Source organism: Armatimonadia bacterium (assembly GCA_039679385.1).
GTDB lineage: Bacteria > Armatimonadota > Zipacnadia > Zipacnadales > JABUFB01 > JAJFTQ01.
Genome location: JBDKVB010000103.1, coordinates 1 through 49993 on the forward strand (window position 1 = coordinate 1; position 49993 = coordinate 49993).

Genomic DNA, 49993 nt, shown 5'->3' on the forward strand with positions numbered 1-49993 from the left:
CCGACGAAGCTGACCTTACCCGCGCACTACCCGGACACGAAGCTGGTCCGCGAGGACTTCGCTCGCTACTACGACGAGATCGCCCGCTTTGATTCAGACTTCGGCAAGGTGATGCAGGCCCTCGACGAGCGGGGTGTGGCGAGCAACACCCTCGTGCTCTTCATGGGCGACAACGGTGCGTCGCAGTTCCGGGGCAAGGGCACGCTCTACGAGTTCGGCATCCACGTACCCCTCTTGGCGCGCTGGCCCGGCAAGATCCAGCCCGGGTCCAGCACCGACGAGCTCATCTCCGGCGAGGACCTGGCACCGACCTTCCTGCAGGCGGGCGGAGCACAGGTGCCCGAGTCCATCACCGGCAAGAGCTTCCTCGACCTGCTGCTCGGCCGACCCTTCACGGGCCGCACCCATCTGTTCTCCGAGCGCGGAGCTCACGGCTCTGGGCTGCCCGGCAACAGCGCCGCCTTCGACCTCGGACGCTGTGTGCGGACCAGGACCCACAAGCTCATCTACAACGCGCTGTGGCAGATCCCCTATGCGCCGGTGGACTTCGGCGGCGATGCCTTCTGGAAGGAGCTGCAGGCGATGAACGCGGCCGGGCAGCTCACGCCGGAGATGTCGCGAATCTACTTCTCGCCAACGCGACCCATGTTCGAGCTCTACGACCTGCAGGCCGACCCGTGGGAGTTCAAGAACCTCGCTGGAACGAAGGAGAACGCTGCCCTGGAGCGGGAGCTAAAGGGGATCATGCAGGAGTGGATGATCCTGGAGCGCGACTACCTGCCGCTGCCGATTCCGCCGGGACGCTGACACCGGAAGGCTGCCCGGATCAGGGCTCCGCTGAGAGCGATGCCACCGGAAGCACCGCCAGCCGTGCGTCGTTACGGTTGCCTCCCAGACCTCGCGGAGCCCGGGAGTAGCCCACGTACAGGTAGCCGTCAGCTTCCACCGCATAGGGGTAGGCGAGGGCGCCATCGACCGTCTCGATACGGTACAGACGGCACAGCGCTCTCTCTCCTGGCCGACTCACCGCGATTGCCAGCGTCCGTCGTGAGCGAGGCTGTGCGACACAGACATTCGCGAGCAGGTACCGCTGCCCGGTGCTGAGCACTCCGGCGCAGGGCTTGGAGGTTGCCAGCGGGAAGTTGCTCTCTCTCGACGGGCTCCAGGTCCGTCCGCCGTCGTGGCTCAGAGTGACCGCAGCGCCGATGAACCCCTGCTCGAGCGGGCTCTCATTGCGCATGACAGCCGTGACCTCGGGGCCCTCGACCCAGACGGTTGCCTCGGTGTAGACGCGACCGGCCACCGGCAGTCTCACCGTGTCCCAGTGCAGCAGGTCGTCGCCGTGGCTGATCGCCACCACGCCACGCCAGTTCTCGTCGCAGCCTGCCACGATCCAGTTCCCGTCGGTCATCTTCACGGGCGTCTGCAGGGGCCAGACGCCCTGCGCCACCGTGCCCACGTTTCCCCAGGTGCCCGTCTCCTCGTCGAGACACAAAGCCTCCATGCGCAGGCCCGGGAACTGCCCGCTGCCCTTGCCGAAACGCGGGACAAAGAGCCACAGCTTGCCCTCGCGGGACAGGAAGGCGCCGTGGCTGGAGCCCAGGCCTTCTCCACCAGGCTCAATCATCTCGGCAGAAGTCCAGGTCTGCCCCTTGTCGAGACTCCGTGAGCCCCGCGTGACCTCCGTCGGCGTGTTCTCCAGGCCACGGTTATTGCCCCAGCTTGCGAACAGGACGCCATCGTGGAACTGCAGGGCCACGCCGTGCAGCCAGTCGTAACCATCCACTTCCGGCTCGCGCTTCTTGATGTCGAAGTAGCGAACCCCGGCCACTATCGGCGCCTGTGTCTCGTCAGGCGAGACACCCTCCCACAGCGGATAGCGCTCGATCCTGGGCGCTCCCGCACTGCTCGCGGCGCCGAGAGTCTGGCTGATCATGTCACTGACCTCGCTCTTGGCAAGTCCCTCGCCGAAGGCCACAGGCATGGTACCGAGCCACCCGAGCGCCGCAGCCACGAGCACGCAGCGCAAACCCGTCCGTGGCACAGGTGGACACCTGCGGTTCTGCAGCATCGGCAGGCCTCCGGACTCAGGCGAATTCCTCGTGCATCCGGTCGCAGTAGTAGCGCACCTTGTCCCACTCCGCATCCGGCGCGATTCGGTGGTCGGGGCATGGGATGTACCCGCCCAGATCGACCAGTGGCTTGAGCCGCTCAATCTCGGCATCAACCGCGGCACGGTCCCGCGCGAAGATGGTCTTGTTCATCCCGCCCACGCCCCGAATCTGCCGTCCATACTTCTCGCGCCATGGGGCGAGGTTGGCATCCCAGGTCCCGACCTCAATCGGGAACATGGTGTTGACGCCGTTCTCCAGCCACGTCGGAATCAGCGCGTCAATCTTCCCGTCGCAGTCCAGCGATACGATGTCAATCCCATACCCGGCCACGAGTTCTGTGATGCGCTGGTAGTGGGGCCCGACGACCTCCGCGAACAGCCCCGGCGAGATCAGCGGACCGCTCTTGAAGCAGATGTCCTCCCAGAAGTGGGCGAAGTCAAAGTGAGCGCCGGTCTCCAGGACCGCCCGCACCGTCTCCAGCCACATCCCGGCATTCACCTCCACGATCTCGCGGAACAGCCCCGGGTCGTCCACCTGCAGGTAGCACAGGTCCTCCAGGCCGATCCATTTGCGGATCTCGCCCAGCAGGCTCCCGCAGTACAGACCGTACAGGTTCTCGCGCGTGTCCTCGACCAGGTACTCACGGCCGCCTGCGCCGAAGGGCACGGTCTCCTCACCGCGCAGCACCGGGGCCTTCACGAACCTCTCGGGGCTGTACTGCAGTCGCGGCAGGAAGTACTCCTCCCAGGAGGCGCGGTCCTTGAGCAGGTGGTCGAAGTCCATGGGGATGCTGCCGGCGCCGGGCTTCTGAAGCAGGACGGTTCCGTTGCCGTCGCGGATCTTGCGCGAGCCGTCGGGCAACTCCTCCACAACCTCAGTGGGGAAGGGCGGCAGGAGCGGCGTTCGGAAGTTGAAGACCGTGAAGTAGTTGAAGTCGAAGCCCAGTTTCTTGGCGATCTGCACATCCATCGGGCCGCCGTCGGAGAACCCTCGTGCCTCCTCGGCGGTCAGGTGTCCCTCGGCCGCCCACTTGGCGAGCGTTTCGGTCCAGTAGCCGAAGTGCACCACCGGGATCGGCCGCGCGCGCTCGTAGCGCAGAAGGCTCAGGGTAAGCTCGCGAGGTGTCATCGGTCTCCCTCCAGATCGTGCGCGGACATGATGAGCGCCCCTTTCGCCGCCATCAGTGCCTTTGCCTTTCTCCGTTGTCGTTCCCCCTCGCCACCGCGTGGAGAGGGGGACAAAGGGGGTGAGGTGCCTTTCACTCCCTCGGCGTCACCACCACGCACTCGATTCCCAGACACTCAGCGATCGCCACCAGGTCGGCCGCATGGTGGCCGATTCCCAGCGCGAAATGATGCGTCGGGCCCTCCGCCACCCAGCGCTTGAGGAAGGTGCGCACCTCCGGGGCGAATCGTCCATGCGTGTTGGTGTTGCCCGTGGGCGGGATCGGTCCGCGCACCGACTCCCCCTCAGCAATCACGAACTTGAACTTGCCCTGGGCCGTCACACCGAGGCTCAGCATGGTGATCGGCCCTTCCTTGATCTGGAACTCGACACTCGCCCCGGAGCCCGGTTTCCCATGGTACTTGCGCAGGCTCCGCAGCGCCGGCTTCCCCTCGGCGATGTTGAGATGATGCGGCCCGTCATGGCCGACCAGCACGGTGTCGCGCTCGAAGTCGATGGGGTGGAACTCGGCGAAGCTCCCGCCGATCTCCAGCCGATCCATGATCAGCATGGCCAGGCACGTCTTGAGGTCGTACTCGCCGCACATCGGGAAGCCCGCCGCACACAGCAGCGAGTTGCCCACGATCAGGTTCGTCACCACCGTCCGCATGGGCGTGCCGGCAGTGCCCTCGTAGTAGTACGCGAGCCCGTCCAGGTGACGCTCGGCAATGAAGGCATCCAGGGCCACCGAGACCCGTGCCGCGGTCGCAAGATCCGCTTCCGTTAGCCGGGTCGTCACCGGATCAGACACCGGGTCGGGCGTGTCGAAGAACCCCAGGATCTCCGCTTGCTTGGCCTGCACCTGCGCCTCCTCGGCGGTCAGGTAGTGGCGCAGAATGTCGTCGGGCTCACACTGCACCACGTGGCACCCGAAGGCCGCCGTCACCGCCGTCGGGTCGGTGTGCATGTCCAGCATCGCTTCGAGGACGTGCCCCATATGTCCGATGCGCGCCCGCTTCAGATCATGCAACACGTGCGCAATCCGGCACCAGCGGGCAAGGTCGGCCTCGGCCTGCGGATCATCATGCAGCATCCCCAGAATCACTTCCGGTGCCCGCTTCCCCATCCGCAGAGCGACGCCGGTGAACTCCGGCACGGAGCAGAAGTCGTCGTTGCACAGTTGCATGTAGGTGCTGCCGTGGGCGTAGTCCATCGCTGCGAGTGGCTGGAGCGCAACGAGCACCACCGGCAGGTTCAGCTCGCGCACCAGCACCCCGAAGGTCGAGGACGTAGCATAGGTCACCATGTCCACGAACAGCACGTCGAGGTCCGCTGCCTTGACCTGCGGCAGCACTCGGTACGCCGCTTCGGCGCAGTCCACCATCCCGAAGCTGACGGCCTCGACTCCCTGCTCCCTGAGCTTGCCAACCAGCACCTGTACCTTCGCCATCAGCTCGTCGAGCAGCCCCGCGAACTGGTCCCAGTACACGCGGTGGCCGACGGCGAGAACGCCGACCCGGGCAGTCAGTGGTTTTCGTCTCGGTACCTGCATCGCTTGTCTCCTCCAGTGTCCTGGGTCAGGGCTTTCCTGCCGCAGTCTGCTACCACGAGATCAGAAGCTCACCGGTGACGTCCTGTGCCTCGAGGTACTCGCCCAGGCGGTCGCTGTGCCAGGTGACCTCCGGCGCCTTGCCCTTGAGGTACGGGTAGCGTGCGTCGATGAGCATCTGCACCCGGTCCCTGGTGCCTTCCTCCGGGTAGAAGCGCACCGTGGCCTGCTTGAGCCCCGACACTGCCAGCCGTATGTTCTTGTCCAGCACCTCCGAGGCCGAGCGCAGCATGCAGCCGACCTCTCCCGACTCCTGCTCGACGAATACCCGACACTCTCTGCGCCACGCGCGAGGCATCGAATAGGTCGAGCGTCCCTCCACCAGCGTCGTCTCATAGCCCGTCAGCAGCGGTGCGCCTTGCGGGAATCGCAGGCTCAGCCGGACATTGGTGTTGGGCGTGTAGCCGGCGAAGACGAAGCCGTTGCTGTGCCGCGACACGCACACCAGCGGGCACTTGAGCTCCGGCGAGTTGCCCTCGAAGTTGCGTGCGAACTCCTGCTGCGTCGGCTTGCTCAGGAGTATCTCATAGCCCAGCGACGCCAGGGCTACTCTCATCAGCCGCTCACCGGGGTACGACCTCTCCAGCGCCAGCGGAATCAGCAGGTGCCCGCCGGTCCGCTCGGGGTCGCAGGAAACGGTGCCACGCACCCAGGCGATTCGTCCGCCCTTCCACTGCGGCAACTCACGAACCAGCGCCGCCGTCCGCCGCTGTCCGCCCTGCGTCGCGACGGCAAGCTCCACCGTCTGCTCGTCTCTCTCTTTCACAGCCGCTTCCATCCCACCGGCGCTGAACAGCCCCGGGTGGAACAGTGTGCGCGTGCCAACCTCCGTGCTCAGCGGCTCAGCCTCCTCGGCGAAGCTCAGCTCGAAGTCCCCCTCGATCGGTTCAGCAACCGTCAGATTCAGCGCCGCCAGTAACTCGTCCTCCGCGTACCGCACCGGGCCATATAGCAGCGCCCGACCGCCCTCAGCCACGAAGCGCAGGATCGCCTGCGACCACTCCGACCCGGCCTCAGGCACCGGGCTCACTAACAGCGACGAGGCCAGCGCGGCCGGATTCGTCTTCAGCGCCTCCACGAAGTTGCCCGTGCTGATGACGCAGTTCAGCGGCAGCCCGTTGTTGACTGCGCCCCGCATGAACCAGTCGCCGAAGAACACCTCGTCGATGCGCGTCGGCTTGCCGTAGACCATGTCGTGGTACTCGTCGAAGGGATACACCCACACCAGGGGCGCGGCCTGGTCAGGAGCGGTCTCAAGGGTGTTCAGCAGGTGGCAGGTGACTTCCCGCGGCACGACCTCCGGCATCTTCCCCCAGGAGTCATCCACGCTCAGGAAGTTGATCGTCGAAGGCAGGTGCGTGCTGCCGTCGGCCCGCAGCCGCGACACCGACATGGGCAGGAAGATGTCGTGCGGTTCACGACCATAGCGGTCGAGCCAGGGGCTGTTCTTCCACCACGGGTCATGGGTGTAGAACCGGAAGGGGTAGCTGTCCGCCGGGAGTTCCGCAATGTGCGACATCCAGCCAATCAGCTCCAGGCCGAAGTCACCATTGAGGGCCGCCCAGGGGCTGTTGGGTGGCGGTTCCATCCCGAAGCCGCCACGGTAGATGTCCTTCAGGGGTGCAGCGTCCGAGGACAGGTCCATGCCGGTGCTCAGGTTGGTCCCGCGGGTCTCCAGTGCGAAGTCCGGGCACTCCTTCCGGAAGTCGTGCCAGAACCCCAGGATCTTGTCGCGGACCTCCTCGCAGCGAGCGGGGGAGAAGCTCTTGCCGTCGAAGATCGCACCACGCAGGGCCCAGGTCTCCATGCCGAAGCCGAAGCCGTTGGAGAGCCACAGGAAGTCGAAGCCCAGGTCGGTCAGGAAGTGCTGCGACTGTCGACCCAGGAAGGTGCCGATCGTGGTCCCCTCAGGAATGCCCTCCGGGAATCCTGCGTAGTGCTCCTTGTCGCCCTTCAGTTCGCCGTAGCAGCACACGAAACTGGCCGTCCCCATCGTGCCGCCGACGCAGATCTCGTTGTGCCGCTCGTACTTGAAGGAGGACTTGGCGAACTCGGGGCCGGGGTCGAAGGTCTCGCCGACACGCACCGGCTTGCCGGTCACCTCCGTGCCGACTTCCTTGAGTATCTCCACCAGCCGCTTCAGGTCGCCGTAGGTGAACTGCCGGGGATGCTCGGTGAACAGATAGGGCCGGCTGTGGAGGGCGATCCCCTCCGGATCGGCAGGATTGGCGGCCCTTGGGTTCGCGCCGCCGATCCAGTAGCACCACTCGAAGGTGGCGTCCAGATCGCCGCCGTAGTCCAGTATCTCCGAGCCGTCGGCGGTCCACAGCATCACCGACACCGTGTCGGCATGCTCAACCAGCGGCAGCCACTGGCGGAACATCCGCCGAGACGTCTCGCGAGTGGCCTCCTCCGAGGCGTCGTTGAAGGGCTTGAGACTGACCTCCAGCGTCACGTTCTTCAGGGACATGGACAGGTCTTCCTTCCCTCACGAAGTTGGTCGCCGATCGCTTCCGGGGTCCCCTCTGTCCCCGTGCGTCAGCTTGTCCGTCATCTTGCCTGCCGCCTCCAGCACAGCCTCTCGCATCTGCTGGAGGCGGTTCTCGTCAAGTCGGGTTGTGGGTGCGCTGCAGCCGATCGCCAGCACCAGGCCTCCCCTTGCGTCCAACACCGGCGCAGCCACCGCGGTTATCCCCGTCCCCTGCGCGTTCTCGGTCTGGGCATAGCCCTCCCGGCGAACCTCGTGCAGCAGGTCGAGCAACTCCTCCACGGTGGACGGCGTGTACTCGCCCGGTCCGGCCAGGGGCTCTCCTTCTGCGTAGCGCAGTTGGGCCTCGGGGGACTGATAGGCGAGAAGCAGCAAGCCGGTCGCCATGAGGTGCGGGTGGTCGATGGCCCGCTGCGTATGTACCACCGCCAGCGGGTGCTCCGACTGCAGCCAGTGGACTACCTGCGCTCGGCCCCGGGTCCAGGTCATCGCCACCACGGTCTCCTCGAAGCGCTCGTAGAGCGTGTCCATGTGCGGCCGGCAGAAGTCGGCCAGGCGCGACAGGCTATCCCCAGCTTCGGCCAGCCGCAGTGCCGCCAGGCCGATCCGGTATCCACGCGTCCGCTCATCGAACTCCAGGAACCCCTTGGCCTGGAGCGTCTTGAGCAGGTTCTGGGCAGTCGGCGCCTTGAGGTCGGTGGCACGGGCAAGCTCACGCACGCCGACCCAGTCGCCTCGTGCAGCGACCTCCTGGAGTAGTCTCAGCGCCCGATCCACAGCCTGGATAGTGTTCATCATCAATAAACGTCGTTCAGTGTGCCGGTACAATACCTTCCGCCAGCATGTCTGTCAACCAGTCTGTGAACTGGCCCCAGCCACGGGGTGAGGTGCCCTTGCCGTCTGTCCTTCGCCCTTGCCTTTTCCCTCTCTCCACCGCGTGGAGAGGGCTGGGGTGAGGGGCCGTGAAGAGAGCCCGTGGGGTCGGTGCCCCACAAACACCGATGCCCGTAGCCACCGGCTACGGGCATCGACAGCGTGGGTTGCCCATCGCCCTAGGCCCCGAACAACTTCACGTAGACCTTCAGCTCCAGTTGCTTCAGGTACCCGCCCGGGTCATCCATCACGAAGTAGCCGACGTAGTACGGGCCCTGCCGGTAGTAGCGGACCCTCGTCTTGTACTGCCCGGTCACTGGGTCGAGGTCACGCAGGATGTCCGTTGCCTGCGCAGCGCTTGGCGCAGCGTTCTTGACGAAGTCGGCGTAGTGGAAGGTGCGGTTGAAGCGGAAGATGCTCTGCGCGACCCCCGGATCTCTGTCGAAGATGTGCCACTCGCAGTAGAAGCAGGCGCCAGGCAGGTAGGCCTCTGCGTCGCTGGTCACCTGCCAGGGCGGCTGGTCCTTGTCCACCGCGACCTTCTCACCGGCCCTCGCACTGACGATCGCGGGATTGTGCGCCCAGGCGTAGGGGGCAATCTCCTTGTCATCCGTCGAACCAAGGAACCGGTTGTCATAGAGCCCGACGCGGATGATCGGCTCCTTGACTACCCAGATCTCACCCGAGGCGTTGGGGTCGGTGTGCAGATTGTCACTGAGGGTGAAGCTGAGCATGTGGATGCTGGACTTCACCCAGTAGGTCGGCACCTTCCTTATGAGCAGGCTGGCCTTGGCCCAGTGTCCACCACCACCGGGCACCATGGCCGTCTCCCAGCCGCCCTCCGCAGGCTGGAAAGCGCTAACATTGACGTCGCCCGGTCCGATCGGCTCCACGGCGACCGACTCCATCTTGGGGTCGCCGCTGAAGGTCGCGGAGCGCTGGTTGTCAAAGACGTAGGCCGGGTAGCCGATGTTGTCCCAGGTGTCGCTGACCTTCTCGAACTGCATCCCGGTCGCGGTCTTGTAGATGTGCTCGACGAAGGCCTCCGTTGCGCCCATGAGGTCGCCCTTCCAGACGCTGACGAGGATGCGTCCGAGCCGATTCAGAACCTCAAAGAGCATCTTGATCTGGGCCCAGGTAGAGGGATAGTCCTCCTCCAGGATGCTCAAGGAGACCCCGATCCGGTTGTACTGCTTGAGGTCGTTCTCAGTCCATTGCGCCACCGGCCAGCGCGGGAAGATGATGTTCCGTTTGTCCGGTGCCGGAAGCTGGCGGATGTAAACCGAACCGCCCCAGGTTGGCCAGCCGTCCTGCACGACCGAGGCCTTGGTGCCGGCGACGATCATGTCCTCCTGCTCCTCGGGAGTCGTTCCCATGCTGGGAGTGCGCAGTCGCGAGACCGTCGAGCAGATGTGGAACTCCCCGTCGCCGTCGTCCATGTCGTCGTCGTCGGGCTCCGACTGGTCGCTGACCTCCAGCGCTCGCAGCTCAGCCACATAGGAGAAGGGGAGACCGCCGGCCTGGCTGTCGAAGTCCAGGTTCACCCGCTCCAGTGACCCCATCTCGGTCCAGTAGTTGCCATTGTAGGTGAGACCGGTCGTCCGCAGTTTCGCCAGGCTGACCGGGTCGGTCGACAGCAGCACGCTGTAGTTGCCGACCTTGGCCGCCGGACACCGCAGGCGCAGTTCGCCTCCATACTCGCGCACCTCGGGGCTCAGCTTCTCGTCGTTGCACAGCACCTCCAGGTCGGGCCAGGCCACGGGCTCGACGCCGACACGAGAGCTCAGAACGATATCCAGACTCGCGGGCGTGCCATCCTTGTGTGTCGGGTAGTTCGGCTGGAAGGCCGCCTCGCATACGTACAGCGGCGGGCCGCTCTCGGGTGGGTTCTGGCGGTTGTAGAAGCTCAGCATCGTGGGCTTGTCCAGCCCCGGACGCAGGATCGCCTGTTCGGCAATCGCCAGCGTGCCCTGGACAGGTCCGTTGGCAGGTACCAGGCGCTCGACATTGTCGATGCCGCCGGTCTGCACCTGCTTGTCCAGGTTGGTGACAATCTCCAGCGTGAACCGCAGGCTGCCCGTGGTCGGGACCTCCTCCTTCGACACCCAGAAGTAGGCATAGTAGGCCCGTGGCTCCTCGATGAACTCAATCTGCTTGTCGCCGGCGACCAGGGGCGTCCAGCCGGTCACCGTCACGGTGGCCGTCGGTGGTTGGGGTGCATCGAAGGGTGTGGTCCTGACGAGCGGTCCCCCAACAGTGGGCGAAGGTATCTGGACCTGCACCGCGATCTGTGGCTTCTCCACCGACCACTTGAGCGAGGCCACCCCACGAGGCCTGATGAGTGTGACCACAGCGCGGTACAGCCCGGCCTTGGCCACAGGGAACTGTCGTGAGCAGGAGTTCTGCCCGGAGGGGATGTACACCGCCGGTCCAGCCAGCGCCCCTACCAGAACCGGGCTCGCCACCGTCCCAGGCGTTCCGCGCAAGGTTCTTGGCCGCGGACCTCCGGCCGTGGCGGTCGGTGCCGCGGAGAGGGCGCCGCTGGTCGGTGCTGCGGACAGGCGGCCAGCAGTCGGCATCGCGGGCAGGCCGCCGCCGGTCGGTGCCGCGGAGAGGGTGATACCGCCACCTCCGAGAGGCACGTCGTCACCTTCCGCTCCGAAGGACGCATCTCGGATCGGCGCTGGCGCAGCCTTGGGCATGAGTTCAGGAAGTAGCGTACTCACCGCAGGCAGCGCTGAGGTCTTGCCCTGAGCGGCCGCGATCCAGGCTGCCACCTCCTGCTCCGTCGGCGCCTGGGAGCCGAAGCCTCGTGCCCAGGCGCCCGCCATGAGTGTCAGGCGGCGCTCCTGGCCCCTGTAGCGGGCAAGGTCCTGCGGACGCTCAATGCCAAGCGCCTGCACCAGTCGCAGGCAATTCGCGTCTGTCCCCTTCGCTCCTAACAGCGGTGCCAGCTCCGCCTGCTGAGCACGCAGCAGAACCGTACTCGGGCTCAGACCCGTCTGCTGGCTGACCGCGAGCAGACTCTGGCGGTCCTTCACCGGCTGAGGCAGTCCCGCCAGGGGTGCGACTCGCGTTGGCGCTCTGCGTGGTGGAAGTGGCTGACCGAACAGCGGATTCAGGAAACCGAGGGGTGACCAGGAGGTCACCGAGGTGAAAGAAGAAGGATGCGCCTTGCCGGCCAGGAACACCAGAAGGGCGATGAAGAGTACTACGACCAGAAACCACTTGCGGTAGTGGCTGGAGGCGCGTTGGTGCCCGCCTCCGACGAGATACCCCTTTCCATGCTCCAGGGCAAAGCCGCTCTGTCGCACCATGCCCTTCAACCTCCCCATCCCTCAGCCCCCCGGGGTGCAGACCATGACTGGTTACTCCTTCGGAGTCCAGGGCCGGAATCCTGCCACCTGGAAGATGCCAATTCGGCCGGACCCTGCCACCTGGTGTCAGGGTCCTAACACGCGCAACAGCCACTCCAAAGCCTGCTGTGACCAGGCCCCGTGAGTGGCTGTTGAGAGGAAATGCCTTGTCTGTCGGAAAGCCGCTACTTGCCCGCGGCCGCCCACATCATTCCGCGCGTCACAAGCTCCAGCACCTGCGGCATGCGCACGTTCTCCGCCACATGGCCCAGGGAGCAGTAGTACACCCGGCCCTTGCCGTAGCTCTTGGTCCAGATGACCGGCATGGCCGTGTAGCCGAACATGGTGGTCGCGTGGACGCAGTTGGCCGGGTCCACGTGCATGTAGTACTGCTCCGAGGTGATCTCGAAATCGTCGATCCCCTGTGTCAGCGGGTGCCACGGGTCGAGGAGGTGGACCTTGTACGTCATGCCGGCGCCACCGGGATGCGCGACCCACTGGCCGCCGACCATGTACTGGAACTCGGTCTGCTGGCGGAAGGCGTCGCCCATCCCACCATGCACGCCGGCGATCCCGCAGCCATTCTTCACCGCCTCCAGCAGGGGCTTGAGCTGGTCGCCGCTGATGTCACCCATGGTCCAGATCGGGACCACCAGGCTGAGCGACTGCATGAGCGCCTCGTCCTTGAAGGAGTCGAGGGTGTCGGATACGGTGACGTCCACGCCGTTCTTGCGCAAAGCTTCGACCAGAATCTCAGAGACCGGTCCGGGCTCGTGGCCCTGCCAGCCGCCCTGGACAACGAGTGCCTTCCTCATGGGTTCCCTCTCCATCGTGCCGCGGGCCGTCAGCCCCGGCATCCTCGGCTTAGTGTTGATGCAGTGGTCTCGCTGAACAAACACCTTTCCCCATAGGGCGGCGGTATCCTTCCGTCTCCAGGTGCAGCGTGGTATACTTGCGACGTGGGTCTCTCCAAGCCCATCGCTCTGATCACTGCGCCGCGGGGTCATGCCCTTCTTGCTGCTCCCCGTCTTCTTCCGAGGTCCCGTCATGAAGGCCCGAAATGCCTGTATCCCCTGCATGTTGTCGCAGGCCTACAATACTGCCGTCCAGTGCACTGACGATCGAGAGTTGCAGCGCCGAATCCTCGATGAGACCATGCGCCGCTACACCGGCGTCGATCTGACGCTCACTCCCGGGGAGCACTCGCAGGTCGCCTTCGAGCTCTGCCGTGAGCTGAGCGGCGTTCACGACCCCTACCATCGCCTCAAGACCGAGTCCAACGAGGCAGCACTGGAGCTGTACCCGGCCCTTAAGGAGCGTCTTGCCCACAGCGCCGATCCCCTGCGCGATGCCTTGCTGCTCGCCGTCGCGGGCAACATCATCGACCTTGCCATCGCGAGTCGTTTTGACCTCGTCGAGGACATCGTGAAGCAGATTGACCGCGGCTTCGATGTGGAAGAGCTGGAGGCTTTCCGCGCTGCCCTCGGCCGTGCCCGGTCGGTGCTCTACCTTGCGGACAACTGCGGCGAGATCGTCTTCGACCGGCTCCTCGTAGAGGTCATCGGCCCCGAGAGGGTCGCCCTGATGGTGAAGGCCGGTCCCATCGTCAATGATGCGATGCTCGAAGATGCCGAGCAGGTCGGCCTGACGGACCTCTGCCGCGTCGTAGACACGGGGTCGAACTACTTCGGCTTCCCCTGGGGGATCGTGAGCGAGCAGGCCCGACAGGAGTTCGCCGCCGCCGATCTGGTCATCTCCAAGGGCCACGCCAACTTCGAGACCGTCAGCGAACTGGGCCCCGAGGGCGACAAGGTCTGGTACCTACTGAAGGTGAAGTGCGACGAGGTCGCCTCCGAGTTGCAGGCCCAGTGCGGCGATATTGTTCTGGTGTCTCATTCGTCGGCCCGGAAGCGTGCCGGCGAGGCCCGAGGATAGCCTTCATCGCAGGCCTACACTCAGCCCGGTTGTGGTAAACTGCCACCAGGCGACCAAGGTCGCTGGTCGCACCTTTGTGCCGAGGAAGGGGTCGCAATGCCCGCCCTCACTGCAAAAGCCTGTATGCTCCTCGCCGTTGTGTGCGCCCTCCTGATCTGTGGGTGTCGCTCTGCGACCCCGCCGGCCCCAGCCGGCCCTACAGCTCCCCCTGCAAATCCTACCGCACCGGCGCCCGTTGCTGCAGCTCCGTCTGCACCGCAGGCCCAGGCCGCTCCCTCGGGAGACGCCGGCTTCCTGCAGGGCCTCCAACGCGTCGCCGATACCCGCGTCCAGTACCGCTATGTCGTCGACGAGCAGGCCGGCGAGTACCACTGGTGGACCTGCCCGCGGGTTGCCGGGCAGACGGGCATCAAGCCCACGACCATGAGCAGGGAAGAGCTCAAGGCCCGGGGCTATAGGCCCTGTCAGGTCTGTCGTCCCGACATGGACGTGCCGCCTCCGGCTCCGAAGGCCCCGGAGAAGCCTAAGCCTGATGAGCGTCGCCGCAAGCTGGAGCAGCCCATCAAGGTGGAGGCCGTGAACCAGGAGGCGGCCAACGCCGAGGCCGACAAGACTCCCGACGCCGGCGCCACCAGGGCAGAGAAGGGTGCTGCTACCAAGGCCGCTCCCGCGGGCGGCGCAAGGCCTTCGCCGACTCATCCCGTTCCCAGGCAGGCCCCTCGCTGATCGCCGGAAGGTACGCGATGCTCTGACGGGGAAGAACCCGAGGCTTGAGTGACAACGCCGAGGGAGGCTTCCCATGCGACTGGGGACTGTAACCTACAACCTTGCCAAAGACTGGAACCTTGACCAGCTCCTGGATATGTGCCGCAAGACCGGCTTCGAGGGCGTCGAACTACGCACCACGCATGCTCATGGCGTCGAGCCGAGCCTGACCGCCGAGGAGCGGGCCACCGTCAAGGGCAAGTTCCAGCAGAACGGAGTCGTGTTGTGCGGCCTGGGGACCGTCTGCGAGTACCACTCGGCCGATCCCGAGGTCGTCCGCCAGAACATCAAGCTCACCGAGGACTTCATCAAGCTGGCCAAGGACGTGGGCGCCATCGGCGTCAAGGTCCGGCCGAACGGCTTCGCCGAGGACAAGGGCATCAGCAAGGAGCAAACGCTGGAGCAGATCGGCAACGCGCTCCTCGACTGCGCCAAGATCGCCGAGCCCTACGGGATCGAGCTGTGGCTTGAGGTGCACGGGCCGGGGACCAGCCATCCGCCCTACATCCAGCGGATCATGGAGGTCGCCGACCACCCGCTCGTGGGTGTGTGCTGGAACTGCAACCAGGCCGACATCAAGGACGACTCCATCCAGGAGTACCTTACCCCGCTCGTCCACAGAGTCCGCGAGTGCCACATCCACGACCTGTACGAGGACTACCCCTACTTCGAGCTCATCAGTATGCTGCAGGAGGTCGACTTCGACGGCTTCTGCCTGACCGAGATGCCGGAGAGTTGCGAGCCCGAGCGGCTGATGAAGTACTACCGCCTGCTCTGGAGCGAGTGGACCGAGTAGCCCTGCAGCAGTCCACGACTACAGCCATCGCAAACACAGACGGCGGCCCTTCCCGGGGCCGCCGTCTTCGCTATTCGTGTCGGGTTGCCGGCGGACCGCCTACGCGCCGCCGATCACCATGATGCCGTCGATGAGAACGCTGGGGACGATGGTCCCAGGCTCCTCGCGGTAGTCGCTGGAGACCGCCGTGATGTTGTTGAGCATCTCGAAGACATCGCTGCCGATCATCGTGGTCTTGACGGGATAGGCTAGCTGCCCCTTCTCGATCTTGAAGCCGAAGTCGACGGTGGCCGAGATGTCGCCCGTCGCTGACTCGGGCTGCAGGCCGCCCGAGTTCACATACAGTCCCTCGTCGATCCCGGCGATCAGCTCCGCCTCCGTCTTGTCGCCTCGCTCCATCTGCGCGTTGCCGTAGCCGATGCCCACGGCGGGTGAGTAGCCGCCACGCATCGCATGGCCCGTGCTCGGAACCCCGGCCTTGTTCGCGGTGTAGGAGTTGTGCAGGTAGCTGGGCAGCACGCCCTTCTCAAGGAGAGCTCGGCGCTGCTTGGGCGTACCTTCGGCATCGACCCCATGGGAGGCGAGACCACCCGGAACGAAGGGCTCCTCCCACACCGTCAGCAGGGGAGAGGCAATCTGCTGCCCTTCCTTGCCGATCATGAAGGACCGCTTGCGCTGAATCCCCTCGGCATTGGCGGCGCCGATGGCTGAGCCGATGAGGCTCGCGGCCGCCATGGGTCCAAGCACCAGCGGCATCCGGGCCTTCCCGACGTGCTTTGCGCCGAGGAACTTGAGCGCTTGGTCGGTAGCGATCTTCCCCACACCCTCAGGCTTGAAGTCGGCCATCTGGCGCGCGACATCGTACTCGAAGTACGCGCCGACATCCTCGCCCTTCATGACCACGGCCATGAAGCTGATGCTGACCTCGGTGCTGCGCGTGTAGAGGGAGACGCCCGTGGAGCTGACGATGGCTCGCTCGCCACACCCGAGACCGGCGTCACCGGACAGCGCCAGGTCCGGCGTGACCTCCCGCGCTTCCTCGATCCCCCGCTGACACCACTCGACTACCTGCTCCGCAGGAAGGCCCGCGACTGCATCATCCCAGAGCAGAGGCACTTCCTGGTAGGGCTGGGGCTCCGGCAGGTTCCTGAAGTCCGGGTCGCCGTGGGTGGCCCTGGCCATGTCGGCCGCCTGCTGACCCACCTCGCGGGCTGCCGCTTCGCTCAGAGTAGTGGTGGTTGCAGCGCCCATGCCGCCCCTGAAGAAGGCGCGGACACCGATGCCGTAGTCGCGGACCACCTCGCATTCGCGGATGCTGGTGTTCTCCACGATCACGCCGACGCTGCGACCGGAGGCGACGACGGCATCAGCCCACTCGGCTCCGGACTTCATGGCGGACTGGACGGCAAGCTGGGCGATATCAACAAGGGATGACATGATGCACTCCCGGTGAAACGTGGTTTGGCTGCGGCAAGCGCCGCTGACGGGTTGTGGCTACAGCGCGCGTACCTCGATCCTCTTGCCCTTCCGGGCGCTCTCGATGGCCGACAGGACCATCGCCAGAGACTTGATGTTGTCGTGACACTCGGTCTGGGGGACCTCACCCGTGCGCAGGAACCGGAGCATCTCGCGCAGCGATCCGTGCATGCCCGGGTACTTGAGCGGCGACGTGGACACTCTGAGGTCCTTCAGCGGTCGGTTGAAGCCCGTGTCGCCGGCCACTACCTGCCCGCAGGGGTCCTGATCGTGATCGTACAGCAGCGTGCCCTGCTGGCCGATGAGCCGCCAGTCGCCGTTCCAGCTCGTATGGCAGCCCTCAGCGCACCAGCTCCCGCGGTACGTGAAGACGATGCCCTGGGTCATCTCGAATACGCAGGTGGCGGCCACATCGCCCTTGTACCAGGAGCCCTGCGGGTTGAACTCCAGCGCGTAGACGGACACTGGATCAACTCCCGGCAGGAAGAACCGGGCGAGGTCGAAATGGTGAATCGCCATGTCCAGGAGCAGCGGGCTGGGCATCTCGTCGCGGAAGCCGCCGAAGTGGGCTCCCAGGTAGAAGTCGCAGTTGGCGGTGGTGATTTGCCCGATCCGACCTGCCTCCACGGTCCGCCGCACGCGGTCGTGGCGGTTGTCCCAGCGGCGCGACTGGCTGACCATGTACAGCCGGCCGGTCTCCTCCGACACCTTCACCATCTTGCGGGCCTGAGCCATGGTCGCGGCCATGGGCTTCTCGCTGACCACATGGCAGCCGGCTCGCAGGGCGGTACAGGTAACCTCGCAGTGCGCCTCGGGAATGGTGAGGTCGATCACGAAGTCCGGCTGGTGTTTGACCAGCATGGCTTTCAGATCGGTCGAGACCTCCGTGTCGATCCCGTACTTGGCGAGCTGGGCCTGTGCAACCTCCGGCCGCAGATCAACGACGGCTCGCACCTGCACCTTTTCCTTGATCAGCGGCGGGAACCAGGCGTTCGAGATGCCGCCGGCGCCCACAACGACACAGGAGGGCCGAGCCATACAGGATGCTCCTCAGGTGGAGACTGAATACCAGGGCAAGCTCTTCGTCCCTACTCCTGGCCACCGACCACGACTTGCTCAATGGCCAGATGCGGGCCGCCGGAGTCTACCGGGGCGCCTTGGCCATCCTTGCCACAGGTTCCGCCCAGCTCAAAGGTCAGATCGTCGCCGACGGCAGTGACCTTCTGCAGCGTCTCCAGTGTCAGCCCGGAGATGCACACATTGCGGTAGTGCTGGCCGAGCTCGCCGTCCTCGATCGCGAAGGCGTGCTCGACGTTGCACGTGAACTGCCCCTGGGCCGTGAAGACATAGCCCCAGTGACCGCCGCTCAGGTACAGGCCGTTGCGGACCTGCTCCAGCATCTCGTCGAAGGTCCAGTCGCCGGGCTCGATGTACGTATTGCTCATCCGCACGATGGGCGGGTAGGAGTGGCCCTGTGCCCGAGCACTGCCCTGCGGAACGGCACCAAGTCGCGCGGCCGTCTCGAGGCTGTGTAGGTAGCCCTGGAGGATGCCGTTCTCAACCAGGACGTGACGGGTGGCACGGGTGCCCTCGTCGTCGTAGGCGAAGGAGCCGTTGAGCTTCTCCAGCGTCGGGTCGTCGTAGATGTTCACGGTCTCCGCCGCTACCGGCTTCCCGAGTTTGTCCCTCAGGATCGACTCCCCGGCCCAGACGGCGTCGGCTTCACAGTTGTGCCCAAAGGCCTCGTGGACGAGCAGCCCGCAGATGATGGAGTCGATCACGACGTCGAACTTCCCTGCCGGTGCGCGCTTGGCGGACAGCATCTCCACAGCCTTCCGGGCCGTCTTCGCAGCGAAATCCTCCGGGTCGATGCCCTGAATGAGCTCATACCCCGTTGAGTTCGAGCGGTTTTTCGAGGCCGTCTGTCGCACGTCGCCCTCTTGCGCGGTCACGTGGACGTTCAGCCCGCAGCGCACCGAGGAGCCCTCGATGTAGGTGCCCTCACTGTTGGCGATGATCTCCGAGCCGGCGCTGTCGCGGTAGTTGGCAACGGTGTTGACGATGCGCGGGTCCTGCTCCCGAGCCAGCTTCTCCAGTTCGTAGATGGCGCTGACGCGGTCCTGCAGCGGAATCTCGCGGGGATCGACCTTGAAGTCGGCCTCGTCGTGGGCCTCAACGGGCTCAAACTGCGCGACCATGCCGGGGTCGGTCACGTTTGGGCTCGCAGCGCGGGCCATGCTCACCGCGTCCTCGACACAGCCCCGGAGCTCCTCGCGAGTCGGGTTGTTGGTCGGTGCGAAGCCCCAGGCACCGTCCACGAGGACGCGTACACCCGCTCCTCGACTCGAGGCGGTGCTGACCCGATCGGCGATCCCATCCTGCACCGACACGCCGGTGCCCGTTCCCTCGGTGAGACGAAGGTCGGCGAAGGACGCGCCGAGGCTCTTGGCGTACTGCAGTACTTCTTCCAGCATCTCACGCATGGCGAAGACTCCCCTAGGGTACAGTGGTCAAGGGCCGGATCGGTCCAGCTCAGTCCTCGGCGGCCCCTCGGTGTTGTTGCCGTAGACGGTCGGCCAGAGCATCCACCCCGGCAATCAGGGCCGTCCGGATCAGGGGCTCGAGGACACCCAGGTCCAGGTCCAGGACACGACTAGCTTCCTGCGCAGGCTCCTCCTCGGAGGAGCCAGACTCCGGTGTGGCTTCGTCGGCTTCTTCACTCGCCGAGGGCTCACCGCGGCGCCGCCCGAGGAAGTACCCGGCGACGACTCCGGCGATCCCGCAGACCACTGTGACGAACCACGGGCTGCGCACCGTCTCCTGCAGGGCAGGTGGCTTCAGACTTGCGAGCGCCCGCTCCTGGAGGCGCCGCCACTTTTCGGCCAGGTCGTCAGCGGTCACCCGGGTCTTCGTCGCTGCGTCGGGCATCCCGCATCACCCCCCAGGCGCAGAGAGCACCGGCGATCGCGCATACTCCAAAGGCAACAGAATAGGCAGCGGCCTTGGTTCCCAGCCAGGCGTAGAGGACGTTGAACCCGGCCAGGGCGAGAAACACTCCGGCCATGATCGCCAGGCCCAGCGCCAGGCCCAGGAGCAGCACCTTCTTCGCCGCCCTCTTCAGCGGCTCGGCAAGGATGACATGTACGGCGTCGGCTGCGTTCTGCTTGAGGTAGGCGCCAAGAGTGGCGATGAACTCACGCAGGAGTTGCCCCAGCGGCTGCTCCTCGGACACGATGCCATCACCGCCATCCTGGGCAGCCGACACGAAGCTATCTCCCGACGGGACTGCCGGACCGACGCCGATCAGTCACCCTCAGGGGATTTGTGCTCCTGGCGGCCGCGGGATTTGAGCTGCCGAACCACTGGCAGCAGACGTTCGAACAGCGCGTACCACAGTGGCGAGAACACGAGGTCCCAATCGCCAAGATATTCAACATACTCGGCCCCGAAACCTCTTTTGAAGCGGTTCAGTCCGGCAATGTGGGGCTCGGTTGGCTCGCCCTCGACCTCCGGCGAGACGCCCCGCATGTCGTAGACCGTGCAGCCCTGGGCCTTCGCCCACCGCATCATTTCCCACTGCATCAGGTGATTCGGCATCAGGTTGCGGTGCTCGTTGTCAGAGGCGCCGTAGACGTACCAGCACTGCCGCCCCAGGGCGAAGGCAATCGCTCCGGAAGCAACTGCCTCACCGGCACGCGCCAGAAAGAGCGTGCCCAGGCCCCGCTGTAGGATCCTCTCGAGCAGGTCCTGGAAGTACGACCGCGCCCGGACGCGGAACCCATCACGCTCGGCGGTCACCTGCAGCACATCATAGAAGGCGTCCATGGCGGCCGGGCTCACTTCGGTGGTCACCGTCACACCCTTGCGGGCGGCAAGCCGGACGTTGTAGCGCCACTTGGAGTGGAAGCTCGCGAGGAGCGCGTCCTCATCCCTCGAGATGTCGACCTTCATGACCGAGCGCGGCTGGGTCGCACCGAAACCGTGACCGGCGGCCCTGGGTGCCGCGAAGCCACACTGACGCAGGGCCGCTGCGAAGGACTGCTCCGAGGCCGGGACAGCCGGATCCGTCTTCAGGGCGATGCCGCCATGCTCGCGCGCTCCCTGGCGGATGCAGGCCACGAGTTCGCTGAGAGCCTCCGGAACCGTCGGGTCAACGAGCGGTCCACGGGGGCAATAGAACAGACTCCGCCGAGTGTGGGGGAGAGGTCGCTTGAGTACCAGGGCAGTGGCTACGAGACGGTCGTCACGCCGGACGCAGAAGTGCAGCGGCTCCCAGCCGGTGCGGGATTTGAGCTCTCCCCACTCCCAGCACTGGAGCACGTCTCCGTACGGATGCGCAGCGACAAACTCGTTCCACTCGTGTCGGTTGGATTCACAAGACTGCATGAGGGCACAGACCTTCGGTTATCTAGGCACACAGAGGCACCGGCCGGTGACTGCAACCGCCGGTCTTGGGGGCCTTCAGTTCGATCGACCGGAGCCATACAGGGCCTCGGCTTCGGCAAGGCGGGCACGACGTCGGGCAGCCACAGTGGCCGGGTCCATCGGTCCCGGCATGATGAAGGCCTCGTCGTCTGGCGCGTGCAGACCCAGCAGGGCACGGAACACCTGATCGGCCACCGGCACTGCGGTCTCCCCACCGGTTCCGCCGCCGCCGACAAACACGCACACGGCGTACTGCCGTTCGCCCGGTCCGGCCTCATAGGGGGCAAAGCCGATGAACCAGGCGTGCGTCGGCTCGTCGCGCACGTGCTGGGCTGACCCGGTCTTGCCGGCCGAAGTGATTGGTAGCTCGCGCAGCACCTTCGCGGTGCCATGCTCGTCCTCAACCGCCAGCCTCATGCCCTGACGAACAATGCCGATCGTCTCGGGTTTGACCTGTAGTTGCCGCGAGCGTCCCAGGAGATTGACCGTGTCCTGCCGATGCATGTACTGCGGCCATCGGACGCGTGAGACCAGGTTGGGCGTAACCAGCTTGCCCCCGTTGGCCAGCGCTGCAGCGATCACACACATCTGCACCGGCGTCACCGTGAGGCGGTCCTGGCCGATAACGAAGTTCAGAGAGTTGCCCTGACGCCACGGTTGGCCGGTCTCGTTGATGCTGAACTTCGGCGACGGGACCTGCCCGGCGACCTCGCCCTTGAGCCCGAGACCGGTGGACTCACCGAGCCCAAAGCGCCGAGCATAGTCGGCGATCGCGTCGGGGTCGAGGTTGTGCTGTAGCACGCACTGGTAGAAAAAGATGTTGCAGGACTTGGCGATGGCTTCGAGCAGGTCGACGGCGCCATGTCCGCCGCGGTCTGAAGTCCAGCAGCGGAAGGGCTCGTGCCGACGTCCCACGTGGATGGTCCCGGTGCAGTACGCTGAGGAGGCCGGGGTCACGTTGGTGGTCTCCAGCGCCGAGCAGATCGAGACCACCTTGAAGACCGAGCCCGGAGGGTATGCGCCTGCGGTCGCCTTGTTGAGCAGGGGAAGACCGGGCGTCTTCTGCGCAGCCTGCCACAGCTCCGGCGTGATCCCGCTTACCCAGTCGTTCGGGTCCAGACAGGGCTCGCTGGCCAGGGCCAGGACGTCGCCATTTCTCGTGTCCATGACGACGACTGCACCCATGGCGTCGCTGCGGCCATGGAAGGCATCCCGCAGGGCCCTCTCGGCGACCCACTGCACCTCGGCGTCCAGCGTCAGGTTCACCAGGGCTCCCGGCACCGGTTCACGTTCGGCAATGAGCCGCTGAGACGCTCCGACGGAGTCGACCTCGTACACCGTTCGGCCGCGACGACCGGGCAGAAGGGGCCGCGGTGCCTTGCCCGTCGTGTCCAACTCACACATCGCCTCCGCGCCCTCGATCCCGATGATCGAGGACGGGTCATAGATCAGATCCGGGTTCGTCCCACTGAGGTCGGAGGCCGTCGGGTCCTGACGATCCAGCGGATAGATGTAGGCCTTGACCTTCTCCAGTTGGTCGCGGCTGATGGCCCGGGCATACCCGATGGTCTGGGCAGCCAGCGCCCCGTAGGGATAGTGGCGGCGAGTGGTCGTCACCACGCTGATGCCCGGCAGGTCCATCTGGCGTTCCTCGATCCGCGCTACCTGGTCGAAACTCAGGTCCTGGCCGAGGTTACCCAGGGGAACCGGCTCCACTGCAGTGGCCTTCGCCCCGCGCTGGAGAGCCTTGCGGACCTCAGCGGTCGACACGGGGTCTTCGGGTGTCGAGAGGGTGCTGGCGAGGAAGGTCACCTCGCGTTCCAGCGACACCTGGTCCTCGGGAAGCTGGGAGGGGATCATGCAGAGGTTCCACACGTCCCGGTTCTCAGCCAGAACCCGTCCGCGACGGTCGCAGATGAGCCCACGGGGTGCCTGCTTCGTCACCACCGTCGTCCGGTTCATCTCCGCCTGGACGGCATAGTCGGACCAGTGCGTGAGCTGGATCCACCACAAGCGTGTGGCGATTCCCAGCAGCGCAAGGCCGAGAAAGACCCCGAGAGCCTTGATCCGGAAGTAGGGGTTCGGCATTCGCAAGCCCGTCGTTAGTGGTCAGTGATGGTGCGTCTGCGGCTACTAGTCCAGCCCCGGTGGGCCTCCACCGTTCCCGCGGTCACCTTCGGACGGCTTCTTGCGCTCCTCGGAACGCGAGGAGGACTGTCCACCGCCACCCTCCTCCGAGCGCCCACGTCGAGGTCGATCAGCGCCGTCGCCGCCATGGCCATCCCCGGACCGGGATGGCCCGTGGACCGTGCAGTATCCCGCCGGTGCGTCACCGTGGCTGTAGCGCCTGACGATCGACGCCGGACAGTAGGGCGTTGCCAAAAGCCCACTGGAGGGGCATACCACGGCCGTTACGCCATGATCGTCGTCCCCACCGGCGCCGGGTTCGGTGTTCCGTCCGGCCTCACCGTGAACCGTGCAGTAGCCGGGAGGAGCCTGCCCCTTCTTGAGTGCCATTTCCTTGGTGACGGGGCAGAACCGCGTCGCCCTCAGGCCGGTCTGCACGCAGATCGTTACGAAGTTGTCGGTGGTCTCTCTCGCGGGTTGTTCCTCTCGCTCAGCGCGCGCGCCCTCTCCCTCGGGGAAGTTGCCCTTGACCCCCAGGATCTCGGTGGCACGGCGGGTGAAGTCGGCCCAGACCGGCGCACATAGCCCGCCACCGGAGGCACCGTGCATCTGGGCGTTGTTGTCATTGCCAACCCAGACAGCCGTACTCAGGTCCGGGGTGAAGCCCACGAACCACACGTCACGTTCCCCGTTGGTCGTGCCTGTCTTGCCCCCGCAGGGGAGTCCGCAGGCCCGTGCACGCCTCCCGGTGCCTGATTCCACCACCGTTCCCAGCATGGAGAGCATACTCGTCGCCGTTGCGGCGCGGAGGACACGGGCCATCTCCGGCTCGTAGCTGACGACAACCTTGCCCTCGTAGTCCTCAATCCGTCGGATCAGACGGCGCGTGGGTCGCAAGCCGCCGTTGGCAAAGGCACAGTACCCGGCCGCCTGCTCCATCGGGCTCAGTTCGGAGGTCCCCAGCGCCATCGCCAGCACCGGCCGCAGTCGCTCCCGGGGGATGTCCAGCACCCGTGCCGCCAGCCGTTGCACTGCCCCCGGAGTCAGCTTCTGCACGATCCGCACCGAGACGAGGTTGACCGACTGCGCCAAGGCCCAGCGGAGGGTGTAGTTGCCGCCCTGGTGGGGCGTGTAGTTCTTCGGAGACCACGTCTGCCCGGGCCCGAGTTGGATGGTTATCGGGTCGCCGCTGAAGACTGATTCGGGGCCATAGCCGTTCTCCAGCGCCGCGGCCCAGATATAGGGCTTGAAGGACGAACCGGGTTGCCGTCCGTAGCGTGGCCCTCCAGGCGCTGCGCGGTTGTACTGCACTTTCTCATAGGGGCCCACGCCGCCGACCATCGCCAGCACCCGTCCGGTCTTCACCTCTACACAGCACATGGCTCCCTGACCGTTCAGGCCGCCCTCGATGTTCCCCGAGGATCGCAGGTCCTCAACGCCTTCGGTGAGTTCCTCCTCGGCCGCCTTCTGCAGCCGAACATCCAGGGTCGTGTAGACGCGCAGGCCGCCCTGGTAGACAGCGTCGTAGCCGTACTGGTCGCATAGCTCGCGCAGCACGAGGTTGGTGAAGTGCGGAGCGTGAGTGGCCACAACCGTCTGCTCCTGCGGCGGCTGCAGACCTTCCTTGACTGGAACCTGCTTCGCCTGCGCGCGCTGCTGGGCGTTGATGAAGCCCTCCCGCTCCATCCACGCGAGCACCGAATCGCGCCGCTTCTGGCAGCGGTCCGGGTACCGGTAGGGCGAGTACCCGACAGGCCACTGGGGCAGCCCGGCCAGGAGCGCACACTCGGCAAGAGTGAGCTGCTCAGGGTTCTTGCCGTAGTACATTTTGGCCGCAGCCTTCACCCCAAACACGCCGTGCCCGTAGCAGACCTGGTTGAGGTACATCTCCATGATCTCGTCTTTGGAGTACTTGCGCTCCATCTGCAGCGCAAGGACCGCCTCCTTGAGCTTGCGGTCCCAGGTCTTCTTCTTGGTCAGCCACAGGTTCCTGACGAGCTGCTGGGTGATCGTGCTGGCACCTTGCTCGGCCGACTTGTGGGTGATGTCGATGTAGGCCGCACGAGCCATATCACGCGGGCTGACCCCCCGGTGCTCATAGAACCGACGGTCCTCGATAGCGATCGTAGCCTGAACCATCTGCTCGGGTATCTGCTGCAGTTCTACCGGCTCACGGTTCTCGTTGTATACCCGCGCCAGGAGTGTGTGGGCCTCGGTGCCGTCCTTCTGAACTTCGGTAGAGTAGATCTCCGTGCCTACCCGAGGTCGGTAGGACCACAGGTCCTCGTTGTCGGGCATCAGTCGGGTGATCTGCTCGAGGGCGCCCAGCATGAAGCCAAAGCCGATGAAGCCGCAGATCATGATGCCTGCGTTCATCCAGCGGAAAGCGTGTCGCATTGTCGAGAGGGTCGGATGCTGTTTCATGGTCACTATCGCGGATTATAGGGCAAGGAAGGCCCGTGCGCAATTGCCGGCCGCGCTGAGGTCCGGGGCCGGACACGCCTTGCCTGAGCCCTTCGAGAGAGTACGCCTGAGCCCTTGACCACTAGGCAGGCGCCGCCACAGGATCGGTCCCGTCGCGGCGCCTCCAAGGACTCTTCGGTTGGCCCTAGACCCGTCGCCGGCTACTCGCTGGGCGGCAGATCGAGCTTGATGTGCAGGTCGCGCAACTGCTGGGTGTCGACCTCGGTAGGCGCTCCCGACATCAGGTCCTGCGCTCGCTGGGTCTTCGGGAAGGCGATGACGTCGCGAATGCTCTCCTCGCCGCAGATGATGGCCACGATGCGGTCGAAGCCCGGTGCGATCCCGGCATGGGGTGGCGCACCGTACTTGAAGGCGTTCAGCAGGAACCCAAAGCGCTCCTGGGCCTGCTCGGGCGTGATCCCCAGGATGTCGAAGACCTTCTGCTGGATGTCAGGGCGATGGATTCGGACGCTGCCGCTGGCAACCTCCGAACCGTTGAGCACGACGTCATAGGACTGCGCGCGCACCTTGCCCGGATCACTGTCGAGATACTCCCAGTCCTCCGGGTGGGGCATGCAGAAGGGGTGATGCTCGGCGTCCCAGCGCTTCTCCTCTTCATTCCAGGCAAAGAGTGGGAAGTCGAGGACCCAGCAGAGCTGGAAGTCGCCCGGCTTGATGAGCCCTTCGCGCTGCGCCATCTCGCGACGGATCCAGTCCAGGGATTCGGCCACGATTGCCGGCGCATCGGCCACCATCAGGAGCAGGTCACCGGGCTCCGCACCGAAGGCCGACAGGATCTGCTGGATCTGTTCGGCGCTGAAGAACTTGGCGATCGGGCTGTCCACGCCGCCCTCCACTACGCGCATCCAGGCCAGACCCTGCGCCTTGTGGAGCTTGGCGAAGTCGGTCAGCTTGTCCAACTGCGCCCGGGCGTAAGTACCGCAGCCCTTCGCGCAGATGCCCTTGACTTGCCCACCCTTCTTGAGGGTGCCCGTAAAGACCTTGAACTCGCTCTCTGCGACGATCGAGCCCAGGTCGACGAACTCCATCCCAAAGCGCAGGTCCGGCTTGTCCGTCCCGTACCTGGACATGGCCTCGGCATAGGTCAGGGTGCGGAAGGGACGGGGCAGCTCGACGCCCAGGGTCTCGCGGAACATGGCCGCGTACAGACCCTCAGCCATCTCCATGATGTCGCTGAGCTCAACAAAGGACATCTCGATGTCGATCTGCGTGAACTCGGGCTGGCGGTCGGCACGCAGGTCCTCGTCGCGCAGGCAGCGCGCGATCTGGTAGTAGCGGTCCATGCCCGCAACCATCAGCAGTTGCTTGAGGATCTGCGGCGACTGCGGAAGCGCATAGAAATGCCCCGGATTGACGCGACTCGGGACCAGGTAGTCCCGGGCGCCTTCAGGGGTCGGGCAGAACAGCAGCGGTGTCTCGACCTCCAGGAACCCGAGACCGTCGAGGTAGTCGCGGGCTGCCTTCGACGCCTTGGCCCGCAGTTGCAGGTTGCGCTGCATCCGGTCGCCGCGCAGGTCGATGTAGCGGTAGCGCATCCGCACATACTCATCGGTGTCGGTTTGGTCGGAGATGGAGAAGGGAGGCGTGTCGGCCGCGTTGAGTATCTGGGCCTCCTGGACACGAACTTCGACCATGCCGGTGGCCAGGTCAGCGTTCACAGTACCTTCCGGGCGGGGCGCCACGGTGCCCTTCACAGCGACCACAAACTCGCTGCGCATCTCGTGAGCGAGCTTGTGGGCCTCCGGCGCCTCAAGAGGCGCGAAGACAACCTGCACTAGCCCGTAGCGATCGCGCAGGTCGATGAACACGACGCCACCGTGGTCGCGCCAGCGGTGCACCCAGCCGTTGAGGATGACCTCCTGGCCGACGTGCTCGATCCGCAGTTCGCCACACTTGTGCGTCCGCTTAAGGAAGGTGGGTGTTGCCATGGGAAGCCTCCGGTAGGAATACAGCCTTGGTACGGATATGAAAGGGCGTCCCGTCGCCCCACTCCAGGGCGTCAGACGCCGGGTCTTCTCACTGCAGTCCAGTGAGGTCAGTCCTTGGGGTTGCACAGCAGCTTCACGTACACGGGCATCCGAACCAGCAGATAGCCGAATCCCACCAGGGACATCGCAAAGAACGCCGCAAACAACTGCAGGCCCTGCCCGAGGAAGAACAGCACCAGCCCCATGATGGCAATCGTCTCGGCCAGGGCTCCGGCCACCGTGACCGCCACCTGGACCGATCGCACAGTTCCGCCGGCCAGAAGTGAACGCTCAACGACGACCATCAGCACGTAGACAGCGAGAGCAGCGATGAGCAGAATGACTTTGAGCTGTGGCGGAGCGGTCACCGGCGGCTTCTTCGTAAGGTTGACGACCACGGCCACCACCGCGTACAGCAGACAAGACATCAGCAGTGCGAACACGATCACGTAGATCCTCGCAAGAGCCTGCTGCATGACGCCAATCGCTGCCCCGCACAGTGGGCAGCGCTGGTCCTCAGTCAGGTCGGTGAACTGCTGCGCACAGGAAGGGCACTTCATGGCTGAGCTCCTCGCCCCACGATTCGGTCTAGCCTGTCCAGCCGGACACGACCGGAATCCGCCTTGCGTCAGCGGTCCGCCTGCAGCCGGGCGACCAGTTCGCCTCGTGGCACCTCAACCTGCTCGCTGGTCTCGAGGTCACGCAGGGTCACGACCTTCCGGGCCAACTCGTCGTCACCCAGGATCACGGCCCAGGCGAAGTGGTCGTTGTCGGCATAGCGCAGTTGCGACTTCATGGAGCGCTGCCGATAGTCCAGATCGGCCTCGACGCCGGCGTCCCGGAGTTCAGCGGTAAGCTTGATGCCTTCGCCCCAAGCCTCGTCACCCAGGGTAACCACCAGCACGCCCCGTCGTTTGCGCTCTTCGGCCAGCACCCCGAGGGCCTCGCGCACCAGCAGGATCCGCTCGATGCCCATGCCGATCCCGACACCCGGCGTCGCCGGTCCGCCACACTGCTCAATCAGCCCGTCGTAGCGTCCGCCGCCGCCGATGACATCCTGCGCGCCCAGGCCGGCACTGACCTTGAACTCGAAGGCGGTCTTCGTGTAGTAGTCCAAGCCCCGAACGATGCGTGAGTCCAGGACATAGGGGATGCTCAGCCCTTCGAGATGCCCCTGCAGCGCGATGAAGTGGCTCGCGCAGTCCTCGCAGAGCACGTCCACCATCGTCGGAGCGCCGTCGGTGATCTCGCGGCAGGTCTCGACCTTGCAGTCGAGCATCCGCAGCGGATTGGCCTCGAAGCGTCGCTGGCAGTCCCCGCACATCTCGGCCAGTCGCGGCGCAACGTGCTGCTTGAGCACCTCGGTGTAGGCCGGCGCACAGACCGGGCAGCCGACGGAGTTCAGCCGCAGTTCGACCCCCGTGATCCCCAGCGCCGCATAGAAGCCCAGGGCAAGGTCAATGACCTCGGCATCCACGGCCGGGTTCTGGCTCCCAAGGGCTTCCAGCCCGCACTGGTGGTGCTGCCGGTACCGTCCGGCCTGTGGGCGATCGTAGCGGAAGATCGGGCCGATGTAGAACAGCTTCACCAGCCGCTCGCGATCCTGGCCCCGAAGGTTGTTCTCCAGGTACGCGCGAATCGTCGGCGCCGTGCCCTCCGCCCGCAGCGTCAGGCTATGTCCGCTGCGATCCTCGAAGGTGTACATCTCCTTGGAGACGATGTCGGTCTCCTCGCCAACGGCACGGGTGAACAGCTCGGTCTCCTCGAAGACCGGAGTCCGAATCTCCTCGTAGCGGTAGCGGCCGCAGACCTGGCGGAAGGTCGACTCCGCGAGTCGCCATTCCTCGACCTTGTCCGGCAGAATGTCCTGTAGTCCGCGGGGGCGGCGGTATCTCATCGTGATCCCCCTTTGGGTGTGAGTTCTGTCCCGTGTTCCTCGGCCTCGGGCCAGTCAGGCGCCCGGCACCGTCGACGAACACAAAATCGCCCGCGAAGATCGCGGGCTATTCAGTAGCATGGCCGTTATCATGGCACCGGGCCATGCTACTTAGTGTTCGGGTGATTAGCGTCCTCTTCAGCTACGACCAGCTCGCCCCGGGAGGCTGCTTCGAGCACTTCCTCATAGTAGGGCTGGCGGGAGAACACGAAGAACTGGTAGGCGAGACCCAGCAGCAGCACTTGGGCGCCCTCAGCGATACCCAGGCCTGCCCACACGGCAATCACGGCTGCCACGGCCATGGCCGCACCCATGAAGGTCAGCGCGTTCACCGAGGAGCCGATCGTCTTGAAGGCGATGTCGGCCTGCGTGGCGAGCTGGGCACGGGTCGGGCTGAACTGACCTCCACCGGCCGCCTTCCAGATCCGCTGGGCGATCCGCTCGGAGTTCGTCCACTTGCCGTCGAGCCAGAACCCGGCAAGGAAGAGGCTGGCGCAGATGGCCAGCGCAGCCTGGAAGCCGCGTTCGATGTTGTGCGCGTCCACGCCCTGAAGAGGCTTGGCCCAGGCGACACTGATGGTGAAGGTGAGCAGGGCGGAGGCTGCCAGCGGCAGCATCCCCCACATCAGCCACGTCCTCATCATCTTGTCGCGGGCCTGGATGACCCGGGTTTGGCCGTCGTAGGCTTTGCTCATGGTATGGTGAAGTAACCGCACAGACGACAAAGAAGTTCCGATCCGCACAACCGGTCGGGTGCGGTCAGTATATCACCGGCCTTTTCGGGCGTCAACGCCGCTCCCCAGGGCCGTCCGGATGGTGTACAATACCGCCTGGTCCCGCGCCTTCGCGTTGGTCGAGATCACGGCGGCAAGGTCCGCCTTACCTGGAACGTACTCCATCATCATGCCTCGCATTCACGTACTCACCGAACAACTCGCCAATCGTATCGCCGCAGGCGAAGTCGTCGAGCGTCCAGCCAGCGTCGTCAAGGAGCTGGTTGAGAACTCGATAGACGCCGGGGCTCGTCGTGTGGAGGTCGAGTTGGTAGAGGGCGGCAAAAGGCTGATTCGCGTCCGCGACGACGGCTGCGGAATGCCGGCCGAGGATGCGCTCCTTGCCGTTCAGCGCTTCGCCACGAGCAAGATCAGCCAGGCCGAAGACCTCGAGGCCATCCTCACCATGGGCTTCCGTGGCGAGGCCTTGCCCAGCGTGGCCGCCGTCTCTCACTTCCGGCTGCAGACCCGCGAGCCTGCCAGCGCAGAGGGTGCTGAGGTGGTCGTTCACGGCGGCAGCGAACCCGAACTCAAGCCGGTCGGGTGTCCCTCCGGCACGATGGTCGAGGTCGCCGACCTTTTCTTCAACACACCGGCCCGGCTGAAGTTTCTCTCCGCAACCAATCGCGAGCGGGCTCACTGTGCCGACTGGCTCACTCGACTGGCGCTGTCCCGACCGGACCTCGCCTTCAAGCTCACCCATGACGGCGACGTGATCTTCAACACCTCGGGCTCAGGTGATCTGCGCTCCGTTCTTGCGGCCGCCTACGGCAGTGCGGCCGCCCGGGAGTTCCTGGAGGTCCACGCCGAACAGGACGACCTGCTGATCGAGGGCCTCATCTCCGGCCCGAAGCTCCTGCGCGCCACTCGTGAACACCAGCTCTTCTTCGTGAACCGCCGCTTCGTGCGCAGCAGGCAGATGGGGCACGCGCTGAACGAGGCCTACGGGTTGCTCCTGCCGGCAGGACGCAATCCCCTCTGTGCCCTGCACCTGGTTCTGCCGCCCGAGAAGGTCGACCCGAATGTTCACCCGACCAAGATCGAGGTCCGCTTCCGCCGTGGTGGTGAGGTCCACGAGTTGGTCCAGCAGGCCGCCGAGAAAGCCCTCTCGGATGCCGGATTCCGCTCCTTGACCCAGGCCGCCCGGCATGTTGAGCGCCCGCCCGACGAACCCTTCACGTCTGAAGGCCTGCAAAGCCCGCGTACCGCAGACGTGGCCGGACGCTTCGCCCCGGTGGGTTTCGAGCAGACACTCCGTGCTCGCAGGCTCCGGGTGAACCCCTTCGCCGACCGGATCGACGAGCGAGACGAGGGACTTGAGGTCCACGCAGAGCCAGTGACCCCGCTTCCTGTGTCGGCACCGACCGATGCCTTGCCGGTGGAGTTGGCCCCGGAGCCGGTGCGGGTACTCGGGCAGTTGGCCGACCGATACATAGTGGCCTGCACCTCCGAGACGCTGCTGCTCCTCGACCAACACCGGGCCGCCGAGCGCGTCCTGCTGGAGCGCCTTGAGGACACGAAGCTCTCGCGGCAGTTGCTGATGATTCCCGAGACCTTGGAGCTGTCGGCCGGCGAGGCTGCCGTGGCCCGCGAAAGCCTGGAAGTCCTGGGCGAGATGGGCTATGACTTGGAGGAGTTCGGCGCCAACTCGCTCCTGGTGCGTTCGGTCCCGGCAGCCGCGGTATCACAATCGCCGGTGGCGATCCTGCGGGCGGTGATCGGCGACCTGACCGAATGGGACGCGCCCTCTTCCGCCGAACGCCTGCGGGAGAAGGCTCGAGCCAGTCTGGCCTGCCATGCAGCGACGAAGGCCGGTCAGCATATGGAGCTAGCCGAGATGCAGCGCCTGGTGGACGATCTGCTGGCCAGTGATTCGCCGGCGATCTGCCCCCATGGCGACCCGATCATCGTATCCTACGACCTCCGCCGCATCGATCGCCAGTTCAGCCGCTGAGGTCTCGCGAGACGGTCCATGCCGAGAGTGATTCCGCTTCTTGTGGTTGCCGGTCCGACCGCCTGCGGCAAAACGCAGGCGGCGATTCGTGTTGCGCGGGCCGTCGGGGGCGAGATCATATCGGCCGACTCGATGCAGATCTACCGCGGTCTGGAGGTCGGGACTGCCAAGCCGACCCCGGAGGAACGTGCCCAGGCCCGGTTTCATCTGGTCGACTTCGTGGATGTCGAGCAGCCCTACACCGTGGCCGACTTCCAGCGCGATGCGACACAGGCGATCGCAGAGGTCTGGGGGAGAGGCTGCCTACCGATCCTGTGTGGCGGCACGGGGCTCTATGTGCGTGCGGTGCTGGAGCATTTCGTATTCCCGGCTGACGACCCGCAGCAGAGGGCCCGGCTACGCACGCAACTGGAGGCTGAAGCGAAGCGGCTTGGTACCGAGACGATGCACCGTCGGCTAAGCGAGATCGACCCCGAGGCGGCAGTTCGTATCATGCCCGGTGATCTGCGGCGCATCCTCCGCGCCCTTGAGGTCTGCGCCCTGACCGGAGCCCCGGCCGGTGTGCAGCAGCGTCGCGTTGACGACGCACCGGGGGTCCAGTATAATCACTCCACCTTCATCCTCTCACGCCCGCGCGCTGTATTGTATGAAGGCATTGAGCAGCGCGTGGACCAAATGATGGCGGCCGGATGGGTGGACGAAGCTGCGGCACTACGCCGCAGTCGTCCTTCGGCGGGTGGGTCGCAGGCCATGCAGGCGATCGGCTACCGTCATCTGTGGCAGGCTTTGGAGGAGCGTCCGGAGAACCTTGACCTCGACGGGTTGACGGCGACCATTAAGCGTGATACGCGCCGTTTCGCCAAACGCCAGCTAACTTGGTTCCGACGCGAGAGTCCCGCACAGTGGCGGGAATGGGGGACTGCCGCAGAGTTCGATTGTCTCTTGCACGACCTGTGCCATGGTGCGGCGCGACTTCTCGGGGAGAGACGCGAGGGTATCAGGAAATGAGCGAATTACCGGCCCCACGAAATGAGGGAGCTTCTGTGAGCGGCAAGGGCAACGTCCAGGACGTGTACCTCAAGCAGGTCAGCGAGCAGAAGACCGTTTTGCGCATCAGCCTGGTCAGTGGCAAGGAAGTCCGCGGTCAGATCAAGTCCTTCGATGCCTTCACTATCATCGTTACCACCAAGGGCCTTGAAATCCTGGTGTACAAGAGCGCTATCGCAGCCATCGGTCCAGCGACCAACCAGGAGTAGTCCCGTCTGCCTGTAGGAGAGCTAGACATGCGTTTCACCAAGCTGCACGGCCTCGGCAACGACTACATCTACATCAACACCCTTGAAGAAGACCTCTCCGGTTACGACGTCCCGAGACTGTCCGAGGTCCTGTCCAATCGCAACTTCGGGGTGGGTGGCGATGGCATCATCCTGGTCCTGCCGTCCACCGTTGCTGACTTTCGCATGCGCATCTTCAACGCCGACGGCAGCGAAGCCGAAATGTGCGGTAACGGTGTCCGGGCGTTCTCCAAGTACCTGTACGAGCACGGGCTGACCACCAAGACCGAGCTGGCCATTGAGACGGGAGCCGGGATCATCAGGCCCTCGCTCACGGTCGAGGGCGGAGTGGTTAAGCTCGTGCGCGTCGACATGGGCGAGCCGCGACTGGCTCGCAAGGACCTCCCGGCGGCCGGTGAGCCCGCCGACCAGCCCATCGTCGCCCAGCCCCTGAGCATCGGCGGGCACGACCTCTCAATCACCTGCGTCTCCATGGGCAACCCGCACTGCGTCCTCTTCGTCGAGGACGCTGCCAGCTTCCCGGTGAGCGAGATCGGGCCGAGGATCGAGCGCCACGAGCTCTTCCCGAAGCGGACCAATGTAGAGTTCGCGACGGTCCAGGATCGCAGCCACATCGTCATGCGCGTCTGGGAGCGAGGCTCTGGTGTGACCCTGGCCTGCGGCACCGGCACCTGCGCGACGGTGGTGGCGGCTACGCTGAACGAGCTTGTCGATCGTGGCGAGATCCACGTTTCCCTCCTCGGCGGCGAGTTGGTCGCTGAGTGGGCGTCCAATAACCACGTGTTCCTGACGGGCCCTGCTGCTGAGGCTTTCAGTGGCGAGGTGCATCCCGACCTGCTGGCTCAGGCTCGCAAGTGAATCGGTAGGGCGGGAGATTCTTCCCGTTACTGATTGGTGCATGAACATGGCTGTTCGCCATACTCCGCAGCTTGCAAGGAGGCATGCATACCACGGGTGCTTAGCGCACCCGTGCTGCAAGGCTTCCTGACTCCGCGAGCCCGCTGCGCCCCGGCTCGCGGGTGCGCCTTTTCCCGTCTGATTACCGGTCATCTCTAACCCAGGGAGGGTATCCTTGTGGAGCTAGCCCAGCGCCTCCAGCGTATTCCGCCGTACCCGTTCCGCCAGATCGCCGCCATAAAGTCGCAGATGATTGCCGAGGGCAAGGAGCCCATCGACTTCGGCATTGGCGACCCCGACATGCCGACGCCGCAGTTTGTCATCGATGCCCTGTACGACGCGGCCAAGGACCCCAGCACACACCCGTATGACGAGACCGGCTTTGGCACCCCGGAGTACAAGGACGCCATCGCTGACTTCGCCAAGCGCCGTTTCGGTGTCGACGTCGATCCCGACAAGGAGATCCAGAGCTGCATCGGCTCCAAGGAAGCCCTTGTCCATATCATCTGGGCCTACATCGACCCCAGCGACGTTGTCCTCGTGCCCGATCCGGCTTACTCCGTCTACAAGGTCCAGACGACCTGGTGCGGCGGGGCCGCCTTCCCGATGCCGCTGCGTGCTGAGGCCGGGTTCCTGCCCGACTTCGACGCCATCCCCGGCTCGGTTGCCAAGGCTGCCAAGCTCATGTTCCTCAACTACCCGAACAACCCGACGGGCGCCGTTGCCCCGCTGGAGTTCTACGAGAAGGCCGTTGCCTTCGCCAAGGCAAACGACCTGCTGATCGTCAACGACTGCGCTTACTCCGAGGTGGCCTACGACGGTTACCGGCCCTGCAGCATTCTCGAAGTGCCGGGCGCCAAGGACGTAGCCATCGAGATGCACTCGCTGTCGAAGACCTTCAACATGACCGGCTGGCGCGTTGGCTGGGCAATGGGCGGTGCGGACTTCGTCGCCGCGCTTTCCAAGTGCAAGAGCAACGTCGACAGCGGCACCTTCATGGCCATCCAGCGTGCTGCGATCGCCGCTCTCGCGCGCTTCGAGGAATGGGTCCCGCAGATGCAGGCCCAGTACCAGGTCCGCCGCGACGCGCTCATCGACGGCCTGAACTCCCTCGGGTGGAAGCTCGAGAAGCCGAAGGCGACCTTCTACGTCTGGGTCCCGGTGCCGCCCGACCACACCAGCGAGAGCTTCGCGACCGCCCTCCTGCGCGACTGCCAGGTCTTGGCGATTCCGGGCTCAATGTACGGGGAGTTCGGCGAGGGGTTCGTGCGGATGTCCCTGACCATCAAGGGGACCGACAAGGTCGCCCAGATTGAGCAGGCGATAGCCGGCATGAAGGCGAACCTGAAGCTCAATTGGTAAGTGCCGCTAGGCGATGGGCCGCCTTCAGCGCAGTCTGTCCCGATGCGTCGAAGGCGGCCCTCTGCGAAGTCAGGCCCCGATGATCGACACCCATTGTCACATCTTGCCGGGGATCGACGACGGTCCCCGCGATCTTGCCGAGGCTCTGGAGATGGCTCGGATCGCCGTGGCTGACGGCATCCAGACCGTCGTCGCGACTCCGCATCTGGACTGCGAGCGCAACGCCCTCAGCCCCGACTTCCTCCGCGACCAGGTTGCGCAGTTCAACGCTGCACTGGCCGAGGCCCAGATCCCCCTGACCGTTCTGCCGGGAGCCGAGATTCGCATCGGTGCCGATCTACTGGAGCGGGCCAAGGCCGGGAGCCTCATGACCCTTGCCGATCGCGGCACTCATCTTCTCCTCGAGCTGCCCTTCAACAGCTACCCGTCCTACGTGCCCCAGCTCTTCTTCGGCCTGCAGCTTCTGGGGCTGGCACCGATCCTGGCTCATCCCGAGCGGACCGCACTGTTCCGCACCCACCCTGAGGTCATCCAGGGCCTCGTGGACCGTGGCGCGCTGATCCAGGTGAACGCGGATAGCTTGACCCGCTGGCGCGACCGCACTGTCCGGGCTCTCGCCTTCGATCTGCTCAAGCACGGTGCCGTCGACCTGCTGGCCTCAGACGCGCACGACACACGGCATCGGCCGCCTCAGCTCTCCCGGGCACGACGGGCTCTGCGCCGTCACGGCGGAGACGAAGCCTTTGCACGGTTCACGCAGACCAACCCCTCTCGCTTACTCAGCACACAACCGGCTCGCAGGCCGGAGCCTAAGGCTTGACCCTCACCGCGAAGCGCCGGTACGAGAGCGGCGACTTCCCCTCACCAATCCCCGGCGTCAGGCCCATCCAATAGCCTCGTCCCAGACCATCGTTGTCATTGGCGAGGTAGCTGATCGCGAGGACCTTGCCATCGGTCGGCACGGGCAGCCCGAGCGCTTCCCAGGGAAGGAAGGCCTCATAGCAGGTGACGGTACCCTCACGACGGATCGCGAGTGGAACCGTGAGTTGACGCGAGGTGCCCGGATAGCTCGCATAGCAGACCGGCCCCTGCGGGGCCAAGGCAAAGCCCACTTCGCGGTCGTTGGCATCGAAGCCGTCGCGACTGTCATTCTCCGAATCAATGGCCAACTGCAGGCTGTCGTTCTTCCAGAAGCTGTCCGGGGTCACCTGGTCGCAGAAGTGCACGTCGTCAGTCACCGCCGCGGCGAAGTAGAGCCCCTTGCTGTCCGCCGCGAGCCATCCACGCAGGCTCAGGTCCTGCGGTCCGTCCCAGCCGATACCCGGATCAGGCGGCAGCACGAAGCGCCGATCCTGGAGCGTCTCCGAGCGTAAGGGTTCCCACTCCGTCAGGTCGCCATCGACCTTAAGCTTCTGCGGCGGAACAGGCAGGTACTGGTAGCGAGCCGTGAAGGCGCGGGTGCTGGACTGGCCTTCCACCGTCGCAGTCGCCGTCATCTCGCGCACGCCGGGCTCGTTGATCGCTTTGGCAAGCGGCAAGTCCACTCGCATCGGCTGCGTGCCAGGTGCAACCTCCACTGTCTGCGACGCACTGCCCGCTGTCAGCCTTGCACGTTGCGACCGGTCTGAGCGGTTGCGCAGGAGCATGCCGACACGGTTCGGTGCGGCCAGGAAGGCGCTCTCGACCGTGATGGGTGCGATCGGTGCGACGCCCAACTGATCCACCACTCCGGCGGGGTCCGCGACGGCACTCAAGGGCAGGATCCAGTAGACCGGCATCCGGCCGACCTTGAGGCCTTGAGTGCCTGGTACCAGCTCCTGCAGCAGGCTGCTCACCCAGCGCCCCTGAGGGAGCGTGGTTGAGGGTCGTACAAGGTCCTCGTCACCCTCGCTCCACAGCACGGCCACCAGCTCATCGCGGCTCTTGCACGTGAACACCGCGCTCCACAAGTCCGCGCCAACCTGCTTGAGGCCCAGGGACTGCGTGTCGTCGAGGAGATAGGCAGCGGTCGCGTAGGCGACTGCCGCCGGAAGCGGATAGGCCGGATGCCCGCGCATCAGCCCGTACTCGTACCCGCTCTCGTTGCAGCCCCGCTGTGTGAAGTGCAGGTACCTCTCGACGCCCGGGACCGTCTTACCGACGACCAGCGACTGGGCGATGCAGGCCGCGAAATCCAGCGAGTAGGTGCTCAGAGGGTCGGCCGTCGCCTGCAGTCCCCAACCCAGTTCGCCGATCCAGGACCGACGTGGCCGCCCGTAGAAGGCATACAGGTCCAGGGCCTCCGTGAGCTTCTCCGCCATCCGGTTGGCGATCGGCCACTTCGGATTCTGCCCCGGCCCGAAGTACCGTGGCGAGGCATAGGGATGCCCCGGGAACAGGTCCATCGTGTCGGCCGCCCGGCTCAGAACCGCTCGCGAGTACGGCAGTCCGCGCTCGTAGTCGCCGCCGCTGACATCGAGGCCCGCGACGGGCACGTCTGGATCGCCGGCCTTCGCACCGGCACGCCCGAAGCGGAGCAGTTTGGCGTAGTAGTCGGCGCCCTCCTCGACCGTCATCCCCACGTGACCGACGCAGACCAGGTCGGGTTCATTCACGATCTCCAGCGCGGTGATCTGCCCGCGGTAGCGCGTAGTGATGTCACGCACATAGCGTTCCCATTCCGAGAGACGGGCCGGGTCGGCTAGAGCCTTCAGCTTCGGCCGGTCCGGGTCGTTCCAGGCAATCCAGGCGGGCGCCTGGGCCTGAACGGAGAAGAGCACCTCCATGTGGTGCTCCCTGGCCGCCGCCATCAGCGGGTCGGACTGCTCCTCCCAGCGGATCAGTCCCTGGCGACCTTCGGAGTAGATCCAGGAGAAGAAGTACCGGATAGCCTTGGCGCCCAGGCGTTCTGCGGCCTCCATGTCGCCGATGATCTGCATCCCGAAGTAGCAGCCCGGCGCCTCCTTCCCGTAGTGCCGAGGCTGCGGAACCACCGCCAGCCCGCTGGTGATGCTCGGCAGGTCTCCGCCCTCGGCATCGTGCAGGTCAACCGACAACCTCTGATACCCGAGGCGCTTGGTGGAAGGCCGAAGTGTGTACTCCTTCTGTTGCCAGCCCTCCAGCGTCAGGCTGTCCGTCTGCATGGCCGACGGTTGAGAGCCCGGTTCCTGGGTGCGCAGTGCGACCTCACACTTGGCCTGGCGCTCCAGCCGGTTGATGAGAGTCACGCGGTAGGAAGCCGCTTCGTCAGGGAAGGCGACGCCCATCGGAACCGTGGGCTCCACAACCACCTTCCATCGATCCTCGGGCAGCAAGGTGTCGGTGACCGCATAGAGGTTCGAGACCCACACCTGGGCGGAGGCCGGTTTGTTCCCGGCGGCGATCAGAACGCGCGTGAGCGGGAAGTGCATCACGCCGTCGTTAGCGCCACCCCAGTGACTGCCCAGTCTCTTTGTGTCCAGGGGGATCTCGATACGGGTCCACTGGCCGGGCTGAAGAGTAAAGTTGCCGGCGAACTCCTGCTCGGTGTTGTCGCGGACACGCACCATCCCCCAGTTCCGGTCACTGAGCTTCACCCAGAAGCCAATCGCCCTGGCCTCCGGGAGACTCCCCGACCACAGCGCACCGGCATACCGACTCTCGCCCGAGAACTGGAACTTACCCAGGATGCACGGGCCACGCTCGGGATCCTGGGCGACTTCCAGCGATCCGGTTGCGCCGGGGAACTCGGTGCCCAGGGAGGTGGTCCATGACACGGTGTCACGAGCGCCATCGAGCAGCAGGTTCTCAGCCCCTGCAACCGTGACGGTGAGGAGGATAAGGCAGGCCAGAGCTGATCCTAAGGTCCGCATGGCAAAGCCTCCGGTGTGCTGCTACAGTTCTGGGTCAACTGTCGAGAGATCGCCGCAGGCTCGGCAAGGCCGGACGCAGTTCGGGACGCACGGCCCGGCGCAGTGCTCGAAGGTTCCGCAGGTCCCACTCCGAGGAGCTCGGCGTTTCCATGATGAAGGGCAGGGACTGCAAGCGTGGTTCGTTCATGATGACGGCGAAGCCCTGGCGCCCGATCTTCCCGTGCCCGATGTGCCAGTGCCGATCAACGCAGGAGCCAAGGTCCGACTTCGAGTCGTTGGCATGGATCAGGGCGAGCCGTTCGAGCCCGAAGGCTGCGTCGCACTCCCCCAGGAGCTGGTCGAGACCCTCCGGGGTGTGCAGTGCGTATCCTCGGGCGAAAGCGTGGGCTGTGTCCAGGCAGACCCGTAGCCGCTCGGGGCGGCGCGACAGATCGACAACTGTGCCCAGGGCGGCCGGAGTGCAGCCGACCAGGCTCCCCTGCCCGGCGCAGTTCTCCAGCAGCACGCTGACCCCCTTATCGGCAGCCTCCAGGGCCTCATCTACGCCCCTGGCGACACGTCGCAGCCCGTCTTCGGGGTCACCGTCGGAACCGACGCTTCCCAGGTGCAGGACCACTCCGCAGGCCCCGAGCTGGCCGGCCCGACGCAGTTCCTCCGCAAGGTTGTCACGGCTCTTCTTCCACAAAGCCCGGTCCGCGGTGGCAAGGTTGAGCAGGTAGGCGGCATGCACGAAGAGCGGCTGCAGGTCCAGCGCCGCCACTCTCTCGGCGAACCAGGCGGTCTCCTCCGGGTCGAGGTCCTTGCGTGCCCACTGCACCGGGGCAGAGGTGAACACCTGCAAGGTCGTGCAGCGCCGCTCGAGCCCGCGCTCAAGCGCCTTGCGCCATCCCCCCGCCGTCTGAACATGGAAGCCGATTCGCATGCCGCAAAGTCACCGCCAAAGCTGGGAGCCGTGCCTGTTCCTGGCGGCCTACCACCTCTACCCTTCGCGTGGTACAATGGGGCCGTCAGGATGGCCGCATACTGTTCTTTCTACTCTCCCGCGCTGGAGGCCTTCTGTCCATGCGTATCGCATACCTTGATGTCTTTGCGGGCATCAGCGGCGACATGACTCTGGGCGCCTTGGTCGACGCCGGAGTCTCGCTGGATGCCCTCGCCTCGGAGTTGCACAAGATCCCTATGCACGGCTGGAGCCTTGAGGCCGACAAGGTTCGCAAGCAGGGGATCTCGGGCACAAAGGTCACCGTTAGTCTCGCCCACGACCATGAACACCACCACCACGGAGAGGCGCCACACGAGCACGGTCGCTCCTGTCGCGAGTTGGTGGCGCTCATCGAAGCTTCTACCCTGGACCGCGACGTCGTCCGCCGTTCCGTCAAGATACTGGAGCGGATCGCCCAGGCCGAAGCTCGGGTCCATGACACGACGCCGGAGGAAGTGCATTTCCACGAACTCGGCGGCCTGGACTCGATCGTCGATATCGTCGGTGCCGTGGTCGGTTTCAAGCTCCTCGGGGTGGAGGAACTCGTCTGCTCGCCGCTGCCGGTCTCCCATGGTTTCGTCGATTGCGCCCATGGCCGCCTTCCGGTTCCGGCACCGGCCACGGCGGAGATGCTCCGGGGTGTTCCGACCTTCAGCCTCGATGTGGAGGGGGAGACGGTGACCCCCACGGGCGCCGGGATTGTGGTTGGACTGGCCGACCGCGTGGGTAGCTTCCCGGCCATGAAGGTCGATGCCATCGGCTACGGCTGCGGCACCAAGGACTTCCCGGGAGTGCCCAATGTGCTGCGGCTCTTCGTGGGTGAGCGCTCCGCAGCAATGCCCGGGATCGAAGGTGGAGAGGGCCTCTGGCCGAGCGTGGTGACCGACCGCATCATGCTCGTGGAGTCCAACATCGACGACATGAACCCGGAGCTGTATACGGCGGTGCTGCAGCAGGTCTTCGACGCCGGGGCGGCCGACGCCTGGACGACGCCGATCATGATGAAGAAGAGCAGGCCCGGCACACAGTTGTCCGCGGTGTGTGAGCCCGATCGTCTCGACGCGGTCATCGATGCGATCTTCGCTGAATCCTCCACCTTCGGTGTCCGCGTCTCCGCCTGGGGACGGCGCTGCCTTCCGCGCGAGCGTGTAGCGGTCCAGACTCCCTACGGCTCCATCCGCATCAAGGTGGGCAAAGTAGGGGAGCGCATCGTGAATGCCTCGCCGGAATACGAGGACTGTGCAGAGGCGGCGGCACGCCGGGGTGTCTCCGTCAAGGAAGTCTACTCAGCGGCAGTATCCGCAGCCCGTTCCTTGCTGCTCACCTCAAGGTGAGCGATAGCCGAGAGGTGATAGGTATGCAGAAAGAACCAGGAATCATCATGCGCCGGGAGATTCGCGAGCAACCCCAGGCCATCGCAACCACGGTGGCCAGGGAAGCCCCGGCGCTTGAGGAGCTCGTGAAACGTCTGAAGCGCGAAGACATCAGTGCAGCGCTTGTCGTGGCCCGCGGAACCTCGGACAATGCGGCCCAGTACGGCCTCTACATGCTCGGCGCCGTCACCAACAAGCTCGTGGCCCTTGCTGCGCCCTCGCTGTTCACTTGCTACCACACACGCATGGACCTGCACAAGACCCTCGTGATCGGGGTGTCGCAGTCCGGCAAGGCCACTGACGTGATCGAGGTGCTCGAGGCCGGTCGTGAGGCCGGTGCCGTCACCTGCGCCCTCACCAACACCGAGGACTCGCCGATCTGCAACGGGGTCGACCATGTCCTCCTGACCCATGCCAAGGAGGAGAGGGCGGTCGCAGCCACCAAGACCTACACGACCGCTCTGGCCATCTTCCACCAACTCGCGACCCGCTGGGCTGGACGGGAGGATCTCGTCGCGGAGATCGAGCAGGTCCCCGCCTGGGTCGAAGAGGCCTTCTTGCTCGAGGATCGGATTGTCGGTTTCGCCGAGCGCTTCCGCTTCATGGGGACCTGTCACTGGCTGGGGCGGGGGATGAACTACTGCACCGCCAAGGAATCGGCCCTCAAGATGGCTGAGTGCTGCTACGTCGTGCCCTCACCCTTCAGCACTGCCGACTTCCAGCATGGCCCGATCGCCACTACCGACCGTGGGTTCCCCTGCTTCATCGTGGCGCCGGAGGGGAAGACCTTCGACTCCGTCTACGAGGTCATCGCCGCCCTCAAGGAACGGGGCGCGGAGATGCTGGTCATCTCCAACAACCACGGGGCCCTGGCCGAGGGCAAGATCGGTCTGCCGCTTCCCTCGCTTCCCGAGGAGTGCTCGCCGATGGTGGCCGGCGTGGTGGGGCAGATGATCGCCCTGCACGTAGCCCGAGAGAAGGGCCTCGATCCCGACCAGCCGCGGGGCCTGAACAAAGTGACGCTGACGGTCTAGTCTCCGTCCACATCAATGGACTTGCGCGATTGAGCGACTACTACTACATAATAGTGACGATAAGGGAGGTGATAGCGACGAAGCCGGCGAAAGGACGTGCTCGATCCGTGGACAGGGCGTGGCGATCCGAGGGGTAAGCAGTGGACACGGGAGTGTACGTCTTTCTACAGCCTGACCTTGGGGGCTTGTCGGTCGGGCCGCCTCTTGATCTCCTCTACCACGCGGGTGCGGTGAGGGCCTCGGGCCGCACCGTCGCCTATCTGGATGCGCGGCAGGGCCATCTGTCGGCGGAGGACTGTGCCGCGCGCTGTGCGGCGCTCGTACCGAAGGCAGTCTTTGTACGCTGCGTGCCTGGTCAGCATCGGCAGGTGGACCGACTGCTTCGCGCGCTCAAGTCGGCGTCCGAGTCTCCCACAGTCCTGCTGGGGCAGTACCCGGCTACAGTGCCTGCGGGAATACTGTCACAGATGACCGGGCTCGACTTCGCCCTGACCAGTGATGCCGAGCACCACATGGCCCAGTTCTGCGCCGCGCTGGAGGCTGGGGAAACGCCTTCGGTACCAGGCCTCGCGGCGCAGACGTCAGGGCAGTTCGGTGTCGCCCCGCCGGAGTCCGCGTCCGCAGACCTCGATACCCTCCCCTTGCCTTACCGGCCCTGGCTAGAGAACGGGACGGCTCACTACCGCTCCACCTTCGGCGAGCCGATGGACGTGCTGCTGACGGCTCGTGGCTGTCCCTGTCAGTGCAGCTTCTGTGGGCGGGGCAAGGCGGAGGTCTCCTTCCGCTCGATCGGGCTGGTCCTGGAGGAGTATGAGTTGCTGGTGCGTGCGGGCCTGCGGTTCATCTCGATTGCGGACGGGGCACTGACACAGGATAGGGACCGCTGCTGCGAGTTCCTCGAGGGCGTTCTGTCTCGCGGCCTCAAGGTCCGGATGCTCGTGCGCAGCACCGTCGACAAAGTAGACCGCGAGCTGCTGCGCCTGATGAAGCGTGCGGGCGTAGTCCAGATACAGTACGGGATGGAATCGGGCAGCGAGGAGGTGCTGGCTTCGCTCGCGAAGCCGGCGTCGGTGGAGATGAACACGGAGGCCTGTCGCTTGACCCAGGAGGCGGGCATCCAGACAGACACCAGTTGGATCGTCGGCTCCCTGCCTGAAACGCCCGATTCGGTGAGGACCACTGCCGACCTCGTGGAGCGTCTGCGTCCCACTTCGGCCACCTTCTTTGCCCTTCTCCCGCTGCCGGGGACGCCTCTTGAGGCCCAGGCGCGTGAGTTGGGATGGCTTCGCGGCGGCTGGTCGGTGACCGACACGCCGGCGTGGGTGCAGTTGCCCTGGCTTACGGACCGCGACCACTTGCTTGAGATCGTCTCCGGTCTGAACCGGCGCTTCAAGTACAACTGGAAATGGGCAATGCGTTACGGACTGGCCAATTGGCGACGGTTGCGGTACTCCGTGGTGCGCACCGGCCTGCACCGCCTCCGGTCTGGCTGAGTTCTGCGGTCGGAGTCGATGGACCGCGCAACAGTGGGTGCTTTACAGTGCGCCTTCGCATCCGTATAATGACAATAATCGTTCCGGGAGGTGCAGCATATGCCCAACGATGGCGACGACATGGTCCACAGCAGCGAACCATTGAGTGTCCGGTTTGTCTATACGCGGGCGCCCGAATGTCGCACCATCCACGTGAGCGGCGCCCGCGGCGGCATGACTGCGGGCGGCGAGTTCCGCATGGACCTGTTCGTCGAGGGCGCACTCATGGCAGACGTAACGGAGGTGTCGCTGGAGGGAGACGGTCTGGGTGAGGAAGTGCCCGTTGAGCCCACCGGAGAGCCTGGCGTCGTTCTCATTGAACGCGAGACGCAGGTGAGGCTGGCGATGTCTCCTAAGCAAGCGGTGTCTCTCGCCCAATGGATCACGAAGCTGCACGACGAGTGGTCCCAGCGACTGGCGAAGGAAGGGGAGGAGACCGCGTGAGTGAGAGCCTGTCCGCAGCGCATGCGGACGCGGGGGCACCCTACAGTGTTAGCAGCGCTGTGCCAGACACGCGTAGAGGGCTCTTGGCGTCACTAGTCGCGGCGCTTTCTGCGACGTTGAGGGTGGGTGGCGGGGCAGACGCTGTTGTGGCTTGCGGCCCTACCACGTCTACGGGGGAGACGGTGCCCGCGGCCGACCTGGCTGCCACGGCGTGGAGCGCAGTTCGGTCCACGCCACTGCGGCTTCCTGCCGACTTGTGGGTGCCCAGGCGTTCGGTCTCTCTGGAGACCGACGTCGTCTCGGCGCAGGCGCCGCCCTTCCTGCCTCGTCTGCGCAACAGCGTCGAGGCCTTGTCTGCCAACGCCCACGTTGTCGCCATCGAGCTGGATCGTGGAGAGGGCGTCTGGGACCTCTACGTCTACCTTGACCGTTGGGATGGGCGTGTGGTTGAGGTGGTCTCCGAAGCGATAGGCGGTGTCTACAACGCCTTAGCCGAGGCCGGTGTTGAGATACCGATGGACGCCCACATCATCGATGCAGAGGATGCCGGCCCGAGGACGGCGGCGTCCGGCGGACCTTACATCCTGTACGATAGCCAGGAGGCGCCAGGTGACTGACTGGCGATCCAAACTGGAGCAGTACGAGCACAACCGCGAGTTCTACACGCAGCTTGACAGCGCCCGCTTCGCTGACTGGTGCATCACAGGCAGGTTCTATGCTGCAGTCAACCTGGTGGAGGCCGTACTCCTCAAGGAGAGGGGAGGGCTCCCTGTGGGGCACCAGGAACGCACACTGCAGGTCCAGACACATACGTCAACTAAGGGTATTGCCAATGCCTACATCTCCCTCAAGAGCCTGTCCGAGAGGGCGCGCTACCATGTGCACTACTCGAAGATAGCTCAGGAAGACCTGGGCGACGCCGAGCGGTGGTTTACTCAGATCGAGGAGCAACTGTCTGGCTGTCTGAAGGACTGAGCACCGCTCACCGGTGGTACCTCGGATCCGAGCCCGGGTGTTGACCTGCGGCAACGCGGTGTGGTATAGTGCGCACATCATGATGACGAGTGCTCTCGGCCACGAGACCCGCGCTAGGCGCAAGTAGCACAATCTGCGCGGGTTTTTGCGAGGCACGGTGTTTGCGATGCCGCCCGATCTCAGGGGTGGCTTTTTTGTTATCTGCTGGTTTGCGTGCCGATGGTCCGACAGCCCGCGCATTTCGGCTTGCCGCCCACGCACCGCACGCGGTGTGACACTCGACCTTTCGCACCACCCTGGGAGGACCCTTCAATGACCCGCGTTGGCATTTTCGGAGCTGCAGGATATGGCGGCGTCGACATGATCCGCCTGCTCGTCAACCATCCGCAGGCAGAGATCACCTACCTGGCTGGTCACACGACCGTGGGCGAGAAGTTCTCGGACTTGTACCCCTTCATGCTCGGCACCTGCGACCTGCCCATCGAGGAGACCTCGGTGGAGATCGCGGCTGAGAAGGCTGATGTCCTGGCCTTCGCCCTGCCGGCCGGCGCCGGTACGGAGATGATCAAGCAGGCTCTGAGCATGGGCAAGAAGGTCATCGACTTCTCCGCCGACTACCGCCTCAGGAGCGTGGCCGACTACGAAGCCTACTACGCTCCGCATCCCTGCCCAGAGCTGATCCAGCAGGCAGTCTATGGGCTGCCCGAGCTGCACCGCGAGGAGATCAAGAAGACCCAGCTCGTGGCCGTTCCGGGCTGCTATCCAACCAGCGCCACCCTGGCTCTGGCACCGGCCGTGAAGGCCGGCATCATCGACACCAACATGGTCATCGTCGACAGCAAGTCCGGCGTCTCGGGTTCGGGGCGCTCCAAGCTCACCCTCGGCACCCACTTCGCCGAGGTCAACGAGTCGGTGCATGCCTACAACGTGGCCATCCATCGCCACACCCCGGAGATCGAGCAGGAGCTTTCCGCGCTGGGCTCGCCGGTGAAGGCCACCTTCTCGCCGCATCTGATCCCGATGATCCGGGGCATCCTCAGCACCTGCTATGCGCCGCTCAAGCAAGGCATGTCCGCCGCCGACGTCCTGGACATCTACCATGAGTTCTACGAGGGCGAGCCCTTCATCCGCGTCTTGCAGGAAGGCAAGCTGCCCCGAACGAAAGACACCACGGGATCGAACCGCTGCCACATCGGCATCGTCGTCGACAAGCGCTACCAGCGCCTGGTGGCCATCGCCGCCATCGACAACCTCACCAAAGGTCTCGCTGGGGCCGCCGTTCAGTGCATGAACCTCATGCTCGGCTACCCGGAGACCATGGGCCTCGAAGGTCTCGGCATGTGGCCCTAGAGACCCGGCGGCCGCAACTCTTCTCATTTCTCGGCATCGGAGGGCACTCATGTCCGACTACAAAGTGATCGACGGCGGAGTACTTGCTGCCAAGGATTTTGTGGCGGCGGCCATCAACTGCGGCATCAAGAAGGACAAGCTGGACCTGGTGATGATCCACTCGCTGCGGGCGGCAGCGGCGGCGGCGACGCTCACGCGCAACAAGTTCCGGGCCGCACCGACGCAAGTGACCGAGGAGGTCGTCTCCGACGGCAATGCGCAGACCATCATCGCCAACTCCGGCAACGCGAACTGCGCCACTGGTCAGCAGGGACTGGTCGACGCCTGGCGCATGGCTGCTCTCGCGGGTCTGGCAACGGGTGTGGAGGCCACGGAGGTCGTCGTCTGCTCCACTGGGCACATTGGCGATGCCATGCCCATGGACAAGATCGTGGCCGGAATCAGCCAGCTCGGAGGCATGCTGAGCCCCGACAACGCTGAACTGGCCGCGCGTGGCATCATGACCACGGACACCCACCCGAAGTCTTGCGCGGCTGAGTTCGAAGTGCAGGGCGTCATCTGCCGTCTTGGCGCGATTGCCAAGGGCGCCGGCATGATCCACCCGAACATGGCCACCATGCTGTGCTTCGTGTGCACCGACGTCGCCATCGACTCCGCGCTCCTGCGCATCACCTTGAAATGGTGTGTGGAGCGCAGCTTCAACTGCATCAGCGTCGACGGTGATATGAGCACCAACGACACGGTCGCGATCCTGGCCAACGGAGCCGCCGAGAACCCGACCATCGTGTACCCGGAAGACGAGGGGTACGCCAGCTTCCGCGCCGCCCTGTTGCATGTGTGCCAGGACCTGGCCAAGCAGATCGCCTTCGACGGTGAGGGCGCGACGAAGGCCGTGACGATCGAGGTCAAGGGCGCTCGCAGCTTCGAGCAGGCACGCGCGATGGGCAAGGCGATCGCCAACTACAACCTGGTGAAGGCCATGCTCTACGGCATGGACTTCAACTGGGGCCGGGTCGCCGCCGCTATGGGCGCAAGCCTGATGGACTTCAAGCCCGAGGACGTTTCCATTGAGATGCAGGGGATCGCTGCCTGGCGCAAGGGCAATCCGGTACCCTTCGACCTCGCCACGGCACGCGAGGCACTGAAGTCGGAGGACATCCGGATCCGAGTGAACCTCGGTCAGGGCGATGCGGAGGCGACCGTCTGGACCTGCGACATCACGCCCGAGTACGTGAGCTTCAACGCGGAATACGAAAGCGCCGAGCCCACCAGCTAGCCCCTCCTGACAGGCCGGCCGCCTCCGAACTGATCGGAGGAACGCTGAGGCCGGGGCACGGCCCGGTCCCATACCCTTCGGAGTTGAGCATGGAACAGCTCAAGCAGTCGGCACAGACCCTGATCGAGGCCCTTCCTTACATCCGCCAGTGGTCGGGCAAGACCGTGGTGGTCAAGTATGGCGGCAACGCCATGACCGACGATGCGCTCAAGCGCAGTGTCGCCGAGGACCTGGTGCTGCTGCACTACGTCGGCATCAAGGTTGTTGCGGTGCACGGTGGCGGTCCGGCGATCAACTCCATGATGGAGCGCCTGGGCCTGGAGTCACGCTTCGTCGCCGGCCTGCGGGTCACCGATGCCCCGACGATGGAAGTCGCACAGATGGTGCTCGTCGGCCAGATCAACCAGGAGCTGGTGTCCCTGGTGAATGCCTGCGGCGGCAAGGCCGTCGGCCTCTCCGGCAAGGACGCCAACCTCATCCGCTGCCGCAAGATCGAGCACCCCGCGGGCGACCTGGGCTTCGTCGGCGACATCGTTTCCATGGACTGTTCCGTGATCGACACTCTCACCGATGCCGGCTACATCGTAGTGATCTCCTCGATCGGCGTCGGCGAGGAGGGAGAGAGCTACAACATCAATGCCGACACCGTCGCGGGCGATCTGGCCGGTGCGCTGAAGGCCGAGAAGCTGGTCACGCTCAGCGATGTGCGCGGCATCTTCCGCGACATCAAGGACGAATCCAGCCTCCTCAGCAAGCTGTCGCTGGAGGAAGCTCGCGAGCTGATGAAGTCCGACATCATCAGCAAGGGGATGATCCCCAAGCTGCAGAGCTGCATCGGTGCCTTGGAGAAGGGTGTCTCGCGTGCGCACATGATCGACGGCCGGGTGCCGCACGCGATCCTGATGGAGCTGTTCACCGACCAGGGCATCGGGACCATGCTCGAAGGGCAACCGAGTCCCTGGTAGGGTCCCGCCCCTTCAGTCGGCCCCAGTTTCCCTGCCGTCACTATTCCTGCAAAGACGCTACTGGAGTCCCTCATGAACACAGAGCAGATCCTTGAGCTTACGTCGCAGTACATCATGCCCACCTACGGGCGCTTGCCGATTGCTTTCGTCCGCGGCGAGGGTGCGCACCTGTGGGATGCCGAAGGCAAAGAGTACCTCGATTTTGTGGCAGGCATCGCGGTCCTCGGTGTGGGTCATTGCCACCCGAAGGTCGTCGAGGCCATCCGCGAACAGGCCGGCCTCCTGATGCACACCTCGAACCTGTACAACATCGCCCCGCAGGCTCTGCTGGCGAAGAAGCTGTCCGAGCTCTCCTTTGGCGGGAAGACCTTCTTCTGCAACAGCGGCGCCGAGGCCAACGAGGCGGCCATCAAGCTCGCCCGCAAATGGGCACACC

The 49993-nt window shown here is 65.1% G+C and carries 41 protein-coding genes; 20 read left to right on the plus strand and 21 right to left on the minus strand.

Features of this window, described 5'->3' with window-relative positions:
* Positions 1-807, plus strand: an 807-nt coding sequence (locus ABFE16_12220) for a sulfatase/phosphatase domain-containing protein (GenBank protein ID MEN6346055.1), incomplete at its 5' end; no start/stop codon positions are given.
* Positions 808-826: 19 nt separating this feature from the next.
* Here ABFE16_12220 and ABFE16_12225 read toward each other — a convergent pair.
* The 7 genes from ABFE16_12225 to ABFE16_12255 all read right to left on the minus strand — a co-directional run bounded on the left by ABFE16_12225 (position 827) and on the right by ABFE16_12255 (position 12419).
* Positions 827-1984, minus strand: a complete 1158-nt coding sequence (locus ABFE16_12225) for an exo-alpha-sialidase (protein MEN6346056.1) — start codon at positions 1982-1984, stop codon at positions 827-829.
* A gap of 103 nt (positions 1985-2087) precedes the next feature.
* Positions 2088-3242, minus strand: a complete 1155-nt coding sequence (locus ABFE16_12230; GenBank protein MEN6346057.1) for a uroporphyrinogen decarboxylase family protein — start codon at positions 3240-3242, stop codon at positions 2088-2090.
* Between the two features lie 130 nt (positions 3243-3372).
* The gene (locus ABFE16_12235) at positions 3373-4830 is read right to left on the minus strand and encodes an L-fucose/L-arabinose isomerase family protein (GenBank protein MEN6346058.1); all 1458 of its coding nucleotides are present in this window, start codon (positions 4828-4830) and stop codon (positions 3373-3375) included.
* Positions 4831-4879: 49 nt separating this feature from the next.
* Complete coding sequence (locus ABFE16_12240) at positions 4880-7357, minus strand: hypothetical protein (GenBank protein MEN6346059.1); 2478 nt, start codon at positions 7355-7357, stop codon at positions 4880-4882.
* Between the two features lie 18 nt (positions 7358-7375).
* Positions 7376-8173, minus strand: coding sequence for an IclR family transcriptional regulator (locus ABFE16_12245; protein MEN6346060.1), 798 nt, complete (start codon positions 8171-8173; stop codon positions 7376-7378).
* Positions 8174-8427: 254 nt separating this feature from the next.
* Complete coding sequence (locus tag ABFE16_12250; protein MEN6346061.1) at positions 8428-11565, minus strand: hypothetical protein; 3138 nt, start codon at positions 11563-11565, stop codon at positions 8428-8430.
* Positions 11566-11789: 224 nt separating this feature from the next.
* Positions 11790-12419: a ThuA domain-containing protein gene (locus ABFE16_12255; GenBank protein ID MEN6346062.1), complete on the minus strand. Its 630-nt coding sequence runs from the start codon at positions 12417-12419 to the stop codon at positions 11790-11792.
* Positions 12420-12651: 232 nt separating this feature from the next.
* Between ABFE16_12255 and ABFE16_12260 the strand changes: the two genes are divergently transcribed.
* The 3 genes from ABFE16_12260 to ABFE16_12270 all read left to right on the plus strand — a co-directional run bounded on the left by ABFE16_12260 (position 12652) and on the right by ABFE16_12270 (position 15100).
* On the plus strand, positions 12652-13539 hold the full coding sequence (locus ABFE16_12260; GenBank protein ID MEN6346063.1) for an ARMT1-like domain-containing protein: 888 nt from the start codon (positions 12652-12654) through the stop codon (positions 13537-13539).
* A gap of 96 nt (positions 13540-13635) precedes the next feature.
* The gene (locus ABFE16_12265; GenBank protein MEN6346064.1) at positions 13636-14265 is read left to right on the plus strand and encodes a hypothetical protein; all 630 of its coding nucleotides are present in this window, start codon (positions 13636-13638) and stop codon (positions 14263-14265) included.
* 73 nt (positions 14266-14338) lie between these two features.
* Positions 14339-15100 carry a sugar phosphate isomerase/epimerase family protein gene (locus ABFE16_12270; GenBank protein MEN6346065.1) on the plus strand — a complete coding sequence of 254 codons (762 nt, stop codon included), beginning with the start codon at positions 14339-14341 and terminating at the stop codon, positions 15098-15100.
* 99 nt (positions 15101-15199) lie between these two features.
* Here the strand turns inward: ABFE16_12270 and ABFE16_12275 are convergent, their stop codons facing one another.
* The 12 genes from ABFE16_12275 to ABFE16_12330 all read right to left on the minus strand — a co-directional run bounded on the left by ABFE16_12275 (position 15200) and on the right by ABFE16_12330 (position 30210).
* Positions 15200-16537: a TldD/PmbA family protein gene (locus tag ABFE16_12275; GenBank protein MEN6346066.1), complete on the minus strand. Its 1338-nt coding sequence runs from the start codon at positions 16535-16537 to the stop codon at positions 15200-15202.
* Positions 16538-16594: 57 nt separating this feature from the next.
* Positions 16595-17614: a Gfo/Idh/MocA family oxidoreductase gene (locus tag ABFE16_12280; GenBank protein MEN6346067.1), complete on the minus strand. Its 1020-nt coding sequence runs from the start codon at positions 17612-17614 to the stop codon at positions 16595-16597.
* Between the two features lie 50 nt (positions 17615-17664).
* On the minus strand, positions 17665-19059 hold the full coding sequence (locus ABFE16_12285; GenBank protein ID MEN6346068.1) for a TldD/PmbA family protein: 1395 nt from the start codon (positions 19057-19059) through the stop codon (positions 17665-17667).
* A gap of 49 nt (positions 19060-19108) precedes the next feature.
* Entirely contained in the window at positions 19109-19504 is a 396-nt protein-coding gene (locus ABFE16_12290; protein MEN6346069.1) for a hypothetical protein, read from the minus strand.
* Positions 19467-19841 (minus strand): phage holin family protein, encoded by a 375-nt coding sequence (locus ABFE16_12295; GenBank protein ID MEN6346070.1) that lies wholly within the window; start codon positions 19839-19841, stop codon positions 19467-19469. The genes ABFE16_12290 and ABFE16_12295 overlap by 38 nt, the downstream gene beginning before the upstream one ends.
* A 38-nt stretch (positions 19842-19879) precedes the next feature.
* Positions 19880-20962: a peptidoglycan bridge formation glycyltransferase FemA/FemB family protein gene (locus ABFE16_12300; protein MEN6346071.1), complete on the minus strand. Its 1083-nt coding sequence runs from the start codon at positions 20960-20962 to the stop codon at positions 19880-19882.
* A 75-nt stretch (positions 20963-21037) separates the two neighbouring features.
* Positions 21038-23089, minus strand: coding sequence for a penicillin-binding protein 2 (gene mrdA / locus ABFE16_12305; protein MEN6346072.1), 2052 nt, complete (start codon positions 23087-23089; stop codon positions 21038-21040).
* 45 nt (positions 23090-23134) lie between these two features.
* A complete protein-coding gene (locus ABFE16_12310; GenBank protein ID MEN6346073.1) occupies positions 23135-25552 on the minus strand; it encodes a PBP1A family penicillin-binding protein in 2418 nt (805 codons plus the stop codon).
* A gap of 200 nt (positions 25553-25752) precedes the next feature.
* Positions 25753-27540: an aspartate--tRNA ligase gene (gene aspS / locus ABFE16_12315; GenBank protein ID MEN6346074.1), complete on the minus strand. Its 1788-nt coding sequence runs from the start codon at positions 27538-27540 to the stop codon at positions 25753-25755.
* Between the two features lie 107 nt (positions 27541-27647).
* The gene (locus ABFE16_12320) at positions 27648-28139 is read right to left on the minus strand and encodes a hypothetical protein (protein ID MEN6346075.1); all 492 of its coding nucleotides are present in this window, start codon (positions 28137-28139) and stop codon (positions 27648-27650) included.
* A 68-nt stretch (positions 28140-28207) separates the two neighbouring features.
* Complete coding sequence (gene hisS, locus ABFE16_12325; GenBank protein MEN6346076.1) at positions 28208-29476, minus strand: histidine--tRNA ligase; 1269 nt, start codon at positions 29474-29476, stop codon at positions 28208-28210.
* 146 nt (positions 29477-29622) lie between these two features.
* Positions 29623-30210, minus strand: a complete 588-nt coding sequence (locus ABFE16_12330) for a hypothetical protein (GenBank protein MEN6346077.1) — start codon at positions 30208-30210, stop codon at positions 29623-29625.
* Positions 30211-30328: 118 nt separating this feature from the next.
* Between ABFE16_12330 and mutL the strand changes: the two genes are divergently transcribed.
* The 6 genes from mutL (at position 30329) to ABFE16_12360 (ending at position 36616) form a co-directional block, all read left to right on the plus strand.
* The gene (gene mutL / locus ABFE16_12335) at positions 30329-32242 is read left to right on the plus strand and encodes a DNA mismatch repair endonuclease MutL (protein ID MEN6346078.1); all 1914 of its coding nucleotides are present in this window, start codon (positions 30329-30331) and stop codon (positions 32240-32242) included.
* An 18-nt stretch (positions 32243-32260) separates the two neighbouring features.
* Positions 32261-33250: a tRNA (adenosine(37)-N6)-dimethylallyltransferase MiaA gene (miaA, locus tag ABFE16_12340; protein ID MEN6346079.1), complete on the plus strand. Its 990-nt coding sequence runs from the start codon at positions 32261-32263 to the stop codon at positions 33248-33250.
* Positions 33247-33498: an RNA chaperone Hfq gene (locus ABFE16_12345; protein MEN6346080.1), complete on the plus strand. Its 252-nt coding sequence runs from the start codon at positions 33247-33249 to the stop codon at positions 33496-33498. The genes miaA and ABFE16_12345 overlap by 4 nt, the downstream gene beginning before the upstream one ends.
* A 27-nt stretch (positions 33499-33525) precedes the next feature.
* Complete coding sequence (gene dapF / locus ABFE16_12350; protein ID MEN6346081.1) at positions 33526-34395, plus strand: diaminopimelate epimerase; 870 nt, start codon at positions 33526-33528, stop codon at positions 34393-34395.
* Between the two features lie 216 nt (positions 34396-34611).
* On the plus strand, positions 34612-35796 hold the full coding sequence (locus ABFE16_12355) for an LL-diaminopimelate aminotransferase (protein ID MEN6346082.1): 1185 nt from the start codon (positions 34612-34614) through the stop codon (positions 35794-35796).
* A 79-nt stretch (positions 35797-35875) separates the two neighbouring features.
* On the plus strand, positions 35876-36616 hold the full coding sequence (locus tag ABFE16_12360; GenBank protein MEN6346083.1) for a CpsB/CapC family capsule biosynthesis tyrosine phosphatase: 741 nt from the start codon (positions 35876-35878) through the stop codon (positions 36614-36616).
* On the opposite strand, the gene ABFE16_12365 is transcribed toward ABFE16_12360, so the two are convergent.
* Both ABFE16_12365 and ABFE16_12370 read right to left on the minus strand, forming a co-directional pair.
* A complete protein-coding gene (locus ABFE16_12365) occupies positions 36606-39626 on the minus strand; it encodes a sugar-binding protein (protein MEN6346084.1) in 3021 nt (1006 codons plus the stop codon). The genes ABFE16_12360 and ABFE16_12365 overlap by 11 nt on opposite strands.
* Positions 39627-39660: 34 nt before the next feature.
* Positions 39661-40548: a deoxyribonuclease IV gene (locus ABFE16_12370; protein MEN6346085.1), complete on the minus strand. Its 888-nt coding sequence runs from the start codon at positions 40546-40548 to the stop codon at positions 39661-39663.
* Between the two features lie 140 nt (positions 40549-40688).
* On the opposite strand from ABFE16_12370, the gene larC reads away from it, so the two are divergent.
* From larC to ABFE16_12420, 10 genes are all read left to right on the plus strand, one after another.
* Positions 40689-41942, plus strand: coding sequence for a nickel pincer cofactor biosynthesis protein LarC (larC, locus tag ABFE16_12375; GenBank protein ID MEN6346086.1), 1254 nt, complete (start codon positions 40689-40691; stop codon positions 41940-41942).
* 23 nt (positions 41943-41965) lie between these two features.
* Positions 41966-43015 carry an SIS domain-containing protein gene (locus ABFE16_12380; protein MEN6346087.1) on the plus strand — a complete coding sequence of 350 codons (1050 nt, stop codon included), beginning with the start codon at positions 41966-41968 and terminating at the stop codon, positions 43013-43015.
* A gap of 152 nt (positions 43016-43167) precedes the next feature.
* The gene (locus ABFE16_12385; protein MEN6346088.1) at positions 43168-44508 is read left to right on the plus strand and encodes a B12-binding domain-containing radical SAM protein; all 1341 of its coding nucleotides are present in this window, start codon (positions 43168-43170) and stop codon (positions 44506-44508) included.
* A 99-nt stretch (positions 44509-44607) separates the two neighbouring features.
* Positions 44608-44991: a hypothetical protein gene (locus ABFE16_12390; protein MEN6346089.1), complete on the plus strand. Its 384-nt coding sequence runs from the start codon at positions 44608-44610 to the stop codon at positions 44989-44991.
* A gap of 182 nt (positions 44992-45173) precedes the next feature.
* Positions 45174-45608 (plus strand): hypothetical protein, encoded by a 435-nt coding sequence (locus ABFE16_12395; protein ID MEN6346090.1) that lies wholly within the window; start codon positions 45174-45176, stop codon positions 45606-45608.
* A complete protein-coding gene (locus tag ABFE16_12400) occupies positions 45601-45966 on the plus strand; it encodes a hypothetical protein (protein ID MEN6346091.1) in 366 nt (121 codons plus the stop codon). Before ABFE16_12395 ends, ABFE16_12400 begins: the two co-directional genes overlap by 8 nt.
* Positions 45967-46278: 312 nt before the next feature.
* Entirely contained in the window at positions 46279-47316 is a 1038-nt protein-coding gene (argC, locus tag ABFE16_12405; protein MEN6346092.1) for an N-acetyl-gamma-glutamyl-phosphate reductase, read from the plus strand.
* Positions 47317-47365: 49 nt separating this feature from the next.
* Complete coding sequence (gene argJ, locus ABFE16_12410) at positions 47366-48592, plus strand: bifunctional glutamate N-acetyltransferase/amino-acid acetyltransferase ArgJ (GenBank protein ID MEN6346093.1); 1227 nt, start codon at positions 47366-47368, stop codon at positions 48590-48592.
* Between the two features lie 89 nt (positions 48593-48681).
* The gene (argB, locus tag ABFE16_12415) at positions 48682-49557 is read left to right on the plus strand and encodes an acetylglutamate kinase (GenBank protein ID MEN6346094.1); all 876 of its coding nucleotides are present in this window, start codon (positions 48682-48684) and stop codon (positions 49555-49557) included.
* A gap of 72 nt (positions 49558-49629) precedes the next feature.
* Positions 49630-49993, plus strand: a 364-nt coding sequence (locus ABFE16_12420) for an aminotransferase class III-fold pyridoxal phosphate-dependent enzyme (protein ID MEN6346095.1), incomplete at its 3' end; no start/stop codon positions are given.

Coding starts and splice junctions, on each gene's coding strand:
- ABFE16_12225 (MEN6346056.1), bottom strand. CDS start 1,984: ATGCCTGTGGCCTTCGGCGAGGGACTTGCCAAGAGCGAGGTCAGTGAC.
- ABFE16_12230 (MEN6346057.1), bottom strand. CDS start 3,242: ATGACACCTCGCGAGCTTACCCTGAGCCTTCTGCGCTACGAGCGCGCG.
- ABFE16_12235 (MEN6346058.1), bottom strand. CDS start 4,830: ATGCAGGTACCGAGACGAAAACCACTGACTGCCCGGGTCGGCGTTCTC.
- ABFE16_12240 (MEN6346059.1), bottom strand. CDS start 7,357: ATGTCCCTGAAGAACGTGACGCTGGAGGTCAGTCTCAAGCCCTTCAAC.
- ABFE16_12245 (MEN6346060.1), bottom strand. CDS start 8,173: ATGATGAACACTATCCAGGCTGTGGATCGGGCGCTGAGACTACTCCAG.
- ABFE16_12250 (MEN6346061.1), bottom strand. CDS start 11,565: ATGGTGCGACAGAGCGGCTTTGCCCTGGAGCATGGAAAGGGGTATCTC.
- ABFE16_12255 (MEN6346062.1), bottom strand. CDS start 12,419: ATGAGGAAGGCACTCGTTGTCCAGGGCGGCTGGCAGGGCCACGAGCCC.
- ABFE16_12260 (MEN6346063.1), top strand. CDS start 12,652: ATGAAGGCCCGAAATGCCTGTATCCCCTGCATGTTGTCGCAGGCCTAC.
- ABFE16_12265 (MEN6346064.1), top strand. CDS start 13,636: ATGCCCGCCCTCACTGCAAAAGCCTGTATGCTCCTCGCCGTTGTGTGC.
- ABFE16_12270 (MEN6346065.1), top strand. CDS start 14,339: ATGCGACTGGGGACTGTAACCTACAACCTTGCCAAAGACTGGAACCTT.
- ABFE16_12275 (MEN6346066.1), bottom strand. CDS start 16,537: ATGTCATCCCTTGTTGATATCGCCCAGCTTGCCGTCCAGTCCGCCATG.
- ABFE16_12280 (MEN6346067.1), bottom strand. CDS start 17,614: ATGGCTCGGCCCTCCTGTGTCGTTGTGGGCGCCGGCGGCATCTCGAAC.
- ABFE16_12285 (MEN6346068.1), bottom strand. CDS start 19,059: ATGCGTGAGATGCTGGAAGAAGTACTGCAGTACGCCAAGAGCCTCGGC.
- ABFE16_12290 (MEN6346069.1), bottom strand. CDS start 19,504: ATGCCCGACGCAGCGACGAAGACCCGGGTGACCGCTGACGACCTGGCC.
- ABFE16_12300 (MEN6346071.1), bottom strand. CDS start 20,962: ATGCAGTCTTGTGAATCCAACCGACACGAGTGGAACGAGTTTGTCGCT.
- mrdA (MEN6346072.1), bottom strand. CDS start 23,089: ATGCCGAACCCCTACTTCCGGATCAAGGCTCTCGGGGTCTTTCTCGGC.
- ABFE16_12310 (MEN6346073.1), bottom strand. CDS start 25,552: ATGAAACAGCATCCGACCCTCTCGACAATGCGACACGCTTTCCGCTGG.
- aspS (MEN6346074.1), bottom strand. CDS start 27,540: ATGGCAACACCCACCTTCCTTAAGCGGACGCACAAGTGTGGCGAACTG.
- ABFE16_12320 (MEN6346075.1), bottom strand. CDS start 28,139: ATGAAGTGCCCTTCCTGTGCGCAGCAGTTCACCGACCTGACTGAGGAC.
- hisS (MEN6346076.1), bottom strand. CDS start 29,476: ATGAGATACCGCCGCCCCCGCGGACTACAGGACATTCTGCCGGACAAG.
- ABFE16_12330 (MEN6346077.1), bottom strand. CDS start 30,210: ATGAGCAAAGCCTACGACGGCCAAACCCGGGTCATCCAGGCCCGCGAC.
- mutL (MEN6346078.1), top strand. CDS start 30,329: ATGGTGTACAATACCGCCTGGTCCCGCGCCTTCGCGTTGGTCGAGATC.
- miaA (MEN6346079.1), top strand. CDS start 32,261: ATGCCGAGAGTGATTCCGCTTCTTGTGGTTGCCGGTCCGACCGCCTGC.
- ABFE16_12345 (MEN6346080.1), top strand. CDS start 33,247: ATGAGCGAATTACCGGCCCCACGAAATGAGGGAGCTTCTGTGAGCGGC.
- dapF (MEN6346081.1), top strand. CDS start 33,526: ATGCGTTTCACCAAGCTGCACGGCCTCGGCAACGACTACATCTACATC.
- ABFE16_12360 (MEN6346083.1), top strand. CDS start 35,876: ATGATCGACACCCATTGTCACATCTTGCCGGGGATCGACGACGGTCCC.
- ABFE16_12365 (MEN6346084.1), bottom strand. CDS start 39,626: ATGCGGACCTTAGGATCAGCTCTGGCCTGCCTTATCCTCCTCACCGTC.
- ABFE16_12370 (MEN6346085.1), bottom strand. CDS start 40,548: ATGCGAATCGGCTTCCATGTTCAGACGGCGGGGGGATGGCGCAAGGCG.
- larC (MEN6346086.1), top strand. CDS start 40,689: ATGCGTATCGCATACCTTGATGTCTTTGCGGGCATCAGCGGCGACATG.
- ABFE16_12380 (MEN6346087.1), top strand. CDS start 41,966: ATGCAGAAAGAACCAGGAATCATCATGCGCCGGGAGATTCGCGAGCAA.
- ABFE16_12390 (MEN6346089.1), top strand. CDS start 44,608: ATGCCCAACGATGGCGACGACATGGTCCACAGCAGCGAACCATTGAGT.
- argC (MEN6346092.1), top strand. CDS start 46,279: ATGACCCGCGTTGGCATTTTCGGAGCTGCAGGATATGGCGGCGTCGAC.
- argJ (MEN6346093.1), top strand. CDS start 47,366: ATGTCCGACTACAAAGTGATCGACGGCGGAGTACTTGCTGCCAAGGAT.
- argB (MEN6346094.1), top strand. CDS start 48,682: ATGGAACAGCTCAAGCAGTCGGCACAGACCCTGATCGAGGCCCTTCCT.